This is a genomic window from Pseudomonas sp. ML2-2023-3 (assembly GCF_037055275.1).
Lineage (GTDB): Bacteria > Pseudomonadota > Gammaproteobacteria > Pseudomonadales > Pseudomonadaceae > Aquipseudomonas.
Genome location: NZ_CP146343.1, coordinates 4,856,623 through 4,914,293, shown reverse-complemented (window position 1 = coordinate 4,914,293; position 57,671 = coordinate 4,856,623). Strand labels below are relative to the sequence as shown.

Annotated in this window: 51 protein-coding genes and 2 pseudogenes (2 of these 53 only partly in view); 39 read left to right on the top strand and 14 right to left on the bottom strand. The window is 58.6% G+C overall.

The genetic code is table 11. The annotated features are described in order from the left end of the window. From V6P94_RS22655 to V6P94_RS22640, 4 genes are all read right to left on the bottom strand, one after another. Nucleotides 1–751, bottom strand: the beginning of a protein-coding gene (locus V6P94_RS22655) for a valine--tRNA ligase (protein ID WP_133076282.1). 2,096 nt of this gene lie to the left of the window's left edge; 751 of the gene's 2,847 nt are visible here — the first part of the coding sequence; its start codon is at nt 749–751; its stop codon lies beyond the left edge, outside the window. A gap of 172 nt (nt 752–923) precedes the next feature. Then, nucleotides 924–1,307, bottom strand: a complete 384-nt coding sequence (locus tag V6P94_RS22650; protein ID WP_133076281.1) for a DNA polymerase III subunit chi — start codon at nt 1,305–1,307, stop codon at nt 924–926. A gap of 7 nt (nt 1,308–1,314) precedes the next feature. Further along, complete coding sequence (locus V6P94_RS22645) at nt 1,315–1,743, bottom strand: DNA polymerase III subunit chi (RefSeq protein WP_326398991.1); 429 nt, start codon at nt 1,741–1,743, stop codon at nt 1,315–1,317. Nucleotides 1,744–1,826: 83 nt separating this feature from the next. After that, complete coding sequence (locus tag V6P94_RS22640; RefSeq protein WP_326397407.1) at nt 1,827–3,317, bottom strand: leucyl aminopeptidase; 1,491 nt, start codon at nt 3,315–3,317, stop codon at nt 1,827–1,829. Nucleotides 3,318–3,626: 309 nt separating this feature from the next. Here V6P94_RS22640 and lptF point away from each other — a divergent pair, with 309 nt between their 5' ends. From lptF to pdxJ, 8 genes are all read left to right on the top strand, one after another. Next, nucleotides 3,627–4,745: an LPS export ABC transporter permease LptF gene (gene lptF, locus V6P94_RS22635; RefSeq protein ID WP_133076463.1), complete on the top strand. Its 1,119-nt coding sequence runs from the start codon at nt 3,627–3,629 to the stop codon at nt 4,743–4,745. Next, nucleotides 4,738–5,799, top strand: a complete 1,062-nt coding sequence (gene lptG / locus V6P94_RS22630) for an LPS export ABC transporter permease LptG (RefSeq protein WP_133076279.1) — start codon at nt 4,738–4,740, stop codon at nt 5,797–5,799. The genes lptF and lptG overlap by 8 nt, the downstream gene beginning before the upstream one ends. A gap of 161 nt (nt 5,800–5,960) precedes the next feature. Beyond that, nucleotides 5,961–7,760 carry a translation elongation factor 4 gene (gene lepA / locus V6P94_RS22625; RefSeq protein ID WP_133076278.1) on the top strand — a complete coding sequence of 600 codons (1,800 nt, stop codon included), beginning with the start codon at nt 5,961–5,963 and terminating at the stop codon, nt 7,758–7,760. A 5-nt stretch (nt 7,761–7,765) separates the two neighbouring features. Further along, complete coding sequence (lepB, locus tag V6P94_RS22620) at nt 7,766–8,620, top strand: signal peptidase I (RefSeq protein WP_019822043.1); 855 nt, start codon at nt 7,766–7,768, stop codon at nt 8,618–8,620. A gap of 218 nt (nt 8,621–8,838) precedes the next feature. Further along, a complete protein-coding gene (gene rnc, locus V6P94_RS22615; protein ID WP_003440162.1) occupies nt 8,839–9,528 on the top strand; it encodes a ribonuclease III in 690 nt (229 codons plus the stop codon). Next, nucleotides 9,521–10,423: a GTPase Era gene (era, locus tag V6P94_RS22610; RefSeq protein WP_019822047.1), complete on the top strand. Its 903-nt coding sequence runs from the start codon at nt 9,521–9,523 to the stop codon at nt 10,421–10,423. Before rnc ends, era begins: the two co-directional genes overlap by 8 nt. Nucleotides 10,424–10,518: 95 nt before the next feature. Further along, a complete protein-coding gene (recO, locus tag V6P94_RS22605; protein WP_219261658.1) occupies nt 10,519–11,208 on the top strand; it encodes a DNA repair protein RecO in 690 nt (229 codons plus the stop codon). A 50-nt stretch (nt 11,209–11,258) separates the two neighbouring features. Then, a complete protein-coding gene (gene pdxJ, locus V6P94_RS22600) occupies nt 11,259–12,002 on the top strand; it encodes a pyridoxine 5'-phosphate synthase (protein ID WP_326397409.1) in 744 nt (247 codons plus the stop codon). Nucleotides 12,003–12,138: 136 nt separating this feature from the next. On the opposite strand, the gene mltF is transcribed toward pdxJ, so the two are convergent. After that, a complete protein-coding gene (gene mltF / locus V6P94_RS22595) occupies nt 12,139–13,596 on the bottom strand; it encodes a membrane-bound lytic murein transglycosylase MltF (RefSeq protein WP_133076275.1) in 1,458 nt (485 codons plus the stop codon). 285 nt (nt 13,597–13,881) lie between these two features. On the opposite strand from mltF, the gene purL reads away from it, so the two are divergent. Further along, nucleotides 13,882–17,778 carry a phosphoribosylformylglycinamidine synthase gene (gene purL, locus V6P94_RS22590; RefSeq protein WP_338648705.1) on the top strand — a complete coding sequence of 1,299 codons (3,897 nt, stop codon included), beginning with the start codon at nt 13,882–13,884 and terminating at the stop codon, nt 17,776–17,778. A gap of 21 nt (nt 17,779–17,799) precedes the next feature. Continuing rightward, on the top strand, nt 17,800–18,111 hold the full coding sequence (locus V6P94_RS22585) for a YqfO family protein (protein ID WP_133076273.1): 312 nt from the start codon (nt 17,800–17,802) through the stop codon (nt 18,109–18,111). A gap of 72 nt (nt 18,112–18,183) precedes the next feature. On the opposite strand, the gene V6P94_RS22580 is transcribed toward V6P94_RS22585, so the two are convergent. Both V6P94_RS22580 and V6P94_RS22575 read right to left on the bottom strand, forming a co-directional pair. Continuing rightward, entirely contained in the window at nt 18,184–18,750 is a 567-nt protein-coding gene (locus tag V6P94_RS22580; protein WP_133076272.1) for a murein L,D-transpeptidase family protein, read from the bottom strand. Between the two features lie 35 nt (nt 18,751–18,785). Further along, on the bottom strand, nt 18,786–19,343 hold the full coding sequence (locus V6P94_RS22575) for an NUDIX hydrolase (RefSeq protein ID WP_133076271.1): 558 nt from the start codon (nt 19,341–19,343) through the stop codon (nt 18,786–18,788). Between the two features lie 145 nt (nt 19,344–19,488). Between V6P94_RS22575 and V6P94_RS22570 the strand changes: the two genes are divergently transcribed. From V6P94_RS22570 to purT, 5 genes are all read left to right on the top strand, one after another. Further along, on the top strand, nt 19,489–20,091 hold the full coding sequence (locus V6P94_RS22570) for a CoA pyrophosphatase (RefSeq protein ID WP_133076270.1): 603 nt from the start codon (nt 19,489–19,491) through the stop codon (nt 20,089–20,091). 40 nt (nt 20,092–20,131) lie between these two features. Continuing rightward, entirely contained in the window at nt 20,132–20,659 is a 528-nt protein-coding gene (locus V6P94_RS22565; protein WP_133076269.1) for a gamma carbonic anhydrase family protein, read from the top strand. Continuing rightward, nucleotides 20,652–20,861: a DUF1289 domain-containing protein gene (locus tag V6P94_RS22560; protein ID WP_133076268.1), complete on the top strand. Its 210-nt coding sequence runs from the start codon at nt 20,652–20,654 to the stop codon at nt 20,859–20,861. The genes V6P94_RS22565 and V6P94_RS22560 overlap by 8 nt, the downstream gene beginning before the upstream one ends. Before the next feature lie 93 nt (nt 20,862–20,954). Continuing rightward, on the top strand, nt 20,955–21,416 hold the full coding sequence (locus tag V6P94_RS22555) for a VUT family protein (protein WP_019822065.1): 462 nt from the start codon (nt 20,955–20,957) through the stop codon (nt 21,414–21,416). A gap of 83 nt (nt 21,417–21,499) precedes the next feature. Next, nucleotides 21,500–22,681 (top strand): formate-dependent phosphoribosylglycinamide formyltransferase, encoded by a 1,182-nt coding sequence (gene purT / locus V6P94_RS22550; protein ID WP_133076266.1) that lies wholly within the window; start codon nt 21,500–21,502, stop codon nt 22,679–22,681. 108 nt (nt 22,682–22,789) lie between these two features. Here purT and V6P94_RS22545 read toward each other — a convergent pair whose 3' ends face one another. The 3 genes and pseudogenes from V6P94_RS22545 to V6P94_RS22535 all read right to left on the bottom strand — a co-directional run bounded on the left by V6P94_RS22545 (nt 22,790) and on the right by V6P94_RS22535 (nt 26,068). Next, complete coding sequence (locus V6P94_RS22545) at nt 22,790–24,106, bottom strand: MFS transporter (RefSeq protein WP_133076265.1); 1,317 nt, start codon at nt 24,104–24,106, stop codon at nt 22,790–22,792. A 258-nt stretch (nt 24,107–24,364) separates the two neighbouring features. Continuing rightward, nucleotides 24,365–25,069 (bottom strand): annotated as a pseudogene (locus V6P94_RS22540) (transporter associated domain-containing protein); the annotation flags it as partial. Between the two features lie 186 nt (nt 25,070–25,255). Next, on the bottom strand, nt 25,256–26,068 hold the full coding sequence (locus tag V6P94_RS22535) for an inner membrane protein YpjD (RefSeq protein ID WP_133076264.1): 813 nt from the start codon (nt 26,066–26,068) through the stop codon (nt 25,256–25,258). Between the two features lie 208 nt (nt 26,069–26,276). On the opposite strand from V6P94_RS22535, the gene ffh reads away from it, so the two are divergent. The 6 genes from ffh (at nt 26,277) to V6P94_RS22505 (ending at nt 30,359) form a co-directional block, all read left to right on the top strand. Beyond that, on the top strand, nt 26,277–27,653 hold the full coding sequence (ffh, locus tag V6P94_RS22530; RefSeq protein ID WP_016781914.1) for a signal recognition particle protein: 1,377 nt from the start codon (nt 26,277–26,279) through the stop codon (nt 27,651–27,653). A 249-nt stretch (nt 27,654–27,902) separates the two neighbouring features. Beyond that, nucleotides 27,903–28,154 (top strand): 30S ribosomal protein S16, encoded by a 252-nt coding sequence (gene rpsP / locus V6P94_RS22525; RefSeq protein WP_095001251.1) that lies wholly within the window; start codon nt 27,903–27,905, stop codon nt 28,152–28,154. 5 nt (nt 28,155–28,159) lie between these two features. Next, the gene (gene rimM / locus V6P94_RS22520; RefSeq protein ID WP_133076263.1) at nt 28,160–28,699 is read left to right on the top strand and encodes a ribosome maturation factor RimM; all 540 of its coding nucleotides are present in this window, start codon (nt 28,160–28,162) and stop codon (nt 28,697–28,699) included. Between the two features lie 2 nt (nt 28,700–28,701). Next, nucleotides 28,702–29,454: a tRNA (guanosine(37)-N1)-methyltransferase TrmD gene (gene trmD / locus V6P94_RS22515; protein ID WP_338648702.1), complete on the top strand. Its 753-nt coding sequence runs from the start codon at nt 28,702–28,704 to the stop codon at nt 29,452–29,454. Between the two features lie 45 nt (nt 29,455–29,499). Further along, complete coding sequence (gene rplS / locus V6P94_RS22510; RefSeq protein ID WP_003440273.1) at nt 29,500–29,850, top strand: 50S ribosomal protein L19; 351 nt, start codon at nt 29,500–29,502, stop codon at nt 29,848–29,850. A 95-nt stretch (nt 29,851–29,945) separates the two neighbouring features. Then, nucleotides 29,946–30,359, top strand: coding sequence for an acyl-CoA thioesterase (locus tag V6P94_RS22505; RefSeq protein ID WP_019822086.1), 414 nt, complete (start codon nt 29,946–29,948; stop codon nt 30,357–30,359). Between the two features lie 137 nt (nt 30,360–30,496). On the opposite strand, the gene V6P94_RS22500 is transcribed toward V6P94_RS22505, so the two are convergent. Next, nucleotides 30,497–32,296: a sodium:proton antiporter gene (locus V6P94_RS22500; RefSeq protein ID WP_219261656.1), complete on the bottom strand. Its 1,800-nt coding sequence runs from the start codon at nt 32,294–32,296 to the stop codon at nt 30,497–30,499. A gap of 120 nt (nt 32,297–32,416) precedes the next feature. On the opposite strand from V6P94_RS22500, the gene xerD reads away from it, so the two are divergent. The 6 genes from xerD to V6P94_RS22470 all read left to right on the top strand — a co-directional run bounded on the left by xerD (nt 32,417) and on the right by V6P94_RS22470 (nt 39,846). Beyond that, on the top strand, nt 32,417–33,313 hold the full coding sequence (gene xerD, locus V6P94_RS22495) for a site-specific tyrosine recombinase XerD (protein ID WP_133077779.1): 897 nt from the start codon (nt 32,417–32,419) through the stop codon (nt 33,311–33,313). Between the two features lie 123 nt (nt 33,314–33,436). Then, on the top strand, nt 33,437–34,168 hold the full coding sequence (locus V6P94_RS22490; RefSeq protein ID WP_133077778.1) for a thioredoxin fold domain-containing protein: 732 nt from the start codon (nt 33,437–33,439) through the stop codon (nt 34,166–34,168). A gap of 136 nt (nt 34,169–34,304) precedes the next feature. After that, on the top strand, nt 34,305–35,609 hold the full coding sequence (locus V6P94_RS22485) for a homoserine dehydrogenase (protein WP_133077777.1): 1,305 nt from the start codon (nt 34,305–34,307) through the stop codon (nt 35,607–35,609). 61 nt (nt 35,610–35,670) lie between these two features. Next, nucleotides 35,671–37,080: a threonine synthase gene (gene thrC / locus V6P94_RS22480; protein WP_133077776.1), complete on the top strand. Its 1,410-nt coding sequence runs from the start codon at nt 35,671–35,673 to the stop codon at nt 37,078–37,080. A gap of 119 nt (nt 37,081–37,199) precedes the next feature. Continuing rightward, nucleotides 37,200–39,293, top strand: coding sequence for a transporter substrate-binding domain-containing protein (locus tag V6P94_RS22475; protein ID WP_338648701.1), 2,094 nt, complete (start codon nt 37,200–37,202; stop codon nt 39,291–39,293). Nucleotides 39,294–39,429: 136 nt separating this feature from the next. Further along, nucleotides 39,430–39,846, top strand: a complete 417-nt coding sequence (locus V6P94_RS22470) for a response regulator (RefSeq protein ID WP_326397415.1) — start codon at nt 39,430–39,432, stop codon at nt 39,844–39,846. 165 nt (nt 39,847–40,011) lie between these two features. On the opposite strand, the gene V6P94_RS22465 is transcribed toward V6P94_RS22470, so the two are convergent. Beyond that, complete coding sequence (locus tag V6P94_RS22465) at nt 40,012–40,824, bottom strand: TIGR02285 family protein (RefSeq protein WP_338648700.1); 813 nt, start codon at nt 40,822–40,824, stop codon at nt 40,012–40,014. 42 nt (nt 40,825–40,866) lie between these two features. Further along, a complete protein-coding gene (locus V6P94_RS22460) occupies nt 40,867–42,066 on the bottom strand; it encodes a CaiB/BaiF CoA-transferase family protein (RefSeq protein ID WP_326397417.1) in 1,200 nt (399 codons plus the stop codon). Between the two features lie 135 nt (nt 42,067–42,201). Between V6P94_RS22460 and V6P94_RS22455 the strand changes: the two genes are divergently transcribed. The 12 genes and pseudogenes from V6P94_RS22455 to V6P94_RS22400 all read left to right on the top strand — a co-directional run bounded on the left by V6P94_RS22455 (nt 42,202) and on the right by V6P94_RS22400 (nt 57,253). After that, complete coding sequence (locus V6P94_RS22455; protein WP_019822101.1) at nt 42,202–42,744, top strand: YaeQ family protein; 543 nt, start codon at nt 42,202–42,204, stop codon at nt 42,742–42,744. Nucleotides 42,745–42,786: 42 nt separating this feature from the next. Next, nucleotides 42,787–44,496, top strand: a complete 1,710-nt coding sequence (gene recJ / locus V6P94_RS22450; protein ID WP_133077771.1) for a single-stranded-DNA-specific exonuclease RecJ — start codon at nt 42,787–42,789, stop codon at nt 44,494–44,496. 231 nt (nt 44,497–44,727) lie between these two features. Continuing rightward, a complete protein-coding gene (locus V6P94_RS22445) occupies nt 44,728–45,834 on the top strand; it encodes an NADH:flavin oxidoreductase/NADH oxidase (protein ID WP_133077770.1) in 1,107 nt (368 codons plus the stop codon). A gap of 80 nt (nt 45,835–45,914) precedes the next feature. Beyond that, nucleotides 45,915–46,633, top strand: a pseudogene (locus V6P94_RS22440) (tellurite resistance TerB family protein). A 209-nt stretch (nt 46,634–46,842) separates the two neighbouring features. Further along, entirely contained in the window at nt 46,843–48,513 is a 1,671-nt protein-coding gene (locus tag V6P94_RS22435; protein ID WP_326397420.1) for an acid phosphatase, read from the top strand. 278 nt (nt 48,514–48,791) lie between these two features. Continuing rightward, on the top strand, nt 48,792–50,414 hold the full coding sequence (locus tag V6P94_RS22430) for a methyl-accepting chemotaxis protein (protein ID WP_133077767.1): 1,623 nt from the start codon (nt 48,792–48,794) through the stop codon (nt 50,412–50,414). Further along, a complete protein-coding gene (locus V6P94_RS22425) occupies nt 50,414–50,929 on the top strand; it encodes a chemotaxis protein CheW (RefSeq protein ID WP_133077766.1) in 516 nt (171 codons plus the stop codon). Before V6P94_RS22430 ends, V6P94_RS22425 begins: the two co-directional genes overlap by 1 nt. Further along, nucleotides 50,926–52,200 carry a CheR family methyltransferase gene (locus V6P94_RS22420; RefSeq protein WP_133077765.1) on the top strand — a complete coding sequence of 425 codons (1,275 nt, stop codon included), beginning with the start codon at nt 50,926–50,928 and terminating at the stop codon, nt 52,198–52,200. Before V6P94_RS22425 ends, V6P94_RS22420 begins: the two co-directional genes overlap by 4 nt. Beyond that, nucleotides 52,197–52,883 (top strand): chemotaxis protein CheW, encoded by a 687-nt coding sequence (locus tag V6P94_RS22415; RefSeq protein ID WP_133077764.1) that lies wholly within the window; start codon nt 52,197–52,199, stop codon nt 52,881–52,883. Before V6P94_RS22420 ends, V6P94_RS22415 begins: the two co-directional genes overlap by 4 nt. After that, complete coding sequence (locus V6P94_RS22410) at nt 52,880–55,192, top strand: hybrid sensor histidine kinase/response regulator (protein WP_133077763.1); 2,313 nt, start codon at nt 52,880–52,882, stop codon at nt 55,190–55,192. Before V6P94_RS22415 ends, V6P94_RS22410 begins: the two co-directional genes overlap by 4 nt. Beyond that, nucleotides 55,189–56,199, top strand: a complete 1,011-nt coding sequence (locus V6P94_RS22405; protein ID WP_326397423.1) for a chemotaxis response regulator protein-glutamate methylesterase — start codon at nt 55,189–55,191, stop codon at nt 56,197–56,199. The genes V6P94_RS22410 and V6P94_RS22405 overlap by 4 nt, the downstream gene beginning before the upstream one ends. A gap of 52 nt (nt 56,200–56,251) precedes the next feature. Continuing rightward, the gene (locus V6P94_RS22400) at nt 56,252–57,253 is read left to right on the top strand and encodes a PleD family two-component system response regulator (protein ID WP_133077761.1); all 1,002 of its coding nucleotides are present in this window, start codon (nt 56,252–56,254) and stop codon (nt 57,251–57,253) included. Nucleotides 57,254–57,566: 313 nt separating this feature from the next. On the opposite strand, the gene V6P94_RS22395 is transcribed toward V6P94_RS22400, so the two are convergent. Continuing rightward, nucleotides 57,567–57,671, bottom strand: partial view of a DUF3077 domain-containing protein gene (locus tag V6P94_RS22395; RefSeq protein ID WP_326397424.1) — the end only. It continues 231 nt past the right edge of the window; the window shows 105 of its 336 coding nt (coding positions 232–336); its start codon lies beyond the right edge, outside the window; the stop codon is at nt 57,567–57,569.

Below are 57,671 nucleotides of genomic sequence, written 5' to 3'. Positions count from 1 at the left end.
GTGGCAGCTCGACGAACTTGCCGATCAGGGCCTTGTAGCGTTCGTCTTCCGGGTTAACGGCAACAGCGGCGTCGCCCAGCATGGTTTCCGGACGGGTGGTAGCAACCACCAGGTAGTCCAGACCTTCTGCGGTCGTTGCGCCGTCAGCCAGCGGGTAGCGCAGGTTCCACAGGAAACCTTTCTCGTCGTGGTTTTCCACTTCAAGGTCGGAAATGGCGGTGTGCAGCTTGGTGTCCCAGTTGACCAGGCGCTTGCCGCGATAGATCAGGCCGTCTTCGTGCAGGCGTACGAAGGCTTCTTTCACGGCTTCTGACAGGCCGTCATCCATGGTGAAGCGTTCGCGGCTCCAGTCTACGGACGAGCCAAGGCGACGGATCTGACGGCTGATATTGCCGCCGGACTGGTCTTTCCATTCCCAGATTTTATCGAGGAATTTTTCGCGACCCAGGTCGTGGCGGTTCAGACCTTGTGCTTCGATCTGACGCTCAACCAGCATCTGGGTGGCGATACCCGCATGGTCGGTGCCCGGCTGCCACAGGGTGTTGCGACCCTGCATGCGGCGGAAACGGATCAGGGCGTCCATGATCGCGTTGTTGAAACCGTGACCCATGTGCAAGCTGCCGGTGACGTTCGGCGGCGGGATCATGATGGTGTACGGGTCGCCCGCGCCTTGCGGGGCAAAATAATTCTCTTCTTCCCAGGTTTTGTACCAGGAAGTTTCAATGGCGTGCGGCTGGTAGGTCTTATCCATGCGCGGCGGGACCCTATTGGCATTAATTCAGGAAAGCCGACAAGTATAGCGGGGTGGGACTGCGCGGGGAACCTATTGCTGTTGTGGGAGCAGGCTGGCTCGCGATACGGGCGACGGGGTGCATCTGGTTCATCAAGGCGCTGCAATCGCGAGCAAGCCCGCGCCCACAGGGTCAGCTTTGATGTTGTGCGAGCAAGCGCTCCATATGCGCATCGAGGCGGCGTTTGATCTCGGTTTCGATGTGCGGGGCGAAGTCGTTGATCACGTCCTGCATGATGGCCTGGGCTGCCGTGCGCAGCTCTTTGTCCAGATGCACCAGCAGTGCGTCCGGGGCTTTTTCTGCCACGGGTGCCGGGGTAATGCCGACCAGCGGTATTTGCTCGGGCTCGGGTTCTTCGCTGATGACTTCAGACAACAATGGAATCTGCGCGTCTTCACCGCCCACCATCTCGGTCAGCAGCGGCGGTTGCAGGCCCTCATCGCCGAGCAGCTTGCGAATGGACTCAAGATCATCGAGCAGGTGTGCAGCTTTTTGCGGCGAATTGGAGGTGTCCATCGTGTGCTCAGAGTCGTTGTAGCTTGTGGTCTTGCAGAGGATAGCCCTGTTCACGGTAGAAGCGGAAACTCTCCCGTGCGGCCAGTCGGACGGTGGGGTCTTCGACCACCACTTCAGCCACGCGGGCGAAGCGTTTGAAGAATTCGGGGACTTTGAGGTCCAGGTTGATCAGTAAGTCCTGATGGCTTGGCGGTGCTTCTGTGCAGCCCATGACAACGACGCCGTCGGGTTCGTCTTCGGTGTTGCTGTGGGGCACGAAGCTTTCGCCCTTGAAGCGCCACAGGCGTTCATCCAGATCCTGACGTTGAGCGCTGTCGGTGCAGTGTAAATACACCCTGTGGCCCAGACGCCAGGCCTTTTCGGTGAGTTTGCAGGCGAAATCCAGCCGCGCGGAAGGTTCGGCGCTGGGCAGGATATAAAAGTCGACCTTGGTCAACTCGGTGTTGGGTTCCGGGGTCATTGCGGTTCCTGAATCGGGACCGCGCCGCCGTCAGGCGGCGCAGCCTTCGATTGTCAGCTTCAAGCGTTGGCGCGATCGAGCAGGTATTGAGTCAGCAGGGGTACAGGGCGGCCACTGGCACCCTTGTCCTTGCCGCCGCTGACCCATGCCGTGCCGGCGATATCCAGGTGAGCCCAGTTATAGGCCTTGGCGAAGCGCGACAGGAAGCAGCCTGCGGTAATGGCGCCACCTTTGGGACCGCCGATGTTGGCCATGTCGGCGAACGGGCTGTCCAGCTGTTCCTGGTACTCGTCGAACAACGGCAGTTGCCATGCACGGTCGTCTGCCAGTTTGCCGGCTTCCAGCAGTTGGCCGATCAACTCGTCGTTGTTGCCCATCAGGCCGGAGGTGTGAGCGCCCAGCGCAACCATGCAGGCGCCGGTCAGGGTGGCGATGTCGATCACGGCCTGAGGCTTGAAGCGCTCGGCGTAGGTCAGTGCATCGCACAACACCAGGCGGCCTTCGGCGTCGGTGTTGAGGATTTCGACCGTCTGGCCGCTCATGGTGGTCACGATGTCGCCCGGGCGTGCAGCACCGCCGCTCGGCATGTTCTCGGCGCACGCCAGGATGCATACCAAGTTGATCGGCAGTTTCAGTTCCAGTACGGCGCGCAGTGTGCCGAACACGCTGGCAGCACCGCCCATGTCGTACTTCATTTCATCCATGCCGGCGCCCGGCTTGAGGCTGATGCCGCCGGTGTCGAACGTAATGCCCTTGCCGACCAGTACGTACGGTTTTTCGGATTTCTTGCCGCCTGCGTAGTTCATTACGATCAGGCGAGGTGGCTGGTCACTGCCCTGGCCTACGGCATAGAACGCGCCCATGCCCAGATCCTTGATTTTCTTCTCATCAAGAATCTCGACTTTCAGGCCTTTGAATTCCTTGCCCAGATCCTTGGCCTGTTCGGCCAGGAAAATCGGATGGCAGATATTGGGTGGCAGATTGCCCAGATCGCGGGTGAATGACATGCCCGAAGCGATCGCCTGGGCGTGGGACACGGCGCGCTGAACTTCAGCCTGTGCTGCTTTAATGGTCAGCAGGGTGATTTTCTTCAGGGCACGAGGTTCGGCTTTCTGGCTTTTGAAACGGTCGAAGGTGTATCCGCCGTCGATCAGGGTTTCTGCCAGCAGGCGGTTTTTGCTGTAGCTGTCACGACCCTTGACCACCAGTTCGTCGAGAGCAAACACCGCATCGCTGCCGCCCAGGCCTTTTAATACGCCCAGTGCGCCGCTGATGATTTTACGGAACGGGCGGTCGCCCAGCTCGTCATCCTTGCCGGTGCCCAGCAGCAGCACGCGCTCGGCCTTGAGGTTGGGCAGGCTGTGCAGCAGCAGGCTTTGACCGGTTTTACCCGCCAGATCCCCGCGCTTGAGTACTGCGCTGATGGCGCCGCCGGTGAGTTCGTCGATGATGGTGGCGGTAGGGCCCAGCTTGCGGCCTTCGCCGATGGCGACCACCAGAGTGGCGGTTTTCAACGTTTCTGGGCTAACGCTTTTTACAACCAGTTCCATGTCGGGGTCCCTGAATCAAATGGTCAACATGCGCACAAACAGTGCTGTTTGCTTGCTTGATAGATGAAGCGCTTCACCTGTGATTAAGGCTGGCGTCAAGGCGGGCAGTTTGAACCCCGCCGCAGGAGCCTGACAACCCCGGTATTTGGCCAGCGGGGTACTTTCAAGACTGCGCAGTGACAGGGGCGGTCATTCACAGGATAATGCGCCATCTTTTTAGACGGCCCGTCTCATCTATGATGAGGTATGGGCCGACTCGTTATGCTGTTTGTTTGGCCGCCTTAGCCTGACGACCCTGGAGTGTCTGGTTTGATCGTCTTCCGTTATCTATCCCGCGAAGTCCTGCTTACATTGAGCGCTGTCAGCGCTGTGCTGCTGGTCATCATCATGAGCGGTCGTTTCATCAAGTATCTCGCTCAGGCCGCCTCGGGTGCCCTGGATCCGGGGTCATTGTTCCTGATCATGGGGTTCCGCCTGCCAGGCTTCATGCAGCTGATCCTGCCGCTGGGGCTGTTTCTGGGTATTCTGCTGTCCTACGGTCGCTTGTACCTTGAAAGCGAAATGACCGTTCTGTCGGCCACCGGCATGAGTCGTCAGCGCTTGCTGGCCATCACTATGGCTCCTGCTGCGCTGATTGCCCTGATCGTGGCCTGGCTCAGCCTGAGCCTGGCACCCCAGGGCGCCAATGAATTTCAGCTGTTGCTCAATAAGCAAGATGCCCTGACCGAGTTCGACACCCTGGAGGCTGGTCGTTTTCAGTCCTTGAGTGACGGCACGCGGGTGACTTACACCGAAGAACTGAGCAATAACCGTAGCCTTTTGTCCGGCGTCTTCATTACTCAGAAGAAGCTCGGAGAGGATGCTGCGGACCGCAGTATTTCTGTGCTGCTGGCGCAAAAGGGTCGCCAGGAGATTCGTCCTGACGGCAGTCGCTGGTTGATTCTGGACGATGGCTATCGCTATGACGGCAATCCGGGGCAGGCCGATTACCGTGCTATCAAGTACGACACCTACGGTGTATTGCTGCCAAAACCGGAAGTCAGCAATGATGTGACCGATCGTGACGCCATCCCGACTCCGGACCTTATCGGCAATCCGGCACCCCGTGCGGTCGCCGAGTTGCAATGGCGTATAGCTTTCCCGCTGCTGGTATTTATCGTGACCCTGATCGCGGTGCCGTTGTCGCGGGTCAATCCTCGCCAGGGGCGCTTCCTCAAGCTGTTGCCGGCCATTCTGCTTTATATGGGCTACCTCAGCATGCTGACCTGGGGGCGAGGCCTGCTTGAAGGCGGCAAAATCCCGTTGGCGCTGGGCTTGTGGTGGGTGCATGGCCTGTTCCTGGTCATTGGCCTGGGGCTGATGTATTGGGAGCCGCTGCGCTTGAAACTGGCAAGTCGCCGTAGTGCCGAGGAGATGGCCCGTGGTTAAGCTCGACCGCTACATTGGTAGCAGTGTGTTATTTGCGATTTTGGCCGTGCTGGGGATTATTCTGGGTCTGGCGCTGCTGTTTGCGTTGATCGATGAGATGCGCAGTATCAGCAGCAGCTACACCATCCTGGATGTGTTCAGTTTTGTCATGCTGACCGCGCCGCGCCGCTTGTATGAAATGCTGCCGATGGCAGCGTTGATTGGCTGTCTGATTGGCCTGGGTGGCCTTGCCAGCAACAGTGAGCTGACCATCATGCGTGCTGCGGGCGTGTCCCTGGGGCGCATTGTCTGGGCCGTCATGAAGCCGATGCTGGTGCTGATGCTGGCGGGCGTGCTGATTGGCGAGTACGTGGTTCCGGCCACCGAGAACATCGCTCAGGCCAATCGCGCGCTGGCGCAGGGTGGCGGTGATTCCCAAAGCTCCAAGCACGGTCTGTGGCATCGTCAGGGTGACGAGTTCATCCACATCAACGCTGTTCAGCCCAATGGCCTGCTTTACGGCGTGACCCGGTATCGTTTTGACAAAGATCACCAGATGCAGTCGGCCAGCTTCGCCAAAAAGGCGCAGTTCGACCAGGGTAACTGGCAGTTGAGCGACGTGAGCACCACGCTTTTTCACGGTAACAGCACTGAAGTTGTAAAGACCCCTGAAGAGCGCTGGGATGTGTCATTGAGCCCGCAGTTGCTCAATACCGTGGTCATGGCTCCCGAGTCGCTGTCGATCGCGGGTTTGTGGAGCTACATCCATTACCTCAAGGATCAGGGGCTGAATAATGGCCGTTACTGGCTGGCCTTTTGGGTCAAGGTGTTGCAGCCGCTGGTAACGGCTGCGCTGGTGTTGATGGCCATATCCTTCATCTTCGGCCCGTTGCGCTCTGTTACTCTGGGTCAGCGGGTATTTACCGGGGTGCTGGTCGGATTCGTCTTCAAGATCGCGCAAGACCTGTTGGGGCCATTGAGCCTGGTGTTCGGTTTCTCGCCGCTGTTCGCGGTGCTGGTGCCGGCTGCCATCTGTGCTCTGGCCGGTTTCTGGCTGTTACGCCGGGCGGGTTGATGAGCGGTCATTGAGTCAATCAAGAGCCTCTATCTCGCGATAGGGGCTTTTTTGTAGGTGTCCATTGGCCTGTGAACGTGACGCTTGGCGAGAGGATCAGGTACAATTCCCGGCTATTTTTCGGCGGGCAGTCTGCCTGCGACTTTTTTGAGTGTTGACCCGTGAGTGATTTGAGTCATATCCGCAATTTCTCCATCATCGCCCACATTGACCATGGCAAGTCGACGCTGGCCGATCGCTTCATCCAGATGTGCGGTGGCCTGAGTGCCCGCGAAATGGAAGCCCAGGTACTGGACTCCATGGACCTCGAGCGTGAGCGCGGGATCACTATCAAGGCCCACAGCGTCACCTTGTATTACACGGCCAAAGACGGCATTACCTATCAATTGAACTTCATTGATACGCCGGGACACGTCGACTTCACCTACGAAGTCAGCCGTTCCCTGGCAGCCTGTGAAGGTGCCTTGCTGGTAGTCGATGCGGGGCAGGGCGTAGAAGCCCAGTCCGTTGCCAACTGCTACACCGCCATCGAGCAGGGCCTTGAGGTCATGCCGGTGCTGAACAAGATCGACCTGCCGCAGGCCGATCCTGATCGCGTGAAGGAAGAAATCGAAAAAATCATTGGCATTGATGCCACTGATGCCGTGACCTGCAGCGCCAAAACCGGCCTGGGCGTCGACGAAGTGCTTGAGCGCCTGGTGCACACCATTCCTGCGCCAACCGGTAACTACGAAGATCCGCTGCAAGCGTTGATCATCGACTCCTGGTTCGACAACTACCTGGGCGTTGTGTCCCTGGTTCGCGTGCGCCACGGCCGCGTGAAAAAGGGCGACAAGATCCTGGTCAAGTCCACCGGCAAGATGCACCTGGTAGACAGCGTGGGTGTGTTCAACCCCAAGCACACGGCTACCACTGACCTGAAGGCCGGTGAAGTAGGCTTCATCATTGCCGGCATCAAGGACATTCACGGTGCGCCAGTGGGCGATACCCTGACCTTGAGCACGACGCCTGACGTCGACGTACTGCCAGGTTTCAAGCGTATCCAGCCTCAGGTTTACGCGGGTCTGTTCCCGGTCAGCTCTGACGACTTCGAAGACTTCCGCGAAGCCCTGCAAAAGCTCACGCTGAACGATTCGTCGCTGCAGTACACCCCGGAAAGCTCCGATGCACTGGGCTTCGGCTTCCGTTGCGGCTTCCTGGGCATGTTGCACATGGAGATCATCCAGGAGCGCCTTGAGCGCGAGTACGACCTGGACCTGATCACCACGGCCCCAACCGTAATTTTCGAACTGCTGCTCAAGACGGGCGAAACGATTTACGTCGACAACCCGTCCAAGCTACCAGACGTCTCTTCGATTGAAGACATTCGCGAGCCAATCGTGCGCGCCAATATCCTTGTGCCTCAAGAGCACCTGGGTAACGTCATTACCCTGTGCATTGAAAAGCGCGGCGTTCAGCACGACATGTTGTTCCTGGGTTCTCAGGTGCAAGTGACCTACGATTTGCCGATGAACGAAGTGGTTCTGGACTTCTTCGACCGTCTCAAATCCACCAGTCGCGGCTATGCTTCGCTTGATTACCATTTCAACCGTTATCAGTCGGCCAATCTGGTCAAGCTCGATGTACTGATCAACGGCGAGAAAGTTGATGCTCTGGCACTGATTGTTCACCGCGACAACGCTCACTACAAAGGGCGTGCGTTGACCGAGAAGATGAAAGAGCTGATTCCGCGTCAGATGTTCGATGTGGCAATTCAGGCTGCTATTGGCGGCCAAATCATTGCGCGCTCGTCTGTTAAAGCGCTCCGAAAAAACGTACTGGCCAAATGCTACGGTGGTGACGTTAGCCGTAAGCGCAAGCTGTTGGAAAAGCAGAAAGCCGGTAAAAAACGCATGAAGCAAGTGGGTAACGTGGAAATTCCACAAGAAGCCTTCCTTGCAGTGCTCAGGTTGGATAGCTAGGTCCTATGTCACTAAATTTCCCGCTGTTGCTGGTCATTGCTGTTGCCGTGTGCGGTTTGCTGGCGCTGCTCGATTTGGTCTTCCTGGCTCCTCGCCGGCGCAAGGCCATTGCCAACTATCAAGCCAGTGTTACTCCGGTTGATATGCAGGTAGTCGAAAAGCTCAACAAGGAACCGCTGCTGGTTGAATACGGCAAGTCGTTCTTCCCGGTGTTGTTCATCGTACTGGTGCTGCGTTCGTTTCTGGTTGAGCCGTTCCAGATCCCGTCCGGTTCGATGAAGCCGACCCTGGATGTGGGCGACTTCATTTTGGTGAATAAATTTTCGTACGGGATCCGCTTGCCGGTACTGGACACGAAAATCATCGAAGTGGGTGATCCGAAGCGGGGCGATGTGATGGTGTTTCGTTACCCAAGCGATCCGACAGTCAACTACATCAAGCGTGTAGTGGGTCTGCCGGGCGACAAGATTCGCTACACCAGCGACAAGCATCTCTATGTCAACGACAAGCCGGTAGCCGAGCAATTGGTGGGTGTCGAAGCTGGCACCCTGGGCAGTGCCGAGTTGTACAAAGAGAAGCTGGGCGAAGTCGAGCACATGATCCGCAAGGAAATGAGCCGCTATCGTGCGCCGCCTGACAAGGAGTGGACGGTTCCGGCCGGGCATTACTTCATGATGGGCGACAATCGCGACAATTCGAACGACAGCCGTTACTGGGATGATCCGAACATTCCCAAAGACGAGCTGGGCATGGTCCCCGACAAGAACATTGTCGGCAAGGCCTTCGCTGTTTGGATGAGCTGGCCGGAGCCCAAGGCGAGCAACCTGCCGAACTTCTCGCGGGTTGGTCTGATCAAGTAGCCAAAAACGGCGCTGTTAATAACAGCGCCGAATGCTTTTCAGGTGTACGAATAAGTCGTATGCCTGAGTATTCAGGATGTGGATTTGAACAAAGCGTTAAGTGTGACGGCGGCGAACAGCCTGTTCCCTGTCCATTTGCTATGCGATAAACGAACATCACTGATCCCTAATATCGGTCCGGTGGTGACATTCGGCCACGAACTCAGCGTGGGTAAATCGTGAGTTTTTCTTTAGAACGTTTAGAGCGTCAGCTCGGCTACACCTTCAAAGACCAGGAACTGATGATTCTGGCCCTGACACACCGCAGTTTCGCGGGGCGCAATAACGAGCGCCTTGAGTTCCTGGGTGATGCCATTCTCAATTTTGTTGCCGGTGAAGCACTGTTTGACCGCTTCCCGTTGGCCCGAGAAGGCCAGTTGTCGCGTCTGCGCGCACGCCTGGTAAAAGGCGAAACCCTGGCCGTACTGGCCCGTGGTTTTGAGTTGGGCGAGTACCTGCGCCTGGGCTCGGGTGAGCTCAAAAGCGGTGGTTTTCGCCGCGAATCGATCCTGGCTGATGCCCTTGAAGCGCTGATTGGCGCCATTTACCTGGATGCGGGCATGGACGCCGCCCGTGACCGTGTACTGGCCTGGCTTGCCAGCGAGTTCGAGACGTTGACCCTGGTCGACACCAATAAAGATCCAAAGACCCGTCTGCAAGAGTTCTTGCAGTCGCGTGCCTGCGATCTGCCGCGTTACGAAGTGGTAGATATCCAGGGCGAACCGCATTGCCGCACGTTCTTCGTTGAGTGCGAAATTGCCCTATTGAATGAAAAAAGCCGAGGTCAGGGTGTGAGTCGTCGTATTGCCGAACAGGTAGCGGCCGCCGCAGCACTGATAGCCCTTGGCGTGGAGAATGGCCATGACTGATACAACTGCAACTCGCTGTGGCTACGTTGCCATTGTTGGTCGACCAAACGTGGGTAAATCCACACTGCTGAACCACATTCTGGGTCAAAAGCTGGCGATCACTTCGCGCAAACCCCAGACCACCCGTCACAACATGCTGGGCATCAAGACCGAAGGCAACGTGCAAGCGGTCTACGTTGATACCCCGGGCATGCACAAGGGCGGCGAAAAGGCCCTTAACCGCTACATGAACAAAACCGCTTCGGCGGCGTTGAAAGACGTCGACGTAGTGATCTTCGTTGTCGACCGCACCAAGTGGACCGACGAAGATCAGATGGTGCTGGAGCGTGTGCAGTATGTGACCGGACCGCTGATCGTAGCGCTGAACAAGACCGACCGCATCGAAGACAAGGCCGAGTTGATGCCGCACCTGAGCTGGCTTCAGGAGCAACTGCCGAACGCCCAGATCATTCCGATCTCCGCTCAGCATGGTCACAACCTTGAAGCCCTGGAGCGCGTGATCGCCGATCACCTGCCGGAAAACGATCACTTCTTCCCGGAAGACCAGATCACTGACCGCAGCAGCCGCTTCCTGGCTGCCGAGTTGGTGCGCGAAAAAATCATGCGCCAGATGGGCGCCGAGCTGCCGTACCAGATCACTGTCGAAATCGAAGAGTTCAAGCAGCAGGGCAAAACCCTGCATATCCATGCCTTGATTCTGGTTGAGCGTGACGGTCAGAAGAAAATCATCATTGGCGACAAGGGCGAGCGTATCAAGCGCATCGGCACCGAAGCGCGCAAGGACATGGAGCTGCTGTTCGACTCCAAGGTCATGCTGAACCTGTGGGTTAAAGTCAAAGGCGGCTGGTCCGACGACGAACGCGCCCTGCGTTCCCTGGGCTACGGCGACCTGTAAGCACGGCACTACCCCCTGTGGGAGCACCGCCGCTCCCACTTTGGTTTTGTGCTGTTCTTCCTGGCAGTGTTTGCCTTCTGAGATAGCTGAGTTCCATGTCCAGCAAAGCCCCCACAGCCCAACTCGCCTACGTCCTGCACAGTCGTCCCTATCGTGAGACCAGCGCTCTGGTGGATTTCATCACGCCTCAAGGTCGCCTGCGGGCAGTGTTGCGCAGTGCGCGGGGCAAGGCGGGCTCGTTGGCCAGGCCCTTTGTCCCGCTGGAAATCGAGTTTCGCGGGCGGGGCGAGTTGAAAAACGTAGGGCGCATGGAGAGCGCGGGTATCTCTACCTGGCTCAATGGCGAAGCGCTGTTCAGCGGTCTTTATCTCAACGAACTGCTGGTGCGGCTTTTGCCTGCCGAAGACCCTCATCCGGCGGTCTTCGACCACTATGCGGCAACGCTTTTGGCATTGGCTGAAGGGCGACCGCTGGAGCCACTGCTGCGGGCGTTCGAGTGGCGCTTGCTGGACGATTTGGGCTATGGCTTTTCCCTGGCTCATGACATTCACGGCGAGCCGGTGGCGGCTGATGGCATGTATCGGTTGCAGGTAGATGCGGGGCTTGAGCGGATTTATCTGGTGCAGCCCGGACTGTTTCATGGCGCAGAACTGCACGGGATGGCCGAGGCTGACTGGACCGTTCCTGGCGCCTTGTCTGCTGCCAAGCGCCTGATGCGTCAGGCACTGGCCGTGCATTTGGCTGGCAAGCCCCTGGCCAGTCGCGAGTTGTTTCGCAAGCCCTGAATAGACCGGTATGCTGTGCGCCGAATCGTCAACTCTTCAGGAGAGCCCCAGTGACCCAAAGCAATCGCATTCTTCTCGGCGTGAACATCGACCACGTAGCCACGCTGCGTCAGGCTCGCGGCACGCGTTACCCTGACCCGGTCAAGGCTGCGCTGGACGCCGAAGAGGCGGGCGCCGACGGCATCACCGTACATCTGCGCGAAGACCGTCGGCACATTCAAGAGCGTGATGTGCTGCTGCTCAAGGACGTGCTGCAAACGCGCATGAACTTCGAAATGGGCGTGACTGAAGAAATGATGGTATTTGCCGAGCACATTCGCCCGGCTCATATCTGCCTGGTGCCCGAAACCCGTCAGGAGCTGACCACTGAAGGTGGTCTGGATGTAGCCGGGCAAGAGGCGCGGATCAAAGCCGCTGTCGAGCGTCTGGCCAAAATCGGTTGTGAAGTGTCGCTGTTCATCGATGCGGACGAGCGTCAGATTGAAGCGTCAAGGCGTGTCGGTGCACCTGCTATCGAACTGCACACTGGCCGCTATGCCGACGCGCAAACCCCTTCCGACGTCGCTGAAGAGTTGCAGCGCGTGGCACAGGGGGTGGCGTTTGGTCTGGCCCAGGGGTTGATCGTCAACGCCGGCCACGGCTTGCACTACCACAACGTGGAAGCGGTAGCGGCAATCAAGGGGATTAACGAGTTGAACATTGGCCATGCGCTGGTGGCGCATGCGTTGTTCGTGGGCTTCAGATCTGCTGTGGCCGAGATGAAAGCGCTGATAGTGGCTGCTGCTAAGGTTTAAGTAGATCAGGTGCGGATCTGATACTGACCCGTAGTCGCTGTCGAGGAACGAAGGCTGCGAGCTCTTGATTTTACGAGCATCGCGATAAAGCTCGCAGCCTTCGTTCCTCGGCAGCGACTACGGCACATGAATCGCTCTACAGCTGTGGCTCTTCCTTGGGCTTGGTCTTGTCGATACCGGGGATGTGCAGCTTGCTGTCAGCAGCCTGATCGCCTTCAAGTTGCGGCTGTGTGGCCCATGTCAGGATGTCGTAGTAACGACGGATGTTGGCCACAAAATGCACCGGCTCACCGCCTCGTGCGTAGCCATAGCGTGTCTTGCTGTACCACTGCTTCTGCGCAAGGCGAGGCAGCATCTTCTTCACGTCCAGCCACTTGTTCGGGTTCAGGCCTTCTTTCTTGGCCAGTTTGCGTGCGTCTTCCAGATGTCCGCCGCCAACGTTGTAGGCCGCCAGCGCAAACCACGTGCGGTCAGGCTCCTCAATGTCATCGTCCAGCTCGCTCTTGATCAGCGCGAGGTATTTGGCGCCGCCCATGATGCTCTGCTTTGCATCCAGGCGGTTGGAAACGCCCATGGCTTGCGCAGTGTTCTGGGTCAGCATCATCAGTCCGCGAACGCCGGTCTTGGACGTTACCGTGGGCTGCCACAATGATTCCTGGTAGCCCATGGCTGCGAGCAGGCGCCAGTCGATCTGTTCTTTTTTTGCGGCATCCTTGAAGAACTTTTCATACTTGGGCAGACGCTGCTGCAGGTGCTGGGCGAAGGTGTAGGCACCCACGTAGCCCAGTACATCCACGTGCCCGTAATAGCGGTCTTTGAGGCGTTGCAGGGTGCCGTTCTTCTCGACCTTGTCCAGGTACGCATTGATCTCGTTGAGCAGGCTGTTGTCTTCACCTGCGGCAACTGCCCAGCGCTGGCTGCGTGCGTCGCCCAGATCAAATGCCACACGAACATTGGGGAAGTACACCTGGTTCATGGCCACTTCGTTGGAGTCGACGAGTGTGAGGTCGATCTGGCCTTCATCGACCATGCGCAGCAAGTCAACGACTTCGACAGCGTCGGACTCGTCGTATTCAATCCCGGGGTATTGCTTCTTGAGTTCGGCAAGCTGCTCGGCGTGGGAGCTGCCTTTAAGTACGGTGATGCGTTTGCCAACCAGATCGGCTGGGGAGGTCGGACGCGATTGCCCGTTGCGATAGATGATCTGCGGCGTGACTTCAAGGTACGGGTGGGAGAACTTGGCTTGTTGCAGGCGCTTCTCGCTGCTGACCAGACCGGCAGCAGCCAAAACAGGGCCGTCGGGTTGGCTCAACTGATTGAACATTTCATCCAGGTTGTCAGCCGTTTCGATTTTAAGCTCTACCCCCAGATCGTCGGCAAAGCGCTTCACCAGCTCATATTCAAAGCCGGTTTCGCCATTGCGATCCTCGAAATAGGTCGCCGGGCTGTTACGGGTGATCACCCGCAGTACCCCGTCCTCCTTTACGCGCTCAAGGGTGCTGGGTTTTTCAACGCAGGCACCGAGCATCAGGAAGAGTCCGGTTGCGAAGAGCCATCTGGCGCAGCGCTGGCGGAATACAGTTAGAGAAAACATCCGCGCAGTATACGCAAAGCTGCGCAGGTGCCATATCTCGACAATTTTTGATCATTCTGATATTGGCTGCAAAAAACCCTGAAACCCCTGTGGAATGGGGGTCGGGTCACTGTCTAAAGATCATAAAAGACCATCTCTGAAGCGGCTGATAGCTATAAAGAATAAGGGTTTGGTCGATTAGCGACGTCTGGTGTGCGTCAGGTGTACCGTTTCGGGTGCCGAGGCGAACGGTTTAGGCTAGAATGCCGGGCCTCAAAGCATACCCCTCCCGAGGCTGTCCCGAAGATGTTGATCCTGCGCGGCGCTCCTGCCCTTTCTGCCTTTCGCCACAGCAAACTCCTTGTACAACTGAGCCTGAAGGTTCCGGCTGTCACTGGTTTGTATGCTGAATTCGCCCACTTTGCCGAAACGACCGGTGAGCTGACCAGCGATGAACAGCAGGTACTGGCTCGTCTCCTGAAGTACGGTCCAAGCGTACCGGTCCAAGAGCCGAGCGGCCGACTGTTCCTGGTGTTGCCGCGGTTTGGCACCATTTCCCCCTGGTCCAGCAAGGCCAGCGACATTGCCCGCAACTGTGGCCTGGCTAAAGTCCAGCGCCTGGAGCGAGGCATTGCGTTCTACGTGGCTGGCCAGTTCAGCGACGCTGATGCCGAGCTGATTGGTGCTGCACTGCATGACCGCATGACGCAAATCGTGCTGGGTAATCTCGAGCAGGCCAGCGGTCTGTTCAGTCACGCCGAGCCCAAGCCGCTGACAGCGATTGACGTGCTGGGTGGCGGTCGCGCCGCGCTGGAAAAAGCCAACGTCGAGTTGGGTCTGGCACTGGCTGAAGACGAAATCGACTATCTGGTCAACGCCTTCAATGGTTTGGGTCGCAACCCGCACGACATCGAACTGATGATGTTTGCCCAGGCCAACTCCGAGCATTGCCGTCACAAGATCTTCAACGCCAGTTGGGATATTGACGGCCAGAGCCAGGACAAAAGCCTGTTTGGCATGATCAAGAACACCTACGTGATGCACAGCGAGGGCGTTCTGTCTGCTTATAAGGACAACGCTTCGGTCATCGTAGGCAGTGTTGCCGGGCGTTTCTTCCCGGACCCTGAAACCCGCCAGTACGGCGCGGTGCAGGAGCCTGTACACATCCTGATGAAGGTCGAAACTCACAACCACCCAACCGCAATCGCCCCGTTCCCGGGTGCTGCGACCGGTTCCGGTGGCGAGATTCGTGACGAAGGCGCAACCGGTCGTGGTGCCAAGCCCAAGGCTGGCCTGACCGGCTTTACCGTATCCAACCTGCAGATCCCAGGCTTTGTACAGCCGTGGGAAGTGCCGTACGGCAAGCCAGAGCGCATTGTTACCGCGCTGGACATCATGATCGAAGGCCCTCTGGGCGGTGCTGCGTTCAACAACGAATTCGGTCGTCCGGCCCTGACCGGTTACTTCCGTACCTTCGAGCAGTCCATCACGACTCCCCGCGGCGAAGAAGTCCGTGGTTACCACAAGCCCATCATGCTGGCTGGCGGCATGGGCAACATCCGCGCCGAACACGTGCAGAAAGCCGAAATCACGGTTGGCTCCAAGCTGATCGTGCTCGGTGGCCCGGCGATGTTGATCGGCCTGGGCGGCGGCGCGGCTTCCTCGATGGCCACCGGCGCAAGCTCGGCTGACCTGGACTTCGCTTCGGTTCAGCGCGAAAACCCGGAAATGGAACGTCGTTGCCAGGAAGTGATCGACCGTTGCTGGCAGCTGGGCGACAAAAACCCGATCAGCTTCATCCACGACGTGGGTGCGGGCGGTCTGTCCAACGCTTTCCCGGAGTTGGTGAACGACGGTGAGCGTGGCGGTCGTTTTGAACTGCGCAATATTCCAAACGACGAGCCGGGCATGGCCCCGCACGAAATCTGGAGCAACGAATCCCAGGAACGTTACGTTCTGGCCGTGGGCGTCGAAGATTTCGACCGCTTCCAGGCGATTTGCGAACGCGAGCGTTGCCCGTTTGCCGTCGTCGGCGAAGCCACTGCCGAGCCGCAACTGACCGTCACCGACAGCCACTTCGGCAACAACCCGGTGGACATGCCACTGGAAGTGTTGCTGGGCAAGGCGCCGCGCATGCACCGTTCAGCAGTGCGTGAAGCAGAGCTGGGCGATGATTTCGACCCGGCAGCGCTGAACATCGGTGAATGTGTTGAACGCGTCCTGCATCACCCGGCTGTAGCGAGCAAGAGCTTCCTGATCACCATCGGCGACCGTACCATCACCGGCCTGGTTGCTCGCGACCAGATGGTGGGTCCGTGGCAGGTGCCTGTGGCTGACGTTGCCGTCACCGCCACCAGCTTCGACGTCTACACCGGTGAAGCCATGGCCATGGGCGAGCGTACTCCGCTGGCACTGCTGGATGCCCCGGCATCGGGCCGCATGGCGATCGGCGAAACCCTGACCAACATCGCAGCTTCGCGGATCGGCAAGATCAGTGACATCAAGCTGTCTGCCAACTGGATGTCCGCTGCTGGTCACCCGGGTGAAGACGCCCGCCTGTACGACACCGTTAAAGCGGTCGGCATGGAGCTGTGCCCTGAGCTGGGCATCACCATTCCGGTGGGCAAGGACTCGATGTCCATGCAAACCCGCTGGAGCGAAGAGGGTACTGACAAGACGGTCACCTCGCCGCTGTCGTTGGTCGTTACCGGTTTTGCCCCGGTGCTCGATGTGCGCCAGACCCTGACCCCCGTGCTGCGCATGGACAAGGGCCTGACCGATCTGGTTCTGATCGATCTGGGTCGTGGCCAAAACCGTATGGGCGCCTCCATCCTGGCTCAAACCTACGGCAAGCTGGGTAAACAGGCTCCCGACGTGGATGACGCAGAAGACCTCAAGGCTTTCTTCGCCGTGATCCAGGGCTTGAATGCCGACGGCCATCTGCTGGCTTACCACGACCGTTCCGACGGTGGTTTGCTGACCAGCGTGATGGAAATGGCGTTTGCCGGTCACTGTGGTGTCAACCTGGTCCTCGACGGCCTGGCTGAAACCGCTGCCGACATTCCTGCGATCCTGTTCAACGAAGAGTTGGGTGCAGTGATCCAGGTTCGCCAGGACTCCATGGCAGACATCCTTGCGCAGTTCAGCGCTGCCGGTTTGGGCGACTGCGTATCGGTCATTGGCCAGCCGCGCAACTGTGACGATGTAAGCATCGAGTTCAATGGCGAGACCGTGTTTGAAGGTCAGCGCCGTCTGCTGCAACGTCAGTGGGCTGAAACCAGCTACCAGATCCAGCGTATGCGCGACAACGCCGAGTGCGCGGAGCAAGAGTTCGCCGTGTTGCTTGAAGAAGACAATCCGGGCCTGAGCGTCAAGCTGAGCTTTGATGTCAACGAGAACATCAGCGCGCCGTACATCAAGACAGGCATTCGCCCTCAAGTGGCCGTACTGCGTGAGCAGGGTGTAAACGGTCAGGTTGAAATGGCAGCGGCGTTCGATCGCGCCGGCTTCAATGCCATCGACGTCCACATGAGCGACATTCTGGCCGGCCGTGTCGACCTGAACGAGTTCAAGGGCCTGGTTGCCTGCGGTGGTTTCTCCTACGGAGACGTGCTGGGTGCCGGTGAAGGCTGGGCCAAGTCGGCTCTGTTCAATGCCCGTGCCCGTGATGCGTTCCAGAGCTTCTTTGAGCGTACCGACAGCTTCTCCCTGGGTGTGTGCAACGGTTGCCAGATGATGTCCAACCTGAGCGAATTGATTCCGGGCAGCGAGCTGTGGCCACACTTCGTGCGCAACCGCTCCGAGCAGTTCGAAGCCCGTGTGGCGATGGTCCAGGTGCAGGAGTCGAACTCGATCTTCCTGCAGGGCATGGCCGGTTCGCGCATGCCAATCGCCATTGCTCACGGTGAAGGTCATGCCGAGTTCGCCAGCGAAGAAGCCATGCTGCAAGCGGATCTGTCCGGTTCTGTGGCGCTGCGTTTCGTCGACAACCACGGCAAGGTCACTGAAAACTACCCGGCCAACCCGAACGGCTCGCCGCGCGGGATTACCGGCCTGACCAGCAGTGACGGGCGTGTCACCATCATGATGCCGCACCCTGAGCGTGTCTTCCGCGCCGTGCAGAACTCGTGGCGTCCAGAAGAGTGGAACGAAGATGCGCCGTGGTTGCGCATGTTCCGTAACGCTCGTGCTTGGGTCAATTAAAGGCTGGGTAGATTAAAAGCGATGTACAAGCTCAGCTTCTTCGTTCCCCCAAGCCACGTGGACGTGGTCAAAAATGCCGTATTCGCCGCCGGTGGCGGACGAATCGGCAATTATGACCACTGCGCCTGGCAGACCTTGGGCCAGGGCCAGTTTCGCGCGCTGGACGGCAGTCAGCCGTTTATCGGGCAAACCGGCCAGGTCGAATATGTCGGGGAATGGAAAGTTGAGCTGGTCGTCGCAGACGATCTTGTCCACGACGTGGTGGCTGCGCTCAAGCACAGCCACCCGTATGAAACGCCCGCTTATGAAGTGTGGCGTTTGGCTGATCTCTAGCTGCAATGCGTATAAAAAACCCGCTGGACCGGTAACGGTCAGCGGGTTTTTTGTTATGTGCGTGGCGTGGGGCTAAGGGCGGATTTCAACCATCGTGCCGTCCTTGACCAGGTTCCAGACTTCGCGCATTTCGTGGTTTTTCATTGCGATGCAGCCATCGGTCCAGTCCAGGGTGTGGAACAGTTCTTCAGGGTTTTCTTCGCTGTCCGGCGTGCCGTGGATCATGATCATCGACCCGGGGTTCACGCCTTCACGCCGGGCGGTGGCCGCGTCGCTGATATTGGGGTAGTTGATGTGCATGGCCAGGTTGAACTTGTCGCTTTTTTTGCGCCAGTCGACCCAGTACAGCCCCTCAGGTGTGCGTTTGTCTCCCTCGCGCATTTTTGGCCCCTTGGGTTGTTTGCCCAGGGAGATGCGGTAGGTCTTGATCGGTTTGCCATCGCTGATCAGTTGCAACTTGCGGGCAGACTTGAGCACAAGAACCTTGTCGATACTTTGCCCGGCGTGCGCAGAGGGTGCCGATGGGGTTGACTGGAGTACCTGATTCTTATCGACGGGTTTGCCGTTTACGGTGATGACAACAGAAGCCTGGCAGGTAACGGCAAATGAAAAGCAAAGAGCAGCGAGCAACCAACGCATTAGAGGGATATTCCTGAGGTGCAAGGCGAACAGCATTATTGTTGGGGTTTGATCAGGCTGGACAGGGGCGCTACAGCCTCGCTGCGCACGGGGTAGGTGTTGTCCCGGCGGTCAGCGAAAAAACATTCTAGGGTACGGCTGACCGTGCGGAAAGCCAGCTCTGACCAAGGGATGTCAGCTTCTTCAAAAAGCCGGACTTCAAGGCTCTCTTCACCGGCTGAAAAATCGAGGCTTTGCAGCTCGGCACGATAAAAAATATGCACCTGATTAATGTGCGGTACATCGATCAGGGTGTAGATATTCAGGTTTTCAACTGCAGCGCAGGCTTCTTCGAGGGTTTCACGTCGGGCTGCATTTTCGACCGTCTCGCCGTTTTCCATGAAACCTGCGGGCAGCGTCCAGTAGCCTTTGCGCGGCTCGATGGCGCGACGGCACAACAGCACTTGTGTGCCCCAGGTCGGCAGGCAGCCGGCAACGATATTCGGGTTCTGATAGTGAATGGTCTGGCAGTGGTCGCACACATACCGCAGGCGTGAATCGCCTTGAGGGATGTGTTGGCTGACGGAGTGGCCGCACTGGCTGCAAAATTTCATGCTGGGGTCTCTGGCTCTGGCGCCTATCTTGGGGGCTGAGGCGGCCTCGCGGCAAGTGCGATATGGCGGCTGCGACACTGTGGGGCTTGGGTGCTGCCCACGATTTGGTGCATGATGCCCGATAAGTGACGGATCGAGATGACCTATGCTGGACGAGCTGCTTGGCCGTGTAAGCCGCTACACCCCGCGCACGCTGGAAACGGAACGGAATTTCCCCGAGGCTGCCGTGCTGTTGCCGGTGACGCGCAGCGCTGAACCCGAACTGATTCTGACCCTGCGTGCCAGCGGGTTGTCGACCCACGGCGGTGAAGTGGCTTTCCCGGGCGGGCGCCGCGATCCTGAAGACCCGGATCTGGTATTTACCGCCCTGCGTGAGGCCGAAGAAGAGATCGGTCTGCCGCCCGGGCTGGTCGAAGTCATCGGGCCGCTGAGCCCTTTGATTTCGTTGCACGGTATCCGTGTAACGCCCTACGTTGGCCTCGTCCCGGACTACGTTGAATACCTGGCCAACGACGCCGAAATTGCTGCCGTGTTCAGCGTACCTCTGGAGTTTTTTCGCCAGGACCCCCGTGAGCACACCCATCGCATCGATTATCAGGGGCGCAGCTGGTATGTGCCGAGCTACCGTTTTGGGGTTTATAAAATCTGGGGGCTCACGGCAATCATGATCGTTGAGCTGATGAACCTGCTGTACGACGACGTCAATATCAATCTGCATACCCCGCCTGAGCGTTCCATTCCAATCTAGAGCCGTCAGCAGACGGCCACGCTGCCTTGAGGACATCTGCATGAAATACAGCCTGGGCGACTCGCTCGTCGAAACCCATCCAGAAAGCTGGACCGCGCCCAACGCCACCCTGATCGGCAAGGTGCGCCTGGAGGAGGGTGCCAGTGTCTGGTTCAACGCCGTGTTGCGCGGTGATAACGAGCTGATCCTGATTGGCAAGAACAGTAACGTGCAAGATGGCGCGGTGATGCATACCGATATGGGCTACCCGCTGACCCTGGGGACGGGGGTGACCATTGGCCATAACGCCATGTTGCATGGTTGCACGGTGGGAGATTACAGCCTGATCGGGATCAATGCAGTCATCCTCAATGGCGCCAGAATCGGCAAGCATTGCATCATTGGCGCCAACTCGCTGATTGGCGAAGGCAAGGAAATCCCGGACGGTTCTCTGGTCATGGGGTCGCCGGGCAAGGTGGTGCGTGACTTGACCGACGAACAGAAAAAACTGCTGGAGGCCAGTGCCGCGCATTACGTGCAGAACGGCCAGCGTTATGCCCGTGATTTGAAGGTGCAGAGCAATGACTGAAGTGGAGCGCCCGGTCGCCTCTCCCTGTGTGAACATTTGCGCATTGGATGACGACGATGTGTGCAGTGGTTGTCAGCGTACCGTGGCTGAAATCACCCGTTGGAGCCGCATGACCAACGTCGAGCGCCGGGAAGTGCTGGTGCTGTGTCATGAGCGGGCCAAGTCCAGTGGCCTGGTGTGGATGCAGGGCGCCAGTACCTGACAAATACCGCTGTCACAGGGGCATGTGGCGGGTACAAAATCGGGTGCGACTCAAGTACCCTGTGCGCCTTATTCAGAGGTGTCGCCCGCTCCCATGCTGTTTCTTATCGCTTATATCGCCAGCGTCGTGCTGATCAACTTCGCGTTCTCAACGGCGCCGCACCTGGACATTATCTGGTCGGCCTGGGGCGGGCTGGTGTTTGTTTTGCGCGACATGGTGCAAACCCGCTTTGGCCACGGTGCGCTGTTGGCCATGCTGGCGGCACTGGTGCTGTCATACATCACCTCTGACCCTTCGATTGCCCTGGCCAGCGCCACCGCGTTCGCCGTCTCCGAATGCATCGACTGGCTGGTGTTCAGCATCACCAAGCGACCCTTGCATGACCGCTTGTGGATCAGCTCTGCGCTGAGTATCCCGATTGATACCTTTATCTTTTTCGGCATGATCGATGCGTTTACCCCGGGCGTGATTCTCATCGCCATGGCGTCGAAATTTGCCGGAGTGACCTGTGTGTGGCTGGCAATGGCCTGGCGACTGCGCAAAGCCGCCGTTTAGTCAGGTAAAATGCCGGCCTTTCTTCCCCTGCAGGCGCAGGTTGTGTGCGCGCCTTCGATGATTTGTTTCCATGAGGACCTGAAATGACCCGTATCGGAACCCCACTGTCGCCGACCGCGACCCGCGTATTGCTGTGTGGCTGCGGCGAACTGGGCAAAGAAGTTGTCATCGAATTGCAGCGTCTGGGGGTCGAAGTGATCGCTGTCGATCGCTATGCCAACGCACCGGCCATGCAGGTTGCCCATCGCAGCCACGTCATCAATATGCTCGATGGCGCAGCCTTGCGTGCCGTGATCGAAGCAGAAAAGCCGCACTTTATTGTTCCTGAAATCGAAGCCATTGCCACCGCGACCCTGGTTGAGCTGGAAGCCGAAGGCTTTACCGTCATTCCGACCGCCCGCGCCACTTCGCTGACCATGAACCGAGAAGGCATTCGACGTCTGGCGGCAGAAGAGTTGGACCTGCCAACCTCGCCGTATCACTTTGCCGATACCTTTGAAGACTACAGCGCCGCCGTGCTGGACCTGGGCTTCCCGTGTGTGGTCAAGCCGGTGATGAGCTCGTCGGGCAAGGGCCAGAGCCTGCTGCGCAGCACTGATGATGTGAAAGCTGCCTGGGACTACGCACAAGAAGGCGGTCGTGCGGGCAAGGGGCGGGTCATTGTCGAAGGCTTTATCGACTTCGACTACGAAATCACCCTGCTGACCGTACGCCACATCGGTGGCACCACGTTCTGCGCGCCGGTCGGTCACCGTCAGGAGAAGGGCGACTACCAGGAGTCCTGGCAGCCGCAGGCCATGAGCCCGATTGCTCTGGCCGAGTCCGAGCGTGTTGCCAAAGCCGTGACCGAGGCGCTGGGCGGCCGCGGCCTGTTTGGCGTTGAGCTGTTCATTAAGGGCGATCAGGTGTGGTTCAGCGAAGTCTCGCCGCGCCCGCACGATACCGGTCTGGTTACGCTGATTTCCCAGGACTTGTCCCAGTTCGCCCTGCATGCACGAGCGATTCTGGGCTTGCCGATTCCGCTGATCCGTCAGTTCGGGCCATCGGCCTCGGCGGTGATTCTGGTGGAAGGGCAGTCGACCCAGACTGCGTTCTCCAACCTGGGTGCGGCCTTGAGCGAGCCGGATACGGCCTTGCGCCTGTTCGGCAAGCCAGAGGTCAATGGCCAGCGCCGCATGGGCGTGGCCCTGGCCCGTGATGAGTCGATTGAAGCTGCACGCGCCAAGGCGACCCGTGCAGCCAAGGCTGTAGTGGTCGAGCTGTAAAAAAAACATCCCCGTAGTCGCTGCCGAGGCACGAAGGCTGCGAGCTTTTAAACTTTAAGAGCTCGCAGCCTTCGTGCCTCGACAGCGATTACGGATTTCCTGCGCCGATCAGGCCACCTTGTTCAGGTCAGCCTCTTTCGTTTCTTTCAGGCACAGCACAGCGATCAGGCTGAGCACTGCCGCACCCGAAACATACCCGCCCACCCAGCTCAAACCGCCCATGCTCACCAGCTTCTGGGCAAAGAACGGTGCGGCCGATGCGCCCACAATCCCGCCCAGGTTGTACGCCGCCGATGCGCCGGTATAGCGCACGCGGGTCGGGAACAGTTCAGGCAGCAGGGCGCCCATGGGGGCAAAGGTCACGCCCATCAGAAACAGCTCGATGCACAGAAACAGCGCCACGCCCCAGGTCGAACCCTGGGTGAGCAGAGGCTCCATCAGAAAGCCCGACAAGATCGCCAGTACACCGCCGACAATCAGCACCGGCTTGCGTCCATATCTATCGCTGGCCCAGGCTGAAAGAGGTGTTGCAGCGGCCATGAACAGCACGGCAAAGCACAGCAGGCCGAGGAAGGTCTCGCGGGTATAGCCCAGCGTGGACACGCCATAACTAAGCGAAAACACGGTCGAGATATAGAACAGTGCATAGCACACGACCATGGAGGCGGCGCCCAGCAGCATCGGTGCCCAGTATTGGCTGAAGAGCTCAACGATGGGCATTTTCACCCGCTCGTGTTGCGCTACGGCTTTGGCAAACACCGGTGTTTCTTCCAGTTTCAGGCGCACATACAAGCCGACCATCACCAGCGCCGCACTCAGCAGGAAGGGGATGCGCCAGCCCCATGAGCGGAACTGCTCATCGCTCAGGCTCATGGCCAGAATCAGGAACAGGCCGTTGGCTGCCAGAAACCCGATCGAGGGCCCCAGTTGCGGGAACATGCCATACCAGGCGCGCTTGCCTTTGGGAGCGTTCTCGGTGGCCAGCAATGCTGCGCCGCCCCATTCCCCGCCCAACCCGAGCCCCTGACCGAAGCGCAGCACGCACAGCAGGATCGGAGCCCAGGCGCCGATCGTGGCGTAACCTGGCAGCACGCCGATCAGCGTGGTGCACACGCCCATCAGCAGCAAGGAGGCGACCAGTGTGGATTTGCGCCCGATACGGTCACCGAAGTGGCCAAACAGGAAAGAGCCCAGCGGGCGGGCGAGAAAGGCAATGCCGAAGGTCAGGAACGCCGACAGCATCTGCGCCGTGCCGGAGGTCTGCGGAAAAAATACCGGGCCAATGACCAGTGCGGCGGCGGTGGCATACACGTAAAAGTCGTAGAACTCGATGGCCGTGCCGATAAAACTGGCCGTGGCAACGCGGGTTGCGGAGTTGGCCGGCTTGTCGGGCGAGGCTTCGCTGTAAGTAGTGCTGGAGGTCATGCGTAAATCCCTGACAGTTATGAGCTCATTGGCCGATGCCAGCCTTTGCGGCGTGACGTGGCGAGCAATTTTTATGGTCGTTTGCCCTGGGGGATAACAGGGTGCAAGCGCAGTTCAGGATGGGAGCGTACGCAGGTACTGCGTAAAGCAACGCGCCGACAGCGCTGGGTGCGGGTAGCACGCGTGTCGGCGAGGCTTGGGTAAGCGAGGAAGATTATAGGGAGGCCCGTTTAAATGTAACAAGACCTTACGCGGCGATTAAGCCGCGGGCTTGACGCTGTTGTGCCAGATAAGCACTCGGCTGACGCGGTTATCTTCGGTCTGGAGGATCTCCAGGCGGTAGCCGCCGATCTTCAGGCATACCGTGGTTTCCGGGATGGTTTCCAGCGCTTCGGTGACAAGGCCGTTGAGGGTTTTGGGGCCGTCGCAGGGCAGGTGCCAGCCCAGGGCTTTGTTCAGCTCGCGTATGGAGGCTGCGCCATCAATCACATAGCGTCCGTCGGGCAGGGGATCGATATGGGGGTTGTCGATGTTTTGCTCATCTTCGAACTCGCCCACGATTTCTTCGAGGATGTCTTCAAGTGTCACGATGCCCAGCACTTCGCCGTACTCATCGACCACCACGCCCAGCCGACGCTGCTGCTTGTGGAAGTTCAGCAGTTGCAGTTGCAGCGGGGTGCTTTCGGGGATGAAGTAAGGTTCATGGCAGACGGCCAGCAATGCCTCTTTGGTCAGGCTGGCATCAGGCAGCATGTGTTGAATGTGGCGGGTGTTGAGGATGGCTTCGACCTGATTGATGTCGTTGTGAAACACCGGCAGGCGCGTGCGTGTGGTCTGGCGTAGTTGTTCGATCAGGTCTTCGATCGGATCATCCAGATTGAGGCCCTCGACTTCGCTGCGCGGGATCAGGATGTCGTTGACCGTGATGTTGTCCAGCGCATGGATACCGGAAAGCAGGTGCGGGCGACTGTTGTTTTGCTCGTCCAGTTGCTGGGGCGCTTCCTCGCGCGGTTGCAGGGCTTCTGCACGCTTGGCCGCTGCGCCAGTCTTGCCCAGAAAATAGCCGACAAGTATCCCGGCTCCTGCGATCAACAGCGCCGAGACCGCCAGAATCGGCCCAGGGGGCAAGCTATCCATAATTATCGCCCGTCAGATATGCAGAATGTATTCACGAACCAGCTTGCTGCCAAAGTAGGCCAGCATCAACAGGCAAAAGCCGGCAAACGTCCAGCGGATGGCTTTGTGGCCGCGCCAGCCGAGGTGATAACGGCCCAGCAGGAGCACGCTGAATACGATCCATGCCAGGCAGGCCAGCAAGGTTTTGTGCACCAGGTGCTGGGCGAACAGGTTGCCCAAAAACAGCCAGCCGGAAATCAGGGACATCGAGAGCAGTGACCAGCCGGCCCACAAGAAGCCGAACAGCAGGCTTTCCATGGTTTGCAGCGGCGGGAAGTTTTTGATCAGGCCCTTGGGATGCTTGTGCTTGAGCTGATAGTTCTGCAGCGACAGCAGCAATGCCTGGAACACCGCGATGGTGAACATGCCATAGGCCAGGATCGACAGCAGGATATGCGCGAGTATGCCGGGCTCTTCATTAATGACCTGAACCGTGCCGGGCGGCGCGAATTCGGACAGCAGCACTGTCAGCATGCCCAGCGGATATAAAAGCAGCAGCAGGTTCTCGACCGGTATCCGTGCGCAGGCAACCAGGGTCACGGTGATCACGGCCGCGGCAATCAGGCTGGCTGCACTGAAAAAGTCCAGTTCAAGGCCGGCAGGCGTCATCAGGTGGGTAAACAGGCTGGCGGCGTGGGCGAGCACGGCAAGAATGCCAAGCGTCACCAACAGGCGTTTGTTCGCCTTTGCGCCTTGGCGCAGGCAAGAGCCTTGATAGAAGGTCGCAGCGGCATATAAGCAGGCGGCGGCGAGGCTGGGTAGCAAGCTGGGTGACAAGGGGAGCATAAATCCTGTTAGGCAAGCCCGAAAGGACTGAGTTTGGCATACAACCGCCTGTACACGAAAGACCACATAAGCCGACGGCAAGGTGTCGGACACGGCCAGTCTTCGCTATAATCCGCGACCTGCCCACGCCGCAGGCTCGCCGAGCATCAGTTTTACACGGGCTGGGCCGCAATAACCCCGGTCTACTTTGGGCCTGAAAGGATCGCGCATGTTTGAAAATTTAACCGATCGTCTCTCGCAGACGCTGCGCCATGTCACCGGCAAGGCCAAGCTGACCGAGGACAATATCAAAGACACCCTGCGTGAAGTGCGCATGGCGTTGCTGGAAGCCGATGTGGCGTTGCCAGTCGTCAAAGACTTCGTCAACGCGGTCAAAGAGCGCGCTGTAGGCACAGAAGTGTCCCGCAGCCTGACGCCTGGCCAGGCGTTTGTGAAGATCGTCCAGGCTGAGCTTGAAAGCCTGATGGGCGCTGCCAACGAGGATCTGGTCCTCAATGTCACGCCGCCAGCCGTTGTATTGATGGCCGGTTTGCAGGGTGCGGGTAAAACCACCACCGCCGGCAAGCTGGCGCGCTTCCTTAAAGAGCGCAAAAAGAAAACCGTGATGGTGGTCTCGGCCGACGTTTATCGTCCGGCAGCGATCAAGCAGCTCGAAACCCTGGCCAATGAAGTCGGCGTGACCTTCTTCCCGTCCGACTTGAGCCAGAAGCCGGTAGACATCGCTCGCGCAGCCATTGCTGAAGCGAAGCTGAAGTTCATCGACGTGGTCATCCTCGATACCGCGGGCCGCCTGCATATCGATGCCGAGATGATGGCCGAGATTCAGGAGCTGCACGCGGCCGTCAAGCCTGCTGAAACCCTGTTTGTCGTTGACGCCATGACCGGCCAGGATGCGGCCAACACCGCCAAGGCTTTCGGCGACGCATTGCCGCTGACCGGCGTGATCCTGACCAAGGTCGACGGTGATGCCCGTGGCGGTGCGGCGCTGTCCGTGCGTGCCATTACCGGCAAGCCGATCAAGTTCATCGGTATGGGCGAGAAGAGCGACGCGCTTGAGCCTTTCCACCCGGACCGTATCGCTTCGCGCATCCTGGGCATGGGCGACGTGCTCAGCCTGATCGAGCAGGCCGAACAGACCCTCGATAAAGACAAAGCCGACAAACTGGCCAAAAAGCTCAAGAAAGGTAAAGGCTTCGACCTCGAAGACTTCCGCGACCAACTGCAACAGATGAAGAACATGGGCGGCCTTGGCGGCCTCATGGACAAGCTGCCGAACATGGGTGGCGTCAATCTGGCGCAAATGGGCAATGCCCAGGGCGCAGCTGAAAAGCAGTTCAAGCAGATGGAAGCCATCATCAACTCCATGACCCCGGCCGAGCGCCGCGACCCTGAGCTGATCAGCGGTTCGCGTAAACGCCGTATTGCCATGGGTTCCGGCACTCAGGTGCAGGACATCGGTCGCTTGATCAAGCAGCACAAGCAGATGCAGAAGATGATGAAAAAGTTCTCCACCAAAGGTGGAATGGCCAAAATGATGCGCGGCATGGGCTCGATGATGCCCGGCGGCGGCATGCCAAAAATGTAATTTACCCGCCCGTACGCTTGCGTGCGGGCAACTCGCAGCAATGCGAGACACCCGGCAAACCCGCACTGTGCGGGAGCTGACCTGTCACCATTCATGGTGATCTCGTTGCAAGTCTGTACGGCATGCCGATAGGCGCCAGAAAAAGACATTTGCAAAAGTCCGGATATTCCTTAGAATATGCGGCCTTTCGGGCACCTATGCCCGCTGTGCCTTTAGATTTGCAGCACCGACTACAGGAACGATGTTCACATGCTAACAATCCGTCTTGCCCTTGGCGGCTCCAAAAAGCGCCCGTTTTACCACTTGACCGTTACCGACAGCCGTAACCCACGTGACGGTTCCCACAAGGAACAAATTGGTTTCTTCAACCCGGTTGCCCGTGGTCAGGAAATCCGTTTCTCCGTTAAAGAAGACCGCCTCGCCTACTGGCTGAGCGTTGGTGCTCAACTGTCTGAGCGTGTTGCTCAGCTGGTTAAAGAAAACGCTAAGGCTGCGGCCTGAGCAATATGAGCGTGACGCCTGAAACTGCTGATGATTTGATCGTTATCGGCAAAATCTATTCGATTCACGGCGTGCGCGGCGAAGTGAAGGTTTATTCCTTTACGGATCCAATTGATAACCTGTTGGACTACAAAAAGCTGACGCTTCGGCGCGGCAATGATGTACGACAGGCAGAGCTGGTCAGTGGCCGTTCTCATAACGGCAAGTTTCTGGTTGTGAAGCTCAAGGGTCTCGATGACCGTGATGAAGCTGGTCTTCTTCGTGAATTCGAAATCTGCGTGCCGCGTAACCTGTTTCCTGAACTGACCGACGGCGAGTACTACTGGTACCAGCTGCAGGGACTGAAAGTGACCAACCTTGAAGGGCAATTGCTCGGCAAGATTGTTGACCTGATGGAAACTGGCTCGAACGATGTCATGGAAGTCAAACCTTGCCCAGGTAGCCTGGATGATCGCGATCGCTTGTTGCCCTATACAGAGCAATGCGTGCTGAGCGTCGACCTGGTAGCGGGCGAGATGAAGGTGGATTGGGATGCGGACTTCTAAGCGTGGCTAAATTGCGCGTAGAAGTGATCAGTTTGTTTCCCGAAATGTTTTCCGCCATCAGCGACTACGGCATCACTAGTCGTGCGGTGAAACAAGGGCTCTTGCAGCTGACTTGTTGGAACCCGCGAGACTACACAACGGACCGACATCACACTGTGGACGATCGCCCATTTGGCGGTGGTCCGGGCATGGTGATGAAGATCAAGCCTCTGGAAGATGCACTGGTTCAGGCCAGAGAAGCAGCCGGAGAGGCGGCGAAGGTTATTTACCTGTCGCCCCAAGGCCGTCAACTGAATCAGTCGGCGGTACGCGAACTGGCGAATGAGGAAGCATTAATCCTCATTGCAGGTCGTTATGAAGGCATTGACGAGCGTTTTATAGACGCTTATGTCGATGAAGAGTGGTCGATTGGTGACTATGTACTCTCTGGTGGCGAGCTACCGGCGATGGTTCTGATTGATGCGGTTACACGACTGCTGCCTGGAGCTTTAGGGCATGCGGACTCCGCGGAGGAAGATTCCTTCACGGATGGTTTGCTGGATTGCCCGCACTACACCCGACCGGAGGTGTATGCGGATCAGCGTGTTCCCGACGTATTGCTTAGTGGCAATCATGCACACATCCGGCGTTGGCGTTTACAGCAGTCCCTTGGGCGGACCTTTGAACGACGCGTCGATCTTCTGGAAAGCCGCTCGCTTTCTGGAGAAGAGAAGAAGCTGCTCGAGGAATATATCCGCGAGCGGGACGATAGTTAACAACGTATCGATGGTAGATCAGTTGATCTACCTTAGGAGCACAGCATGACTAACAAAATCATCCTTGCACTCGAAGCAGAGCAGATGACCAAAGAGATCCCTCCTTTTGCCCCGGGCGACACCATTGTCGTTCAGGTGAAAGTGAAGGAAGGCGATCGTTCGCGTCTGCAAGCTTTCGAAGGTGTAGTGATTGCCAAGCGTAACCGTGGCGTGAACAGTGCTTTCACTGTTCGTAAAATCTCCAACGGTGTTGGCGTAGAACGTACTTTCCAGACCTACAGCCCGCAAATCGACAGCATGGCAGTGAAACGTCGCGGTGACGTTCGTAAAGCCAAGCTGTACTACCTGCGTGACCTGTCCGGTAAAGCAGCTCGCATCAAGGAAAAACTGGCTTAAGTCCAGCTTCCCGATGCAGAAAAAAGCAGCCTTCGGGCTGCTTTTTTGTTGCCTGAGATTTGTCATACCTTTGTCCAGTTGTAGGTAGTAAAAGCATGACTTTGCGTGAGCAAGAGATTCAACGTCGTACTGAATTGTCCGTTACCCGTATTACCAAAGCGGTTTTCCCATCGACCACCAATCACCACAACACCCTGTTTGGCGGCACTGCGCTGGCCTGGATGGACGAAGTATCGTTTATCGCCGCCACTCGTTTTTGTCGTCTGCCGTTGGTGACGGTGTCTACCGATCGCATTGACTTCAACCACCCCATTGCCGCGGGTTGCATCGTTGAGCTGGTGGGGCGAGTGGTTAAAGTCGGCAACACCAGTCTCAAGGTTGAGGTTGAGGTGTATGTCGAAAGCATGAGTTGCGATGGCCGCGAATTGGCCATCCAGGGTTTGTTCAGCTTTGTTGCCATCGATGATGACAAGCGCCCGGTGCCGGTGTTGCCAGGGTTTGCCTCGTAAAACGGCATTGCGCAGTTTTGTGAGCAGCGCATTACATGTGGGAACTGGCTTGCCTGCGATGCAAGCGCCGCAGTCTGGCTGGCACACCGCAGGGATGCCATCGCGAGCAAGCCCGCTCCCACAAGGAAGGTGGGGCTTCAGCTCTGCTGCCTGATCAGTGCCAGCAACGTCCACCCGGTACCCGGTTTCAGCTCGCTGTCGGGTGTCACCACATGGACCCAGCCATTCCCGTCCCGGGCGAACAGCAGGGTGACGCGTTTACCGTGCAGGTTCTGGTAGTCCTCCCAGGTGAAGTTGTCGGTCAAGTTCGTGCTGTACAACTCGGCACCCTGACTCAGTTCACTGGCCAGCTGGCCATAGGTCAGTGCCGGGTTGCCCAGCGCTTGCCCACGGTACTCGTGACTGGCGCGATGTTTGTCGGTGCGCCGGCTTTCCTGGCCATTGGTCAGGGCAAACAAGCGCTGGGGGCCGAACTCGTGGTGAAAACGAACCGCTGCCAGGGTGTTCAGCTCGCCAGACGGCGACAGGGCGAGCAAATACCCCAGGCCCACCAGGTCAAGATGGGATTCGGCGTGCTCTGATGCCGGGTTGCCAAAGTAAGTCGGCAGGTTTTCCATGCGCGCTGAGCGAATGTTTTCCCAGTTGGAGTCGGTCAGCAGTACCCGGCTGCCCAGTTGCTGAAGGGCTTTGCCAATGATCCGGGCCGGGCCATTGGCGCCGACGATCAAAAAGCCGCTGGGTGCGGGCTCGGCCACTTTCAGCAGGCGGGCCAGAGGCCGTGCCGTGGCGCTTTGCAGTACCACGGTGCCAATGATCACCGCAAACGTAAGCGGCACCAGCAGCAACGCGCCTTCGTGACCCGCTTCGTCCAGCCTGATTGCAAAAATCGCTGAAACGGCAGCCGCGACAATTCCGCGCGGAGCAATCCAGGCAAGTAGAGCGCGTTCACGCCAGTTCAGTTTTGAGCCAAACGTTGAGAGCACGACGTTCAGTGGACGAGCAATAAACTGAATAATCAGCAGCAACACCAGCACCACCGGCCCGAGGCCGATCATGGCGTTCAAGTCCAGGCGCGCGGCGAGCAGAATGAACAGGCCCGAGATCAGGAAAATGCTCAGGTTCTCCTTGAAGTGCAAGATGTTGCGTACATCCACGCCTTTCATGTTGGCCATCCACATGCCCATCAGCGTGACCGCCAGCAAGCCCGATTCATGCATGGCCTCATTGGCACCAATAAACACAGCCAGCACCGCCGCCAGTGTTGCCAGGCTTTGCAGATACTCGGGCAGCCATTGGCGGCGCACGATGTGCCCCATGATCCAGCCGCCCACGATGCCGAACACGCTGCCGCAGACAATCACCCCGGCAAAGGTCAGCAGGCTGTGGCTCAGGCCTTCGCCCGTGGCGCTGGCGATGATGAAGCTGTAAACCACGACCGCGAGCAACGCCCCAATCGGGTCGATGACAATGCCTTCCCAGCGCAGGATAGTGGCAATAGACGCCTTGGGCCGCACGACACGAAGCATCGGCACAATCACCGTCGGCCCTGTGACCAGCGTCAGGGTGCCGAACAGCAAGGCCAGCAGCCAGTCAAAGCCCAGCAGCCAATGGGTAGCCAGGGTGATCACCGCCCAGGTCGAGAGCGCTCCGATCGTGACCAGTCGATGCACCACTGTGCCGATTTCGCGCCACTCGGACAGGTGAAGGGTCAGGCTGCCTTCAAACAGAATCAACGCCACAGCCAGAGAAACCAGCGGCATCAGCAAGGGGCCGAACAGCTCTTGAGGGTTAAGCCAGCCCAATACGGGGCCCACTAAAATCCCGGTCAACAGCAAAAACAGAATGGCCGGCAACTTCAGTCGCCAGGCCAGCCACTGGGAGCCCAGGGCTGCGATGCCGATACCGCCGAAAGACAGCAAAATCTGTTGTTCGGTCATAAGGTGATCCTGTAGGAACTTGGGGTTTATGGCGTGCGCCGGCTATGAAAGACTAGCGGCCACTTTTGCACTTCACTTTTTATTTGTGCGCAGCCTCTGGCCTGCGCATTTCGAGAGCCAATGCCCGCTATAGACGATCCACTTATCGACCGTTTCCTGGATGCCTTGTGGTTGGAAAAAGGCCTTTCGGACAACACTCGCGGCGCTTATCGCAGTGATTTGGCCTTGTTCAATGGCTGGTTGGGCGAGCGCGACATTGCGTTGATCAATGCCGGGCGCGAATTGATCCTCGATCACTTGGCCTGGCGACTGGAGCATGGCTACAAGCCCCGATCCACCGCGCGCTTCCTGTCAGGCGCGCGGGGGTTCTATCGTTACTTGCTGCGAGAAAGGCTGATTGCCGTCGACCCGACGCTGCAAGTCGATATGCCGCAGTTAGGCCGGCCGTTGCCCAAGTCCCTGTCAGAGGCCGACGTTGAGGCGCTGCTCGCCGCTCCGGATCTGAGTGATGCCATCGGTCAGCGTGATCGGGCCATGCTCGAAGTGTTGTATGCCTGTGGCCTGCGGGTGACAGAGTTGATCAGCCTGACCCTGGAGCAGATCAATCTGCGTCAGGGGGTGTTGCGGGTGATGGGCAAGGGCAGCAAGGAGCGCCTGGTGCCGATGGGGGAGGAGGCCATCGTCTGGGTTGAGCGCTACATGCGCGATGCCAGGCATGAGCTGCTCGCAGGGCGCCCCAGTGATGTGATGTTTCCCAGCCAGCGAGGTGAGCAAATGACTCGCCAGACCTTCTGGCACCGCATCAAGCATCAAGCCAAAGTCGCGGGGATCGACAAGTCACTGTCGCCTCATACCTTGCGTCACGCCTTCGCCACCCATCTGCTCAACCACGGCGCCGACCTGCGTGTGGTGCAAATGCTGCTGGGGCATAGCGACCTGTCCACGACCCAGATCTACACCCATGTGGCCCGTGCCCGCCTGCAGGACCTCCACGCCCGCCATCACCCGCGTGGCTAGTGGTAGTCGGTCATGCAAGCCATCTGTGGTAGGCTTTGCCGGTTCAGAAAGCGCGCCGCCCCCACTCGAAGTTCCATGTCGGGTATTGCGGGTTGGCCGCGTTGCCCGTCTTCAGGAGTTCCCATGCGCGTGACCCAGATTTTTGCCGCCGCAGCCATTGCGTTGGTCAGTACGTTTTCGTTCGCCGACACCGGCGCCGAGCAAGCTATTCGCAAGAGCCTCGAAACGCTGCAGCTGGATGTTCCGGTCGAGAGCATCAGCGCAAGCCCGATGGCCGGCCTGTATGAAGTCAAACTCAAGGGCAGTCGCGTTCTGTACGCCAGTGCGGATGGACAGTTCATCGTTCAAGGCTATATGTTCCAGCTCAAGGACGGTAAGCCGGTCAATCTGACCGAGCAGGCAGAGCGTGTTGGCGTCGCCAAATTGATCAATGGCATTCCGGTGGCAGAGACCGTCGTTTACCCTGCAATCGGTGAAACCAAGTCGCACATCACGGTCTTTACCGACACCACTTGCCCGTATTGCCACAAATTGCACGCCGAAGTCCCTGAGCTGAACAAAATGGGGATCGAAGTGCGCTATGTTGCATTCCCGCGTCAGGGCCTTGGTTCTCCAGGTGACCAGCAACTGCAGGCCGTCTGGTGCTCCAAGGACAAAAAGTCGGCGATGGACAAGATGACTGACGGTAAAACGGTCGAGGCGCCAAAATGCGCCAACCCGGTCGCCAAGCAGTTCGCGATGGGCCAGTCCATCGGTGTAAATGGCACGCCAGCCATTGTTTTGGCTGACGGTCAGGTAATTCCGGGTTATCAGCCTGCTGCACAGGTTGGCAAGCTGGCACTCAGTGTTAAATAATCCTGCATCGTCACGGTAAGCCTTTGACGATCATGGCGGGGCAGTCCAACTGCCCGGCTATTAATAGAGAACCGTGGCAATCCACGGTTGTTTTCCACGGCCGACCTTGAGTCGGCCGTTTTATGGGGAGTTCAGCGTGAATCCGGTCAAAGTAGGTATCTGTGGGCTCGGGACCGTCGGTGGCGGCACCTTCAACGTACTAAAGCGTAACGCCGAAGAGATTGCGCGCCGTGCCGGGCGTGGTATCCAGGTTGCGCAAATTGCAATGCGTACGCCAAACCCTCAGTGCGACATTACCGGTACCCCCATTACCAACGATGTATTCGCTGTTGCGACCAACCCTGAAATCGACATTGTCATCGAGCTGATCGGTGGTTACACCATCGCTCGTGAGCTGGTGCTCAAGGCCATCGAGAACGGCAAGCATGTAGTGACTGCGAACAAGGCACTAATTGCCGTTCACGGTAACGAAATCTTCGCCAAGGCCCAGGAAAAGGGCGTGATCGTTGCGTTCGAAGCGGCCGTTGCAGGCGGCATCCCGGTGATCAAGGCCATTCGTGAAGGCCTGTCGGCCAACCGCATCAACTGGGTTGCGGGCATCATCAACGGTACCGGTAACTTCATCCTCACCGAGATGCGTGAAAAAGGCCGTACGTTCGAAGACGTGCTGGCTGAAGCGCAAGCGCTGGGGTATGCCGAAGCCGACCCGACGTTCGACGTTGAAGGGATCGATGCAGCACACAAGCTGACGATTCTGGCGTCGATTGCCTTCGGTATCCCGTTGCAATTCGACAAGGCCTACACCGAAGGCATCACCAAGCTGACAACCGCTGACGTGAATTACGCTGAAGCCCTGGGTTACCGCATCAAGCACCTGGGTGTTGCGCGCAGCACGGCCAATGGTATCGAACTGCGTGTTCACCCAACGCTGATTCCGGCTGATCGCCTGCTGGCCAACGTCAATGGCGTCATGAACGCCGTCATGGTCAATGGTGATGCTGCCGGTTCGACCCTGTTCTACGGCGCAGGTGCGGGCATGGAGCCAACGGCTTCGTCCGTGATTGCCGACCTGGTGGACGTGGTTCGCGCCATGACCAGCGACCCTGAAAACCGTGTGCCGCACCTGGCCTTCCAGCCAGACCTGTTGTCCGATCACCCGATCCTGCCGATCGATGCGTGTGAAAGCGCATACTACCTGCGTATCCAGGCGAAGGATCATCCGGGCGTATTGGCTCAAGTGGCCAGTATCCTGTCCGAGCGCGGTATCAACATCGAGTCGATCATGCAAAAAGAGGTCGAGGAGCACGATGGTCTGGTGCCAATGATTCTGCTGACCCATCGGGTCATCGAGCAGCACATGAACGATGCGATCACGGCGCTTGAAACGTTGCAGGGCGTAGTGGGGCCAGTGGTTCGTATCCGAGTTGAACATCTCAATTAATTGATAGCGCCAAGCGGCAGGTTCCCGGCCGCTTGGCGCTCAAACCGAAGGTTTGAAAAACATGCGCTATATCAGCACCCGTGGCCAGGCACCGGCCCTGAATTTTGAAGATGTATTGCTGGCCGGGCTGGCCAGCGATGGCGGTTTGTATGTGCCGGAAAACCTGCCGCGCTTTACCCAGGAAGAAATCGCTTCCTGGGCCGGTTTGCCGTACCACGAGTTGGCGTTTCGGGTCATGCGCCCGTTTGTGACCGGCAGTATCCCGGACGCGGACTTCAAAAAGATTCTCGAAGAAACCTACGGCGCGTTTTCCCACGCAGCGGTAGCGCCGCTGCGTCAGCTCAATGGCAATGAATGGGTGCTTGAGCTATTCCACGGCCCGACCCTGGCGTTCAAGGATTTCGCCCTGCAACTGCTCGGTCGCTTGCTCGACTACGTGCTGGCAAAGCGTGGCGAGCGCGTGGTGATTGTCGGAGCAACCTCCGGTGATACCGGCTCGGCTGCCATTGAAGGCTGCAAGCATTGCGAGAATGTCGACATTTTCATCCTGCACCCCAATAACCGGGTGTCGGAAGTTCAGCGTCGCCAGATGACTACGCTGTTCGGTGACAACATTCATAACATCGCCATCGAAGGCAACTTCGATGACTGCCAGGAAATGGTCAAGGCCAGTTTTGCCGACCAGGGTTTCCTCAAGGGCACACGCCTGGTCGCGGTGAACTCGATCAACTGGGCGCGGATCATGGCCCAGATCGTTTACTACTTCCATGCAGCCCTGCAACTGGGCGGACCGCACCGATCAGTGTCGTTCTCGGTGCCTACCGGCAACTTTGGCGACATCTTTGCGGGTTACCTGGCGCGCAACATGGGCTTGCCGATCAACCAGTTGATCGTTGCCACCAACCGCAACGACATCCTGCATCGCTTCATGAGCGGCAATCAGTACGCCAAGGACACCCTGCACGCGACCCTGTCGCCGTCGATGGACATCATGGTGTCTTCGAACTTCGAACGTTTGCTGTTCGATCTTCACGGTCGCAATGGCGCGGCGGTTGCAGCCCTGATGGACACGTTCAAGCAAACCGGCAACTTCAGCGTTGAAGATGATCGCTGGACCGAGGCGCGCCGTCTGTTCGACTCGTTGGCAGTCGATGATGAGCAGACCTGCGAAACCATCGCCCAGGTGTTTGCCGAGAGCGGTGAAGTGCTGGATCCGCACACTGCCATTGGCGTGCGTGCAGCTCGCGAATGCCGTCGCAGCCTGGATATTCCGATGGTTATCCTGGGCACGGCACACCCGGTCAAGTTCCCGGAAGCGGTTGAGAAAGCCGGCATAGGAAAAGCGCAGGAGTTGCCGTCGCACCTTTCCGACCTTTTTGAGCGAGAAGAGCGCTACACCGTGTTGGCAAATGATCTCAAGGCTGTTCAAGCCTTTGTCAGCCAGCATGGTAATCGAGGCAAGCCTCTTTAAGAGCATTTGTCTTACGCGTTTTGAAGCCCGTCATCTGACGGGCTTTTTTGTTTGCGCATGGCATCCTTGGCCGCTTTTAGACCCCGCATGTTGGCGGGTTTGTGGCCAAGGATTCTGTCATGTCACCACTTCACCAGGCATTTGAATCAGGGGCGCGCCTATTGCTGGCGATGGTTCTCCTGACCTGTATGCAGCCGGCCATTGCCAGCCATGGTTTGCCCTTCAGGCTTGCAACAAGCTTTATCGAGTTCAAGCCGCTGCAACTGGATGCCTCTGAACAGCAATGGCTGGCCGATCACCCAACGCTGCGTGTGGGTATCGCCCTCGGCGATTACGAACCTGTCGATATCACCAATGATCGCGATTACTACCAGGGCCTCAGCGCCGATTACCTGGGGCTCGTTCGTGACAGGCTGGGAGTGTCTGTCGAGCTTTTGGGCTACAAAAAGCGAGACCAGGCAGTGGCCGAGCTGCTGGCCGGGAAAATCGACATCCTGACCAGTGCCAGCGGCTTTGAACGGGGGATTGAAGGCATCGCTTTTTCCCGCAGCTACATGGTTGATCAAGGGGTCATCGTCGGGCGTGCCAGTGACTTCGAGCCGATTACGCGCTGGGCGGGTAAAAAGATAGGCTTTGTCGATTGTTACGTCGATATACAGACCGCCCATGGGTTTTACCCCGACAGCGAGCTCATCCTCACCCCCCATTTGCAGAGTGCCATGGAAGCGCTGGCTGAAGGGGATATCGATGCATTCATCGGTAACGAGCTCATGGTGCAGGCATTCAAGAATGTTCGGCCTTACTCAGGGGTGCGCATTATGGGTGATAGCGTTTTGCCGGCTGACGGGTTTGCTTTTGCCACTCGCCGCTCCGAGCCCCAGCTAGCAGCGTTGATTGAAAAGGCATTCGGCAGCATTGATGACGCAACGAGACAGATGGTCCTGGCCCGCTGGACGACCGGGCTTGAAGGGAGCAGCGGGCAGCAGCCCATCGATCTGTTGCCCGACGAGCAGGAATGGATCAAGCGTCATCCGGTCGTGACCCTCGCCACCCAACAGTTTCCGTTGTACGCGTTCAGGGCTGGAGACGGTCGCTGGGTGGGGCTGAGCGTTGACATTCTGGCGCGTATATCTCGAATGACCGGGCTGCAGTTTGTGCACAAGGAAGCGTTTTCAACGGTGAACATTCTGGACATGCTCAAAAGTGGCGAGGCGCAAATGAACTCCAGCCTCTCCCGAAACCGTGAGCGTAGCGCTTTTCTGGACTTCACCTATTCCTACGGAGGGGCACCCTGGGTATTTGTGGTGCGCGTCAATGATTCCCGGCTGGGTTCGCTGGACCAGTTGGCGGGTAAGGTGCTGGTGCTTCCCGCCAGGCACGCCCTCGAAGACTTGATTCGACGAGAGTACCCCGCAATCACCTTGCTGCTGGTGGATACCTACGCCCAGGCACGCCACGCAGTGGCCACGGGTGATGCGGATGCAACGATCCAGAGCGAGACACAAGCTCACCTCTATCCGCCGGGGCGTCTAAAGGTCGGGCGCAGTGTGGATGGACGATGGACCGCTGCCAGTTTTTCGGTATCGACCCAATACCCTGAGCTGCTTGGCATCATGAACAAGGCGCTTGAGGCCATTCCGGTGGCCGAATTTCGAGCGCTGAGAACCCGATGGTTGGGAGGCGTTGGTCAACCACTTGTTATCGAGGGGGGAGCTTACCCTTCAGTCTGGTTGTATTGGGCATTTGCAGCGTTGTTTACCGCTGGCCTCATGCTGTTTTCATGGAACCGGTTTCTGCGCAGGCAGCTAGGGATCAGGCGCCGGTTTGAGCAATCCCTGCGCGAGGAGCTGGAACTCAATCGACGTTATTTGGATGGCATCCCCAGCCCGATATTCGTGGTGGGCCTGGAAGGTGAGTTGCTCGCCTGCAATAAAAGCTATGAAGAGCGCTTGTCGGTGCAACTGGAGCAGATATGCGGATTGAAGGTCACGGACGTCAATTTATTTCCTGATGAGCTGGCTGAGCAGTTTCAGCAAGAGCTTATGCGCATGATCCAGAGCCGTAAGCCTTGCTACAAAAAACGGTGGGTGGAGTTTAAAGCGGGAGGTATGGAAATCTACCAGTGGACTGTCCCGTTTTACTCCGTATCAGGGCGGCTGGAAGGGCTGGTAGGCGGGTGGTTTGATACCTCCGAGACCAGGAAGTGGAGCTAGCAGGCTCACTTAAACGTTAAAAACAAACTTTGTATAAAACAGCACAACTTTCAGAAATTTCCTATGTTTCTTGGCTGCTGGGCCTACTAAAGTTCACACACTCTGTAACAGCAGGTTTATGCCCTGAAGGTTCAAGATGCGGCCTCTGAAAGTATTGATTCTTGAAGACAACCCGTTTCAGTTAATGGCGTTGCACCAAATGTTGAACGCTTTTCGGATTTTTGACGTCCTGACGGCTGAAAGCGTGGACTCGGCCCGGGAGTCCCTGCTCAAGTGCGGGGCAATCGATCTTGCCATTTGCGATCTCTACATGGACGGCACATCGGGGCTTGAGTTGATCAGCGAACTGGCCCGCGCGCGCAGTGCGAGGGCGGTGATCATTTTGAGTGCGGCGGCGCCCCCTGTGATCGAAAGAGCGGCCCAGCTGGCCCGCAAGCAAGGCCTGAGGGTGTTGGGCTGCTTGTCTAAACCACTGACCCTGGGCAGCTTGGGGCAATTGCTGGACTCATATCAGCGCACGTGTTCGAGCGCTGGCGCTGCCAAGGGGAATTAACTGCTGGTATCGGGGAACTTTCAGCGGGCTTGGTGTGTCAGATTTTCCATCAACAGGAGCAAGTCTATTGCTCCGATGCTTGTAGCCTGTTGAGCGGGTCGTCAAGACCTTGTTAAAACCCGAGTAGCTTCCCCACTGCTCGGGTTTTTTTTATTGTTTTTTTTGTCATTGCGAATCCAGGTGCGACACGGGGGCTGGCCCCAATGTGTTGAGCAGGGTATTGACGCTGCGAATGACCTCGCGACCTTCAGGTGTGGCCGAACAACCAATGTAAATGGACTGAAACGCGGGTGCGCCCTGAATCGGGTAAAACGTCAGTGAGTCGGGCGGCAAACCTTGTTCGTTGGCCTTGGCCTGGATCTCCGGCCAATACCCCAGCAGTGCCGGCATGCGGCCAGCCTGCTGCATTTGCAGCAGGCTGCTCAGCGGATCGTTGCCGTAATGCATGACAATCTGGCTGGCAGGGGCCTGGGTCAGCTGGGCGTCAATCCACTCGCCGTAGCTGCGCTTGGCAATGACTCCAAGCTTCATGGTTTGAGCCTTTAGCAGCCCTGGCAGGTCAACCTTGTTGTTCTGGATGAAGGGTTCGACCAGGTGCCGGTTCTCACTCAGAATGGCCATGCCATTGCTGTGCATGACTGCAACGGGTGCGGAGTAGACAATCGACTGGGCGCGAGCGGGGTTCCAGATCAAGGCCGGATCGCAGGCCAGTGCCCGTTCACCCAGCATCTGCAGGGCCCGCGCCCGGTTGACCTGCATGATGACGTGCTGGTACTGCGGCATGCTTTCGATCAGCACGGGCATCATTTGATCGATGACCCCCTGACCTTTTTGCTGCCCGTGAAACACCGTGAGCGGCGGTAGATCGCGCAGCAGCCAGATCAGCTTTGGCTCGGCCTGACTGCCGGTGGCCCAGACCAGAAGCAGCGGCGTTATCAGGCCTGCCCAAAGGCTTCGCCACTTCAAGCGATGAGTCATCGTGCTGATCTCCTTCGGTTGCCACTCAACGTGGCAACGGGCCTAAATGGCGCCCGCTTGCTTGAGGTTGGCGATGGCTGCTGCGTCGTAGCCCAGCGCGCTCAACAACTCATGATTATGGGCGCCCAACTCAGGCCCGACCCAATCGGCCGAGCCGGGAGTCTCAGACAGCCTGGGCACGATACCGGGCATTTTGAAGTCTTTGCCGTCAGGCAGCTTGGCTTGCAGAAACATTTCACGGGCCAGAAATTGCGGGTCAGTGAACATGTCTTCTGCTGAAAAAATGCGGCTGGCGGGGACTTGCGCCGTGCTCAACTGCTCCAGCACCGTCTCAAGCGGCAGCGAGCCGACCCAGCGGTCAATCACGCCATACAGCTCATCACGACGGGCGTCACGGCCATCGTTGCTGGCCAGTGCCGGATCATTCGCCAGGTCGTCACGGCCAATGATGTGCATGAAACGCTTGAAGATAGCGTCGCCGTTGGCGCCGATCTGTACGTGCTTGCCGTCCAGGCTGGTATGAATCGAAGACGGGGTAATGCCCGGCATGATGTTGCCCGTGCGCTCGCGGATAAAACCGAACACATCGAATTCGGGGACCATGCTCTCCATCATGGCAAAAATGGCCTCGTAGAGTGCTACGTCCACCACCTGGCCTTGCCCGCCGTTGACCTCGCGATGACGCAACGCCATCAGGGCGCCAATGACGCCCCACAGCGCGGCAATCGAGTCGCCAATGGAGATGCCGGTTCGCACCGGAGGGCGGTCTTCAAAACCGGTGATGTAGCGCAGCCCGCCCATGGACTCGCCTACCGCGCCAAAGCCCGGCTGGTCTTTCATGGGGCCGGTCTGGCCAAAGCCGGACAGGCGCACCATCACCAGTTTCGGGTTCAGGGCATGCAGCACATCCCAGCCCAGGCCCAGTTTTTCGAGCACGCCGGGGCGAAAGTTTTCGATCAGGATATCGGCGTCAGCCAGCAAGGCCTTGAGGATGTCCAGGCCATCGGGATGCTTGAGGTTCAGGGTCAGGGATTTTTTGTTGCGCGCCTGGACGAACCACCACAGCGACGTGCCTTCGTACAACTTGCGCCATTTTCGCAGAGGATCGCCACCATCCGGGGACTCGACCTTGATCACCTGTGCGCCAAACTCAGCGCAAATGCGCGATGCAAAAGGCCCCGCGATCAGAGTGCCCAGTTCGACGACCTTTAGGCCTGATAGGGGTTTGGTGGCAAGCGGCATGTGGAATCCTTGTCCTGGGGGCGAGCGAGTACAGCCTTTTAACATAGCTGGTCGCTGGCAAGAAGCGGGTCGATTCGTTCAATGACAGCGTATCGGTTAGACTTGCCGCCTTTCTCAGTATCAAGAAGCCCGTTCATGGCACAGCCGTCCACGACCTACAAGTTTGAACTCAACCTGACCGATCTCGATCGCGGGGTTTATGAAAGCGTCAAGCAGACCATCGCCCGTCATCCTTCGGAAACCGAAGAACGCATGACCGTGCGCCTTCTTGCCTACGCCTTTTGGTACAACGAGCATCTGTCTTTTGGTCGTGGCCTGTCTGATGTAGACGAACCAGCTCTGTGGGAAAAAAGCCTGGATGACCGTGTTTTGCACTGGATCGAAGTTGGCCAGCCCGACGCCGACCGCCTGACCTGGTGCTCGCGCCGTACCGAGCGCACCAGTTTGCTGGCCTATGGCAGCTTGCGTGTGTGGGAAGGCAAGGTGATCCCGGCGATCAAAAACCTGAAAAACGTCAACATTGCTGCCGTCCCGCAAGAGATTCTTGAAGTGCTGGCCAAAGACATGCCACGGGTTATCAAGTGGGATGTCATGATCAGCGAAGGCACTATCTTCGTGACCGACGATCGCGGCCAGCACGAAGTGCAGTTGCAGTGGCTGCAAGGCGAACGCGGCTAAGCCACTCCACTTTATTACGACCAAGAGACTCTTCACCCGCTTATGCGCATCGAACCTCGTCCACTGCCTCAAACCCTGCCTTTTTTGGGCGAAATGCCAACCCTGCTGACGCGTCTCTACGCGGCACGGGGTGTGCAGTCGCAAGCTGAGCTGGACAAAAGTCTGGCGCGACTTATCCCGTACCAGCAGCTCAAGGGCATCGATGCGGCCGTGGATTTGCTGGTGGTGGCGCTCGAGCAGCGCCAGCGCATTCTGATCGTGGGCGACTTTGACGCCGACGGGGCTACGGCCAGTACGGTGGGCATGCTGGGCTTGCGTTTGCTGGGGGCGGCCCATGTCGATTATCTGGTGCCCAACCGCTTTGAATACGGCTACGGCCTGACCCCGGAAATCGTCGAAGTCGCGCTGACGCGTACCCCGCAGTTGCTGATTACGGTCGACAACGGGATCTCCAGTATTGAAGGCGTGGCCGCGGCCAAAAAAGCCGGATTGAGCGTGCTGGTTACCGACCACCACTTGCCGGGCAACGAACTGCCGGCGGCGGATGCCATCGTCAACCCCAACCAGCCCGGCTGCGAATTCCCCAGCAAAGCGCTGGCGGGGGTCGGGGTCATCTTTTACGTACTGATCGCCTTGCGTGCGCGCTTGAACAGCCTGGGCTGGTACCAGGACAGCAAGGCGCCGAACATCGCCGAGTTGCTGGACCTGGTGGCATTGGGCAGTGTGGCGGACGTGGTGCCGCTGGATGCCAACAACCGGATTCTGGTGCATCAAGGGCTTGAGCGAATCCGTGCCGGGCGCGCGCGTCCGGGGCTGAAGGCCATTTTGGAAGTGGCCAAGCGCGATCACTCAAAAATCACCTCGACCGATCTGGGCTTTATCCTGGGGCCGCGCCTGAACGCCGCCGGGCGACTGGACGACATGAGCCTGGGCATCGAGTGCCTGCTGACCGATGACGCCAATGCGGCTCGGGAAATGGCCGCGCAACTGGACGAGATGAACCAGGACCGAAAGTCCATCGAGCAGGGGATGCAGCGTGAAGCGCTGGCCCAACTCAAGGATCTGACAATCGACAGCATGCCGTTTGGCCTGTGTCTGTTTGATCCTGAGTGGCACCAGGGGGTGATCGGGATTCTGGCTTCGCGCCTCAAGGAGCGTTACTTCCGCCCAACCTTCGCCTTTGCCGATGCAGGCGACGGCATGCTCAAGGGGTCGGGGCGTTCGGTTCAGGGTTTTCATATCCGCGACGCACTCAGCGTAGTGGCCGCCCAGCATCCGGACTTGATCAGTAAATACGGCGGCCATGCGATGGCGGCCGGATTGACCTTGCCCGAGGCCAACTTCACGCTGTTCTCTCAGGCATTTGATGCCGAAGTCCGACGTCAACTGCGTGAAGAGGACCTCACCGGGCGTATGTTGTCCGACGGCAGCCTGGCAGTTGAAGAGTTTCACCTGGAGCTGGCGCGGGCCCTGCGCAATGCCGGGCCGTGGGGGCAGCACTTCCCGGAACCGTTGTTTCACGGGGTGTTCCAGTTGGTTGAGCAGCGCATCGTTGGCGAGCGGCATTTGAAAGTGGTGCTCAAAACTGAATGCGGCAGTGTGAAGCTCGACGGCATTGCCTTCGGGGTCGATCGCGAAGTGTGGCCGAACCCGACCATTCGCTGGGTTGAACTGGCCTACAAACTCGACCTCAACGAGTTTCGCGGCAACGAAACCGTGCAACTGATGATTGCCCATATCGAACCACGTTAATACCTCCAGTCCCCCCTTTGTGGGAGCGGGCTTGCTCGCGATAACATCTCTCCGGGTTGTCTGACAGGTCGCGGCGCTTGTATCGCGAGCAAGCCCGCTCCCACAAAAAAACGGGTTACTCGCACAGGAAATTTACTCCTGCCCTGTGCGATTTGAACTCGCCCTCATCCAGTGTTGTCGACTAGTCTCTAGAAGTACTTGGAGCCTACCCACTGGAATTAGAGGTGACCCATGAGTCTGCTGCTCGAGCCCTACACTCTGCGACAACTGACCCTTCTTAACCGCATTGCGGTCTCTCCCATGTGCCAGTACTCCAGTGTCGACGGACTGGCCAATGACTGGCATCTGGTCCATCTGGGCAGCCGTGCCGTAGGCGGCGCCGGACTGATTTTTACCGAAGCCACCGCCGTAAGCCCTGAAGGGCGAATCACCGCCCAGGACCTTGGCTTGTGGAACGACGAACAGATCGAACCCCTGCAGCGCATCACCCGCTTTATTCGGGCACAAGGTGCGGTGGCCGGTATTCAGTTGGCCCATGCCGGGCGCAAGGCCAGTACCCATCGTCCGTGGCTGGGCAAGCATGGCAGCGTCAAAGTGGAGGAGGGCGGCTGGGTGCCCGTCGGGCCTTCACCGATTGCCTTCGATCCGCAACACACCGCGCCGACACAATTGGACGAAGCCCAGATACAGGATGTGATCCAGGCTTTCGTCGATGCCGCCAAGCGGGCGCTGGAAGCGGGCTTTTCGGTGGTTGAGGTGCACGCTGCCCACGGCTACCTGTTGCATCAATTCCTTTCGCCACTGAGCAATCAGCGGCGAGACCAGTACGGTGGCTCCTTCGAAAACCGCATTCGCCTGGTGCTGGAAGTCACCGAGGCCGTGCGCGGGGTGTGGCCACAAGAGTTGCCGCTGTTTGTGCGAGTGTCGGCCACCGACTGGGTCGAAGACGGCTGGAACCCCGACGAAACCGTTGAGCTGGCACGACGCCTCAAGGCGTTGGGTGTCGACCTGATCGACGTCTCCTCAGGCGGAACGGCGGCCAATGCCGAAATTCCGGTGGGGCCGGGTTACCAGACCCGTTTTGCCGAGCGCGTGCGCAAAGAGGCCTGCATCGCCACCGGCACGGTGGGGATGATCACCGAGCCTGCTCAGGCCGAACATATTCTGCGCACCGGTCAGGCCAATCTGATTCTGCTGGCTCGCGAGCTGTTGCGTGATCCGTATTGGCCGTTGCACGCCGATGATGACCTGGGTGGCAAAAAGGCCACGTGGCCTGCCCAGTACCAGCGTGCCACCCACCGTGACCAACCGATTCATGAGTCTGACTTGCGTGACTGAAACGCGTCTGTTTCCACCACAAGCCCGCCTGTTTGGCGGGCTTTGTGGCTTCCCTTGAACCCTGTTGCGAGAGGCTGCGTATGAGTACCCGTGGATTGCTTGATCAGTTACTGAAATCCGGCCAGCAAATGCTGGAGAAGAAAGCCGGCGCTCAAGGCAACGCTTCCAGTGCCGGAAAAGGTGGGTTGGGCGGGCTGCTGGGGGGGGCGGTGGGCTGGGCGGCTTGCTTTCAGGTGCCGGTGGCGGCGCACTGGCGGCCAGTGCACTGGGCCTGCTGCTGGGTAACAAGAGTGCGCGCAAATATGGCGGGCAAGCTCTGACTTACGGCGGTCTGGCCGCGCTGGGCGTGCTGGCCTACAAGGCCTACGGCAACTGGCAGGCCAGCCAGGGCACTGCACCGCAAACCGAGCCGCAAACCATTGACCGAGTACCGGCGCCACAGGTTGAGCAACACAGCCAGGCGATTCTCAAAGCCCTGGTAGCGGCCGCCAAGGCCGATGGTCATGTGGATGAGCGCGAGCACCAGTTGATCGAGGGCGAACTCAGCAAACTCAACGGCGACCCTGCACTGCGGCAATGGCTGCAGGCCGAGCTGAACAAACCCCTGGACCCGGCCGAAGTGGCCAGTGCTGCCAGCACCCCGGAAATAGCCGCCGAAATGTATATCGCCAGCCTGATCCTGGTGGATGAAGAGCACTTCATGGAGCGTGCCTACCTGGAAGAACTGGCCAAACAGCTCAAGCTTGACCCGGGCCTCAAGCTTGAGCTCGAAGCTCAGGTCAAGCAGGCGAGCAGCTAAAGTCCTTCTGCAGCCCTATGGGGGCAGGCTTCACCCCATGTTTTTTTCAGCGCCCCGGTCCGCAATGGTCCGGGGCGTTTTTTATGTGTGAAAACACCACACGAGCCAATTCGTGGTTCTTTTCTTCGAACCGTTGCCACTTCCTCGTCATAATCCCCTGATAGCGTGCCCGCAAGAAACATTTTGTTACGCTTGATCAGGAATGTGTAATGAGTGACGAGAAAGACAAGGCTCTCCAGGTCGATAGCAGCCGCCGTCGTTTCCTGGCCGGTGCTGCGGCACTGGGCGCAGGAGCGGCCACCTTGAGCGCTTGTGGAGGTTTTGAGCACGACGCTCCCACCAATCCGCAGCCATTGTCCCCGGTCGAGCTGGACAAAAAGCTCCACGAACAGGTCAAGACCATCGTGGTGATCTATGCCGAGAACCGCAGTTTCAACAACCTGTTCGCCAACTTTCCGGGTGTAGAAAAACCGTTGTCGGCACTCAAGCCCGCCGACTATCAGCAGCGCGACCGCGATGGCAGCCTGTTGCAGACCTTGCCGCCAGCCTGGGGCGGGGTGGTGCAAGTGGGGCCGCAGACGGTCGATGGCGTGACCTATGCTCCAGGTGTGCAGTTCCAGGAAAACCTGCCCAATGCCCCCTTCGCCCTGAAGGGGCCGAATCAGGAAGACCTGCCGCTCAACCTGATCACCCGCGACTTGTGGCACGTGTTCTATCAGAACCAGATGCAGATCAATGACGGCAAGAATGATCAGTTCGTTGCCTGGGGAGACTCCGGTGGGTTCACCATGGGCTATTACGCCCAGTCCCAGTATTCCCTGCGTCTGTGGGACGTTGCCCGTGAGTTCGTGCTGTGTGACAACTTCTTCCAGGGCGCCTTTGGTGGCTCGTTTCTCAACCACCAGTACCTGATCAGCGCCACCGTGCCGTTCTATCCCAACGCGAACACCTCAGTGGCCGAGGCCCAGATCGCGGTGTTGCAAGGTGATGATCCCACCGGCACGCGCCTCAAACCCCTGGGCAAGTCCCCGGCCAGCGCCATGACCGGTGCTCCTCAGTTCGGCCCCAGCGCCCTGACGCCGGACGGCTTCGCGGTGAACACAATGGCCCCGCCCTACTGGCCGACCTGGATTCGCGACCCTGAACGACCGGACTACGCCAAGCCCGACCTGCCCAGTGTGCTGGTGCCACAAAGCCACGAGCATATTGGCGACAAGCTGAGTAAAAAGAACATCGACTGGGCCTGGTACGCTGGCGCCTGGCAGGCCACGCTGGAGCAGTATAAAGGGTCTGAAAGCCTCCCCAGGATCCCTAACTTCCAGTACCACCATCAGCCGTTCAACTACTTTGAGCGACAAGGCCCGCACAACCCGACAGAGCGCAACAAGCGGCTGCGCGACGGTGGCCTGGGCGACGAGGCGACCACCAACCGCTTTCTGGCCGACGCCGAAGCCGGAAAACTGCCCGCAGTGAGCTTTTACAAGCCCCAGGGCAACCTCAACCTGCACGCGGGCTATGCCGATGTGGCCGCCGGTGATCGCCATCTCGACCGCACACTCAAGGTGCTGCGTAACAGCCCTCAATGGAAAAACATGGTGGTAGTGCTCACGGTGGACGAGAACGGTGGCTGGTGGGATCACGTTGCACCGCCCAAGGGGGACCGTTGGGGGCCGGGTACGCGAATTCCTGCCTTGGTGGTATCACCCTTCGCACGCAAGAGGACGGTGGATCACACGGTGTATGACACTGCTTCGATCCTTCGCCTGATCACCCGCGTGCACGGGCTGGAAGTCCTTGATGGGCTCAAACAGCGTGACGATGCAATGAAAGCGCGCGGACAGACGCCGATGGGTGACCTGACCAATGCCCTGATGTTTTGACTGGCAACCCCCGGATTGTATGAGTGACACCTGACCTGTGGGAGCGGGCTTGCTCGCGATGAAAGCAACGCGGTTTGCCAGATCCACCGCGTCGCCTGAATCGCGAGCAAGCCCGCTCCCACAGATTGAGCACAATTTGTGATCTCCTACTTATTTAGTCTGTTTTTATGCGTAGGCTTTTTTGTTTGTTGCTGTGAGATCTGTCTCAACGTCTGTACGAATCCTTGCGTACCCTCGGCTATACTCGCCTTCATTTGAATGGCTCCCGAGGATCGACTGTGAAGAACTGGACGTTACGCCAACGCATCTTGGCGAGCTTTGCTGTAATCATCGCCATTATGTTGCTGATGGTTGTGGCGTCTTACTCGCGCCTGCTCTCAATCCAAAGCAGCGAAGAGAAGGTGCAAACCGACTCGATCCCCGGGGTTTATTACAGCTCGATGATTCGCAGTGCCTGGGTCGACAGCTATGTCTTGACCCTGGAACTGGTGGGTTCGCTCAACCAGCGTGATCTGACCAACGAAGACCAAAAGCTGTACGCCAATTACGAAGACCGCTTGAACAGGGAACTGAAGAACTATCGCAGCACCATTTTTGAAGGTGACGACAACGCTCACTACGAGAGCTTCGTACGTCTTCATGAGGAATACGGCCTGGTGTTGGCGAAGGTTCTGGACCTGTATCAGAACAAGGACTTTGCACAGGCCCACAAGGTGCTTGGCGAGGAACTTGCCCCGGCCTGGATGGCTGGACGCAAGGCCCTCAACGATATTATCGATGGCAATCGCGAGTCCGCTGTTCTTGCAACCGACAACATTGGTCAAGCGGTAATGACTGCCAAGATCAGCATGATTGTTTCGCTGGTGATTGCCGTACTGGCCGCGGCGCTGTGTGGCTTCCTGTTGCTGCAGGCGATCATGTCGCCGATGCAGCGCATCGTTTCGATTCTCGAAGTCATGCGCTCCGGTGACTTGAGCTCGCGCTTGAACCTGGAGCGCAAGGACGAGTTCGGTGCAGTTGAAACCGGCTTTAACGACATGATGGCGGAGCTGACTTCGCTGGTATCCCAAGCCCAGCGCTCTTCGGTGCAGGTCACCACCTCGGTCACTGAAATCGCCGCCACCTCCAAGCAGCAACAGGCCACGGCCACTGAGACCGCTGCGACCACTACCGAGATCGGCGCCACGTCCCGTGAAATTGCAGCCACGTCCCGTGACCTGGTGCGCACCATGACCGAAGTGACTTCGGCAGCGGATCAGGCTTCGATACTGGCCGGTTCCGGGCAGCAAGGCCTGGCCCGCATGGAAGAAACCATGCACTCGGTCATGGGCGCCGCCGATCTGGTCAATGCCAAGCTGGCCATCCTCAACGAGAAGGCCGGCAACATTAATCAGGTGGTCGTGACCATCGTCAAAGTGGCCGACCAGACCAACCTGTTGTCGCTCAACGCCGCCATCGAAGCTGAAAAAGCCGGTGAATATGGCCGTGGTTTCGCCGTGGTCGCCACGGAAGTCCGGCGTTTGGCTGACCAGACCGCTGTGGCCACTTACGATATCGAGCAGATGGTGCGCGAAATTCAGTCGGCGGTCTCTGCAGGCGTGATGGGCATGGACAAGTTTTCTGAAGAGGTGCGTCGCGGCATGTCCGAGGTGCAGCAGGTGGGCGAGCAATTGTCGCAAATCATCCATCAGGTCCAGGCCCTTGCGCCGCGTGTGCTGATGGTCAATGAGGGCATGCAGGCTCAGGCCACGGGTGCCGAGCAGATCAACCTCGCGCTGGTACAACTGGGTGATGCCAGCAGCCAGACCGTCGAGTCCTTGCGCCAGGCCAGCTTTGCGATCGACGAACTCAGTCAGGTTGCCGTCGGGCTGCGCAGCGGCGTTTCGCGCTTCAAAGTCTGATGAGCGAGCCTCTAGCCAAGCACGCGGGCGCGAAGGTGCCCAAGCAACGCCTGTTTCTGGTGTTTTACATTGGCAACGAGCGCTATGCCCTGGCCGCCACCGATGTCGTCGAGGTGCTGCCGCGCTTGCCGCTCAAGCCCATTGCCCATGCCCCTGCGTGGGTGGCCGGGGTGTTCGCTCACCGTGACCGAATGATTCCGGTGATCGATATCAGCGCCATGACGTTTGGCACCGACGCCGTGGCCCGCACCAGCACCCGTTTGGTGCTGGTCAACTATCGCGGGCAATTGCTCGGTCTGCTGCTTGAGCAGGCCAGCGATACCTTGCGCTGTGATCCCGCAGAGTTTCAGCCCTATTGCATCGATAACTGCGATGCGCCTTATCTGGGGCCCGTGCGCAAAGACGAAGCGGGGCTGTTGCAGTGGTTGAGCGTCGATGAGTTGCTGAGCCCGGCGGTGTATGCGTTGCTTTTTGCCCAAGGTGAAGATGATGCCTGCGCGCAGGTGAGCCCATGAGTACCGATCAACGCTTTTTCGATTTTCTGAAGCAGCGAATCGGCCTGGATGTGGCTTCGGTCGGTCCGGCCATTATTGAACGTGCCGTTCGCCAGCGTTGCATTGCGCTGCACATGGTCGACAACGATCGCTACTGGCAGCACCTGCTCAGCTCCCAGGATGAACAGCAGGCCCTGATCGAATCCGTGATCGTGCCCGAAACCTGGTTTTTTCGTTATCCCGAGTCCTTTGTCACGCTGGGACGCCTGGCCAGACAGCGCCTGGCCCAAATCGGCAATCGGCGCGCCCTGCGAATCCTGAGCGTGCCGTGTTCGACCGGCGAAGAGCCGTATTCGATTGCAATGGCGCTGTTCGATGCCGGTTTTGCTGCGCATCAATTTAAAGTCGAAGCGCTGGATGTCAGCCCGCTTTCAGTCCAAAGGGCCCAGACTGCCCTGTATGGCAAAAACTCTTTTCGTGGTCAGCAAACTGATTTTCGCGAGCGCTACTTCAGCCTTGAGACTGACGGTTATCAACTGTCCGGGCGGGTCTGCGAACAGGTCCGCTTCACTGTCGCCAACTTGCTGGACCCGGCGCTGGCAGGCAGTCATGCGCCTTATGACTTTGTGTTCTGCCGCAACCTCTTGATCTACTTTGATCTTAAAACCCAGCAGAAAGCACTGGATGTGCTCAAGCGTCTGACCTGTGAGGACGGCGTTTTGTTTATTGGCCCGGCCGAGGGCAGCCTGCTCAGCCGCTTGGGCATGCGTTCGATCGGTGCGCCACAGTCGTTTGCCTTTTGCCACAGCCACGAACCTGCTCCTGCGGCTCGTCCTGTACTGGCAGAGTTCAAACCGCTGATGCGCCCCCAGCCACCAACCCCGTTGCCTCCACCGGCCAACCGACCCTTTGCGCCGAGGCCCCAGGCCCATGCGGCGCCAAAAGCCCCTTCGACGGCTGAAGATCCGATGGTTTTGCTGGAGCGGATCGCCACCCTGGCCAACGAAGGTAAAAGCACAGAGGCCCGTGCGGTCTGCGAGCAGTTCTTGCAGCGCCATGACCCGCAGGCAGAAGTCTTTTACTGGCTGGGCCTGCTCAGTGATGTTCAGGGCCAGACGGCCGAGGCCCAGGTTTTTTATCGCAAGGCGCTGTACCTGGAACCCCAGCATTCGCAGGCATTGGCCCATCTGGCGGCCCTGCTGGCTTCGCAAGGCGATACGGCAGGCGCTCAGCGCTTGAACGAGCGCGCTGCCCGTAACGGGCGTTCGGCCCAAAGTGAGCGTAAACAATGAGCACTTTAGCCGCACAGAGCTTGATCCACTCCGAAGCGCAGGCTATCGATGACTGCTGGAACCGCATTGGTATCTACGGTGACAAGAGCTGTACGGTGTTGCCCCAGCATATCCATTGCCGTAACTGCGCCGTGTATTCGAGTGCTGCGACCCGTTTGCTGGATCGCTACGCCTTTGAGCACGAGAGCCAGGAAATACAGGCCTCCCAGGGGCATGAGCAGAAAGTGGCGACCTGCTCGCTGGTGATTTTTCGTTTGGGCGATGAATGGCTGGCGCTGGTCACGCGGTGTCTGGATGAAGTCGCGCCGATGCAGTCGATCCACTCCTTGCCTCACCAGCGCTCCAGCGCCTTGCGCGGTGTGGCGAATGTGCGCGGCACCCTGGTGCCGTGCCTGTCACTGGTTGAGCTGTTGGGGCTCGACCCGGGAGTGCCCGGTGCAACATCGCTGCGGGTCATGCCGCGCATGTTGATTGTGGCGGCCCACGGCGGAGCGGTCGTGCTGCCGGTGGATGAAGTGGATGGCATCCACAATATCGCCGAGGGTGACATCAACGCAGCGTCAGTCTCTGGCGGGCATGCCAGCGCCAAATACACCCGGGGAGTGCTGCAGTGGAAAACCCGCAGTCTGCGTTTATTGGATGAAGAGCAACTGTTGAGTGCAATCACCCGGAGCCTTACATGACCCCTGAGCAAATGCGCGACGCCTCGTTGCTTGAGCTGTTCAGTCTTGAGGCCGAGGCGCAAACCCAGGTGCTCAATGCCGGTTTGCTCGCGCTGGAACGTAACCCGACCCAGGCCGACCAGCTTGAAGCCTGCATGCGTGCCGCCCATTCGCTCAAGGGTGCGGCACGGATTGTCGGGGTGGACGCCGGGGTCAGCGTGTCCCATGTCATGGAAGATTGCCTGGTCAGTGCCCAGGAAGGCCGTTTGTACCTGCAGCGCGAGCATATTGATGCCTTGCTGCAAGGGACTGACCTGCTGATGCGTATCGCGACCCCCGGCAACACGGTGGGCCCGCAAGACATCGACGCCTATGTGGCGCACATGAATGAACTGCTGGACCCTTCGGCCCCGGTGGCTCCGTCTGTACAGGTAGCGCCCCCCGATTTTGACGTGTCGCAACTGCTGCTGATGCCGACGCCGGTTGCGCCAGAGCCCGTGATTGACGTGCCTGCGCAGGCTCAGGTCGAGCCCCAGGTGTCGCCAGAGCCGGTGCGTCGCCCGCAACGCCTGACCGAAAGCGGCGAACGGGTCTTGCGGGTCACGGCGCAGCGCCTGAACAGCCTGCTGGATCTGTCCAGTAAATCCCTGGTGGAAACCCAGCGGCTCAAGCCCTTTCTGGTGACATTGCAGCGCCTTAAACGCATGCAGAGCACCAACCTGCGGGCGATGGACACCCTCAGTGAGCAGCTTAAGGTCATGGGGCTTGGCCATGAAGCTGAAGAGGCGTTGATAGACGCCCGGCGGATCCTGGCGGAGTCCCAGCAATTGCTTGGCGAGCAGACCGCCGAGCTCGACGAGTTTTGCTGGCAGGCGGGTCAGCGTGCGCAAATGCTCTACGACACGGCCCTGGCTTGCCGCATGCGCCCGTTTGCCGATGTTCTGGTGGGGCAGGAGCGCATGGTGCGTGATTTGGGCCGCGCCCTGGGTAAACAGATTCGCCTGGAAATCGAAGGCGAGAAAACCCAGGTTGACCGCGATGTGCTGGAAAAGCTCGAAGCGCCATTGATCCATTTGCTGCGCAATGCCGTCGATCACGGCATTGAGACGCCGGAGCAGCGACTGCTGGCCGGCAAGCCGGCCGAAGGCCTGATTCGCTTGCGCATCTCCCATCAGGCCGGGCTGTTGGTGTTGGAGTTGAGCGATGACGGAGCCGGTGTCGACCTGGAACGTTTGCGCCGCACCATCGTTGAGCGTCAGCTGTCCACCGAGCTTACAGTGGCGCAACTGAGCGAAGAGGAACTGCTGAGCTTTCTGTTTTTACCGGGCTTCAGCCTGCGCGACACCGTGACCGAAGTCTCGGGGCGCGGCGTGGGGCTGGATGCCGTTCAGCACATGGTGCGCCTGCTGCGCGGTGCCATTGTGCTGGAGCACACCCCTCAGCATGGCAGTCGCTTCCATCTGGAAGTACCGCTGACCTTGTCAGTGGTGCGCAGTCTGGTGGTGGAGGTCGCAGACGAGGCTTACGCGTTCCCGCTGGCGCATATCGAGCGCATGCGCGATGTGCATCCGGATGACATTGTGCAACTGGAGGGGCGCCAGCATTTCTGGCATGAGGGTCGGCATGTGGGGCTGGTGGCCGCCAGTCAATTGCTGCAGCGCCCGCCCAGTCAGAGCGATGACGAAACCCTCAAGGTGGTCGTGATTCGCGAGCGCGACGCCGTGTACGGCGTGGCTGTCGAGCGCTTTGTGGGTGAGCGTACCCTGGTGGTATTGCCCCTGGACCCGCGTTTGGGCAAGGTGCAGGACATTTCGGCCGGGGCCTTGCTTGACGATGGCTCGCCGGTGCTGATCGTGGATGTCGAAGACATGCTGCGATCGGTGGACAAACTGCTCAACACCGGGCGTCTGGAACGTATCGACCGGCGCAACCGGCACACCGCCGAACTGACTCGCAAACGTATCCTGGTCGTGGATGACTCCCTGACAGTGCGCGAGTTGCAACGCAAGTTGCTGCTCAATCGTGGCTATGAAGTCGCTGTGGCGGTTGACGGCATGGATGGCTGGAATGCCTTGCGTGCCGAACACTTTGATCTGTTGATCACCGACATCGATATGCCGCGCATGGATGGCATCGAACTGGTTACGCTGTTACGTCGCGACAGTCGATTGCAATCGATGCCGGTGATGGTGGTGTCTTACAAAGATCGTGAAGAAGACCGTCGGCGCGGCCTGGATGCAGGAGCCGACTATTATCTAGCCAAAGCCAGTTTCCATGACGATGCGCTGCTTGATGCAGTGGTTGAGCTGATTGGAGGAGCCCAGACATGAGAATAGCCATCGTCAACGATATGCCCTTGGCGGTTGAAGCCTTGCGTCGAGCCCTTGCATTCGAGCCTGCCCACCAGGTGGTCTGGGTCGCCAGTGATGGCGAAGAGGCCGTGCGCCTGTGTGCCGAAAACACGCCAGACCTGATCTTGATGGACCTGATCATGCCGGTCATGGACGGGGTCGAAGCGACACGCCGGATCATGGCCGAAAGCCCGTGTGCCATCGTCATTGTGACCATCGACCGTGAGCAGAATGTCCACCGGGTGTTCGAGGCCATGGGCTTTGGCGCGCTGGATGTGGTGGATACCCCCGTGCTGGGTGGCAGCAATCCCAAAGAGGCCTCGGCGCCACTCCTGCGCAAGATCCTCAATGTCGGCTGGTTGATGGGCCAAAGCGAAAAACGGGTCTCCCCGGTTTCTGCTCAGCCACGTGTTCCGGGTGTACGGGGCGGGCTGGTGGCTATCGGTTCGTCGGCGGGCGGTCCGGCAGCGCTTGAAACATTGCTCAAGGGCCTGCCGAGGAACTTTGGTGCGGCCATCGTGCTGGTCCAGCATGTGGATCAGGTCTTTGCTGCCGGGATGGCCGAGTGGCTGAGCAGCTCGTGCGGGCTTGACGTGCGTTTGGCCCGTGACGGCGAAACCCCTCAGGTGGGGACAGTCCTGCTGGCAGGGACCAACCACCACATACGGTTATTGAAAAACGGCACGCTGGCCTATACCGCCGAGCCGGTTAATGAAATCTACCGACCTTCGATAGATGTTTTTTTTGAAAGTGTTGCCCAGTACTGGAATGGTGATGCGGTAGGGGTGCTGTTGACCGGCATGGGACGTGACGGGGCTCAAGGTCTCAAACTCATGCGTCAGCAGGGTTTTCTCACCATTGCCCAGGATCAACAGAGCAGCTCGGTGTACGGCATGCCCAAAGCGGCGGCCGCCATCGATGCAGCGGTTGAGATCCGCCCCTTGGACAAGATTGCGCCACGCTTGCTGGAGAAATTTGCCAAATGACTGGTAAAACCCGGCAGGTCTGGCTTGAAGGAAGTAATTCAGGTGAACGCGCATGAGCGACTTGCAGTTGGACGACGTTAAAACTGACGAAAACGCGGCCATGGTGTTGCTGGTGGACGATCAGGCAATGATCGGCGAAGCCGTGCGCCGTGGGTTGGCCCTTGAGCAGAACATTGATTTTCACTTTTGTGCGGACCCGCATCAGGCCATTGCTCAGGCCATCCGCATCAAGCCCACGGTGATCTTGCAGGATCTGGTGATGCCGGGTCTGGACGGGCTGAGCCTGGTGCGCGAGTACCGCAATCACCCTGCGACCCAGAACATCCCGATCATCGTGCTTTCCACCAAAGAAGACCCGCTGATCAAGAGCGCGGCGTTTTCGGCGGGGGCCAATGATTACCTGGTGAAACTGCCGGACAACATCGAACTGGTGGCGCGGATCCGCTATCACTCGCGGTCCTACATGACACTGTTGCAGCGGGATGCCGCCTACCGTGCGCTACGGGTCAGCCAGCAGCAGTTGCTGGACACCAACCTGGTGCTGCAGCGGCTGATGAATTCCGACGGCCTGACCGGACTGTCCAACCGTCGGCACTTCGATGAGTACCTGGAGCTGGAGTGGCGCCGAGCCCTGCGCGAGCAAACCCAGTTGTCGTTGCTGATGATCGATGTTGATTACTTCAAGTCCTACAACGACACCTTTGGTCATCTGGACGGTGATGAAGCGTTGCGCAAGGTAGCAGGGGCCATTCGTGATGCCAGCAGCCGACCGTCTGACTTGCCGGCCCGCTACGGTGGCGAGGAGTTTGCCATCGTGCTGCCCAATACGTCCCAGGGTGGCGCCCGACTGGTGGCTGAAAAACTGCGGATGTCGGTTGAAGCCATGAACATTCCGCACATTTCGCCGGTCGCTGGCAGCAGCCTGACCATCAGCATTGGTCTGTCGACCATGACCCCGCAGCAGAACAGCAACTGCCGCGAGCTGATTTCGGCAGCGGACAAGGGGCTTTATCTGGCCAAGAAGAATGGGCGTAATCGGGTGGGGATTGAGTAGAGGGGCGAGGTACGCCGATCTTTGTAGTCGCTGACGAGCCGTGCGAGGCTGCGTTCGGTTGCGAAGCGACCGTAAAACCTGAGTCCGGGTTTTACCTGAACGACCGTAGTATCCGGTTTTACGACTGCAACGTCGCAGTGGCGCACCAAACCGGACGCAGCCTAGTTCTACTCGTCAGCTGCTACAGATTTTGCGCAGGCTTCTGTGACGCATTTTTAAGAGCGAAACCCATCTTCCAGTTGGACGGCAATGCTGGATATGTACTCGGTATTGCAGTGAAAACCACCGAGTACAAACCCAATCGGTGCATCACTTACCCGGCACGTTCCAGCAATGAGTCCACCACGGCGCGCGCCATTTCGACCGAGTGCACCATCGACCAGATCAGGCCGCGTTCAACACCGCTGCCCAACTCGGT

Excerpts from the sequence above, each read along its gene's own strand:
- V6P94_RS22650 (WP_133076281.1), bottom strand. The coding sequence starts at position 1,307 with ATGGACACCTCCAATTCGCCGCAAAAAGCTGCACACCTGCTCGATGAT.
- V6P94_RS22640 (WP_326397407.1), bottom strand. The coding sequence starts at position 3,317 with ATGGAACTGGTTGTAAAAAGCGTTAGCCCAGAAACGTTGAAAACCGCC.
- lepB (WP_019822043.1), top strand. The coding sequence starts at position 7,766 with ATGTCACTAAATTTCCCGCTGTTGCTGGTCATTGCTGTTGCCGTGTGC.
- era (WP_019822047.1), top strand. The coding sequence starts at position 9,521 with ATGACTGATACAACTGCAACTCGCTGTGGCTACGTTGCCATTGTTGGT.
- recO (WP_219261658.1), top strand. The coding sequence starts at position 10,519 with ATGTCCAGCAAAGCCCCCACAGCCCAACTCGCCTACGTCCTGCACAGT.
- mltF (WP_133076275.1), bottom strand. The coding sequence starts at position 13,596 with ATGTTTTCTCTAACTGTATTCCGCCAGCGCTGCGCCAGATGGCTCTTC.
- purL (WP_338648705.1), top strand. The coding sequence starts at position 13,882 with ATGTTGATCCTGCGCGGCGCTCCTGCCCTTTCTGCCTTTCGCCACAGC.
- V6P94_RS22585 (WP_133076273.1), top strand. The coding sequence starts at position 17,800 with ATGTACAAGCTCAGCTTCTTCGTTCCCCCAAGCCACGTGGACGTGGTC.
- V6P94_RS22580 (WP_133076272.1), bottom strand. The coding sequence starts at position 18,750 with ATGCGTTGGTTGCTCGCTGCTCTTTGCTTTTCATTTGCCGTTACCTGC.
- V6P94_RS22575 (WP_133076271.1), bottom strand. The coding sequence starts at position 19,343 with ATGAAATTTTGCAGCCAGTGCGGCCACTCCGTCAGCCAACACATCCCT.
- V6P94_RS22570 (WP_133076270.1), top strand. The coding sequence starts at position 19,489 with ATGCTGGACGAGCTGCTTGGCCGTGTAAGCCGCTACACCCCGCGCACG.
- V6P94_RS22565 (WP_133076269.1), top strand. The coding sequence starts at position 20,132 with ATGAAATACAGCCTGGGCGACTCGCTCGTCGAAACCCATCCAGAAAGC.
- V6P94_RS22560 (WP_133076268.1), top strand. The coding sequence starts at position 20,652 with ATGACTGAAGTGGAGCGCCCGGTCGCCTCTCCCTGTGTGAACATTTGC.
- V6P94_RS22555 (WP_019822065.1), top strand. The coding sequence starts at position 20,955 with ATGCTGTTTCTTATCGCTTATATCGCCAGCGTCGTGCTGATCAACTTC.
- purT (WP_133076266.1), top strand. The coding sequence starts at position 21,500 with ATGACCCGTATCGGAACCCCACTGTCGCCGACCGCGACCCGCGTATTG.
- V6P94_RS22545 (WP_133076265.1), bottom strand. The coding sequence starts at position 24,106 with ATGACCTCCAGCACTACTTACAGCGAAGCCTCGCCCGACAAGCCGGCC.
- V6P94_RS22535 (WP_133076264.1), bottom strand. The coding sequence starts at position 26,068 with ATGCTCCCCTTGTCACCCAGCTTGCTACCCAGCCTCGCCGCCGCCTGC.
- ffh (WP_016781914.1), top strand. The coding sequence starts at position 26,277 with ATGTTTGAAAATTTAACCGATCGTCTCTCGCAGACGCTGCGCCATGTC.
- rpsP (WP_095001251.1), top strand. The coding sequence starts at position 27,903 with ATGCTAACAATCCGTCTTGCCCTTGGCGGCTCCAAAAAGCGCCCGTTT.
- rimM (WP_133076263.1), top strand. The coding sequence starts at position 28,160 with ATGAGCGTGACGCCTGAAACTGCTGATGATTTGATCGTTATCGGCAAA.
- rplS (WP_003440273.1), top strand. The coding sequence starts at position 29,500 with ATGACTAACAAAATCATCCTTGCACTCGAAGCAGAGCAGATGACCAAA.
- V6P94_RS22505 (WP_019822086.1), top strand. The coding sequence starts at position 29,946 with ATGACTTTGCGTGAGCAAGAGATTCAACGTCGTACTGAATTGTCCGTT.
- V6P94_RS22500 (WP_219261656.1), bottom strand. The coding sequence starts at position 32,296 with ATGACCGAACAACAGATTTTGCTGTCTTTCGGCGGTATCGGCATCGCA.
- xerD (WP_133077779.1), top strand. The coding sequence starts at position 32,417 with ATGCCCGCTATAGACGATCCACTTATCGACCGTTTCCTGGATGCCTTG.
- V6P94_RS22490 (WP_133077778.1), top strand. The coding sequence starts at position 33,437 with ATGCGCGTGACCCAGATTTTTGCCGCCGCAGCCATTGCGTTGGTCAGT.
- thrC (WP_133077776.1), top strand. The coding sequence starts at position 35,671 with ATGCGCTATATCAGCACCCGTGGCCAGGCACCGGCCCTGAATTTTGAA.
- V6P94_RS22475 (WP_338648701.1), top strand. The coding sequence starts at position 37,200 with ATGTCACCACTTCACCAGGCATTTGAATCAGGGGCGCGCCTATTGCTG.
- V6P94_RS22470 (WP_326397415.1), top strand. The coding sequence starts at position 39,430 with ATGCGGCCTCTGAAAGTATTGATTCTTGAAGACAACCCGTTTCAGTTA.
- V6P94_RS22465 (WP_338648700.1), bottom strand. The coding sequence starts at position 40,824 with ATGACTCATCGCTTGAAGTGGCGAAGCCTTTGGGCAGGCCTGATAACG.
- V6P94_RS22460 (WP_326397417.1), bottom strand. The coding sequence starts at position 42,066 with ATGCCGCTTGCCACCAAACCCCTATCAGGCCTAAAGGTCGTCGAACTG.
- V6P94_RS22455 (WP_019822101.1), top strand. The coding sequence starts at position 42,202 with ATGGCACAGCCGTCCACGACCTACAAGTTTGAACTCAACCTGACCGAT.
- recJ (WP_133077771.1), top strand. The coding sequence starts at position 42,787 with ATGCGCATCGAACCTCGTCCACTGCCTCAAACCCTGCCTTTTTTGGGC.
- V6P94_RS22445 (WP_133077770.1), top strand. The coding sequence starts at position 44,728 with ATGAGTCTGCTGCTCGAGCCCTACACTCTGCGACAACTGACCCTTCTT.
- V6P94_RS22435 (WP_326397420.1), top strand. The coding sequence starts at position 46,843 with ATGAGTGACGAGAAAGACAAGGCTCTCCAGGTCGATAGCAGCCGCCGT.
- V6P94_RS22425 (WP_133077766.1), top strand. The coding sequence starts at position 50,414 with ATGAGCGAGCCTCTAGCCAAGCACGCGGGCGCGAAGGTGCCCAAGCAA.
- V6P94_RS22420 (WP_133077765.1), top strand. The coding sequence starts at position 50,926 with ATGAGTACCGATCAACGCTTTTTCGATTTTCTGAAGCAGCGAATCGGC.
- V6P94_RS22415 (WP_133077764.1), top strand. The coding sequence starts at position 52,197 with ATGAGCACTTTAGCCGCACAGAGCTTGATCCACTCCGAAGCGCAGGCT.
- V6P94_RS22410 (WP_133077763.1), top strand. The coding sequence starts at position 52,880 with ATGACCCCTGAGCAAATGCGCGACGCCTCGTTGCTTGAGCTGTTCAGT.
- V6P94_RS22405 (WP_326397423.1), top strand. The coding sequence starts at position 55,189 with ATGAGAATAGCCATCGTCAACGATATGCCCTTGGCGGTTGAAGCCTTG.
- V6P94_RS22400 (WP_133077761.1), top strand. The coding sequence starts at position 56,252 with ATGAGCGACTTGCAGTTGGACGACGTTAAAACTGACGAAAACGCGGCC.